This window comes from Nocardia vinacea NBRC 16497, from assembly GCF_000308835.1.
Classification (GTDB): domain Bacteria; phylum Actinomycetota; class Actinomycetes; order Mycobacteriales; family Mycobacteriaceae; genus Nocardia; species Nocardia vinacea.
This window is the reverse complement of the sequence record NZ_BAGN01000100.1, coordinates 1-46306: the sequence shown is the minus strand read 5'-3', so window position 1 is coordinate 46306 and position 46306 is coordinate 1. Positions and strand designations below refer to the sequence as shown.

Annotated in this window: 34 protein-coding genes and 1 pseudogene; 17 read left to right on the top strand and 18 right to left on the bottom strand. The window is 65.0% G+C overall.

Annotation, left to right across the window (positions count from 1 at the left end):
* The 3 genes from rpoB to ON44_RS13150 all read right to left on the bottom strand — a co-directional run.
* A partial coding sequence (rpoB, locus tag ON44_RS13160; protein ID WP_040689670.1) for a DNA-directed RNA polymerase subunit beta occupies positions 1 to 3165 on the bottom strand: 3165 nt, incomplete at its 3' end.
* A gap of 318 nt (positions 3166 to 3483) precedes the next feature.
* Entirely contained in the window at positions 3484 to 5508 is a 2025-nt protein-coding gene (locus ON44_RS13155) for a CocE/NonD family hydrolase (protein ID WP_040689666.1), read from the bottom strand.
* A 389-nt stretch (positions 5509 to 5897) separates the two neighbouring features.
* Positions 5898 to 6629 (bottom strand): TetR/AcrR family transcriptional regulator, encoded by a 732-nt coding sequence (locus ON44_RS13150; protein ID WP_040689664.1) that lies wholly within the window; start codon positions 6627 to 6629, stop codon positions 5898 to 5900.
* A 153-nt stretch (positions 6630 to 6782) separates the two neighbouring features.
* Between ON44_RS13150 and ON44_RS13145 the strand changes: the two genes are divergently transcribed.
* Positions 6783 to 8291 (top strand): FAD-dependent monooxygenase, encoded by a 1509-nt coding sequence (locus ON44_RS13145; RefSeq protein WP_245567132.1) that lies wholly within the window; start codon positions 6783 to 6785, stop codon positions 8289 to 8291.
* A gap of 8 nt (positions 8292 to 8299) precedes the next feature.
* Here the strand turns inward: ON44_RS13145 and ON44_RS13140 are convergent, their stop codons facing one another.
* Entirely contained in the window at positions 8300 to 8848 is a 549-nt protein-coding gene (locus ON44_RS13140) for an LppP/LprE family lipoprotein (protein ID WP_051181953.1), read from the bottom strand.
* A gap of 170 nt (positions 8849 to 9018) precedes the next feature.
* On the opposite strand from ON44_RS13140, the gene ON44_RS13135 reads away from it, so the two are divergent.
* The 3 genes from ON44_RS13135 (at position 9019) to ON44_RS13125 (ending at position 12175) form a co-directional block, all read left to right on the top strand.
* Entirely contained in the window at positions 9019 to 9909 is an 891-nt protein-coding gene (locus ON44_RS13135) for a bile acid:sodium symporter family protein (protein ID WP_040689663.1), read from the top strand.
* A 93-nt stretch (positions 9910 to 10002) separates the two neighbouring features.
* Positions 10003 to 11697 (top strand): serine/threonine-protein kinase, encoded by a 1695-nt coding sequence (locus ON44_RS13130; protein WP_245567131.1) that lies wholly within the window; start codon positions 10003 to 10005, stop codon positions 11695 to 11697.
* Positions 11698 to 11806: 109 nt separating this feature from the next.
* Complete coding sequence (locus ON44_RS13125; RefSeq protein ID WP_040689657.1) at positions 11807 to 12175, top strand: DUF1304 domain-containing protein; 369 nt, start codon at positions 11807 to 11809, stop codon at positions 12173 to 12175.
* Here the strand turns inward: ON44_RS13125 and ON44_RS13120 are convergent.
* The gene (locus tag ON44_RS13120) at positions 12172 to 12927 is read right to left on the bottom strand and encodes a DJ-1/PfpI family protein (RefSeq protein ID WP_040689653.1); all 756 of its coding nucleotides are present in this window, start codon (positions 12925 to 12927) and stop codon (positions 12172 to 12174) included. The genes ON44_RS13125 and ON44_RS13120 overlap by 4 nt on opposite strands.
* A 127-nt stretch (positions 12928 to 13054) precedes the next feature.
* Between ON44_RS13120 and ON44_RS13115 the strand changes: the two genes are divergently transcribed.
* Entirely contained in the window at positions 13055 to 14137 is a 1083-nt protein-coding gene (locus ON44_RS13115) for a PQQ-dependent sugar dehydrogenase (RefSeq protein WP_083897836.1), read from the top strand.
* Positions 14138 to 14143: 6 nt separating this feature from the next.
* Here the strand turns inward: ON44_RS13115 and ON44_RS13110 are convergent, their stop codons facing one another.
* Complete coding sequence (locus tag ON44_RS13110) at positions 14144 to 14833, bottom strand: hemerythrin domain-containing protein (protein ID WP_063721554.1); 690 nt, start codon at positions 14831 to 14833, stop codon at positions 14144 to 14146.
* Between the two features lie 146 nt (positions 14834 to 14979).
* Between ON44_RS13110 and ON44_RS13105 the strand changes: the two genes are divergently transcribed.
* Positions 14980 to 15630, top strand: a complete 651-nt coding sequence (locus ON44_RS13105; RefSeq protein WP_040689651.1) for a TetR/AcrR family transcriptional regulator — start codon at positions 14980 to 14982, stop codon at positions 15628 to 15630.
* A gap of 22 nt (positions 15631 to 15652) precedes the next feature.
* On the opposite strand, the gene hutI is transcribed toward ON44_RS13105, so the two are convergent.
* The 5 genes from hutI to hutH all read right to left on the bottom strand — a co-directional run bounded on the left by hutI (position 15653) and on the right by hutH (position 22795).
* Positions 15653 to 16822, bottom strand: coding sequence for an imidazolonepropionase (gene hutI, locus ON44_RS13100; RefSeq protein WP_040689649.1), 1170 nt, complete (start codon positions 16820 to 16822; stop codon positions 15653 to 15655).
* A 49-nt stretch (positions 16823 to 16871) separates the two neighbouring features.
* A complete protein-coding gene (locus ON44_RS13095; protein ID WP_051181951.1) occupies positions 16872 to 18176 on the bottom strand; it encodes a formimidoylglutamate deiminase in 1305 nt (434 codons plus the stop codon).
* Positions 18177 to 18249: 73 nt separating this feature from the next.
* Positions 18250 to 19449, bottom strand: a complete 1200-nt coding sequence (locus tag ON44_RS13090) for an allantoate amidohydrolase (protein ID WP_040689646.1) — start codon at positions 19447 to 19449, stop codon at positions 18250 to 18252.
* Entirely contained in the window at positions 19446 to 21098 is a 1653-nt protein-coding gene (hutU, locus tag ON44_RS13085) for a urocanate hydratase (RefSeq protein ID WP_040689643.1), read from the bottom strand. The genes ON44_RS13090 and hutU overlap by 4 nt, the downstream gene beginning before the upstream one ends.
* Positions 21099 to 21238: 140 nt before the next feature.
* Entirely contained in the window at positions 21239 to 22795 is a 1557-nt protein-coding gene (gene hutH / locus ON44_RS13080; protein WP_040689641.1) for a histidine ammonia-lyase, read from the bottom strand.
* An 86-nt stretch (positions 22796 to 22881) separates the two neighbouring features.
* On the opposite strand from hutH, the gene ON44_RS13075 reads away from it, so the two are divergent.
* The 3 genes from ON44_RS13075 to ON44_RS46705 all read left to right on the top strand — a co-directional run bounded on the left by ON44_RS13075 (position 22882) and on the right by ON44_RS46705 (position 28265).
* Positions 22882 to 23664 (top strand): IclR family transcriptional regulator, encoded by a 783-nt coding sequence (locus ON44_RS13075; RefSeq protein WP_040689635.1) that lies wholly within the window; start codon positions 22882 to 22884, stop codon positions 23662 to 23664.
* A gap of 175 nt (positions 23665 to 23839) precedes the next feature.
* Positions 23840 to 25162: a family 1 glycosylhydrolase gene (locus tag ON44_RS13070; protein ID WP_040689634.1), complete on the top strand. Its 1323-nt coding sequence runs from the start codon at positions 23840 to 23842 to the stop codon at positions 25160 to 25162.
* Positions 25163 to 25202: 40 nt separating this feature from the next.
* Positions 25203 to 28265 (top strand): tetratricopeptide repeat protein, encoded by a 3063-nt coding sequence (locus ON44_RS46705; RefSeq protein ID WP_051181950.1) that lies wholly within the window; start codon positions 25203 to 25205, stop codon positions 28263 to 28265.
* Positions 28266 to 28310: 45 nt separating this feature from the next.
* Here ON44_RS46705 and ON44_RS13060 read toward each other — a convergent pair whose 3' ends face one another.
* The 5 genes from ON44_RS13060 to ON44_RS13040 form a co-directional block, all read right to left on the bottom strand.
* A complete protein-coding gene (locus ON44_RS13060) occupies positions 28311 to 29012 on the bottom strand; it encodes a DUF1275 family protein (RefSeq protein ID WP_051181949.1) in 702 nt (233 codons plus the stop codon).
* A 41-nt stretch (positions 29013 to 29053) separates the two neighbouring features.
* Complete coding sequence (gene dmpI / locus ON44_RS13055) at positions 29054 to 29239, bottom strand: 4-oxalocrotonate tautomerase DmpI (RefSeq protein WP_040689632.1); 186 nt, start codon at positions 29237 to 29239, stop codon at positions 29054 to 29056.
* A 151-nt stretch (positions 29240 to 29390) separates the two neighbouring features.
* Positions 29391 to 30272, bottom strand: coding sequence for a LysR family transcriptional regulator (locus tag ON44_RS13050; protein WP_040689629.1), 882 nt, complete (start codon positions 30270 to 30272; stop codon positions 29391 to 29393).
* Between the two features lie 134 nt (positions 30273 to 30406).
* Positions 30407 to 31111 carry a DUF8020 domain-containing protein gene (locus ON44_RS13045; RefSeq protein ID WP_040689626.1) on the bottom strand — a complete coding sequence of 235 codons (705 nt, stop codon included), beginning with the start codon at positions 31109 to 31111 and terminating at the stop codon, positions 30407 to 30409.
* Positions 31112 to 31468: 357 nt separating this feature from the next.
* Positions 31469 to 32998: a phytoene desaturase family protein gene (locus ON44_RS13040; protein WP_245567130.1), complete on the bottom strand. Its 1530-nt coding sequence runs from the start codon at positions 32996 to 32998 to the stop codon at positions 31469 to 31471.
* Positions 32999 to 33169: 171 nt separating this feature from the next.
* Here ON44_RS13040 and ON44_RS13035 point away from each other — a divergent pair, with 171 nt between their 5' ends.
* The 3 genes from ON44_RS13035 to ON44_RS48150 all read left to right on the top strand — a co-directional run bounded on the left by ON44_RS13035 (position 33170) and on the right by ON44_RS48150 (position 38434).
* On the top strand, positions 33170 to 34720 hold the full coding sequence (locus tag ON44_RS13035) for an amino acid permease (protein ID WP_040689621.1): 1551 nt from the start codon (positions 33170 to 33172) through the stop codon (positions 34718 to 34720).
* Positions 34721 to 34763: 43 nt separating this feature from the next.
* Positions 34764 to 37157, top strand: coding sequence for an ATP-binding protein (locus tag ON44_RS13030; RefSeq protein WP_051181948.1), 2394 nt, complete (start codon positions 34764 to 34766; stop codon positions 37155 to 37157).
* 116 nt (positions 37158 to 37273) lie between these two features.
* A complete protein-coding gene (locus ON44_RS48150; protein WP_051181947.1) occupies positions 37274 to 38434 on the top strand; it encodes a glycoside hydrolase family 19 protein in 1161 nt (386 codons plus the stop codon).
* 81 nt (positions 38435 to 38515) lie between these two features.
* Here the strand turns inward: ON44_RS48150 and ON44_RS13020 are convergent, their stop codons facing one another.
* Positions 38516 to 39130, bottom strand: a complete 615-nt coding sequence (locus tag ON44_RS13020; RefSeq protein ID WP_040689618.1) for a dihydrofolate reductase family protein — start codon at positions 39128 to 39130, stop codon at positions 38516 to 38518.
* An 83-nt stretch (positions 39131 to 39213) separates the two neighbouring features.
* Positions 39214 to 40410, bottom strand: a pseudogene (locus ON44_RS13015) (PucR family transcriptional regulator); the annotation flags it as partial.
* A 180-nt stretch (positions 40411 to 40590) separates the two neighbouring features.
* Here ON44_RS13015 and pruA point away from each other — a divergent pair.
* From pruA to ON44_RS12990, 5 genes are all read left to right on the top strand, one after another.
* Positions 40591 to 42237 carry an L-glutamate gamma-semialdehyde dehydrogenase gene (pruA, locus tag ON44_RS13010; protein ID WP_040689616.1) on the top strand — a complete coding sequence of 549 codons (1647 nt, stop codon included), beginning with the start codon at positions 40591 to 40593 and terminating at the stop codon, positions 42235 to 42237.
* Positions 42237 to 43196: a proline dehydrogenase family protein gene (locus ON44_RS13005; RefSeq protein ID WP_040689614.1), complete on the top strand. Its 960-nt coding sequence runs from the start codon at positions 42237 to 42239 to the stop codon at positions 43194 to 43196. Before pruA ends, ON44_RS13005 begins: the two co-directional genes overlap by 1 nt.
* A gap of 165 nt (positions 43197 to 43361) precedes the next feature.
* The gene (locus ON44_RS13000; RefSeq protein ID WP_040689612.1) at positions 43362 to 44795 is read left to right on the top strand and encodes an amino acid permease; all 1434 of its coding nucleotides are present in this window, start codon (positions 43362 to 43364) and stop codon (positions 44793 to 44795) included.
* A gap of 198 nt (positions 44796 to 44993) precedes the next feature.
* Entirely contained in the window at positions 44994 to 45794 is an 801-nt protein-coding gene (locus tag ON44_RS12995) for an NAD-dependent epimerase/dehydratase family protein (protein ID WP_040689610.1), read from the top strand.
* A 39-nt stretch (positions 45795 to 45833) separates the two neighbouring features.
* Positions 45834 to 46306 (top strand): MFS transporter (locus tag ON44_RS12990; RefSeq protein ID WP_040689608.1); only part of this gene is annotated, 473 nt, incomplete at its 3' end.

Genomic DNA, 46306 nt, shown 5'->3' with positions numbered 1-46306 from the left:
TTGCAGCGTGTAAGCGGCGCCGTAGGCCTGCATGGCCCAGCACTCCATCTCACCGAAGCGCTGACCACCGAACTGCGCCTTACCACCGAGCGGCTGCTGGGTGATCATCGAGTACGGACCGGTCGAACGGGCGTGGATCTTGTCGTCGACCAGGTGGTGCAGCTTCAGGATGTACATGTAGCCGACCGCGACCGGGTACGGGAACGGTTCACCGGAGCGTCCGTCGAACAAAGTCGCTTTACCATCCGCACCGACCATCACCTCGCCGTCGCGGTTGGGCAATGTGCAGCCGAGCAGCCCGCTGAGCTCTTCCTCCCGTGCGCCATCGAAGACCGGGGTGGCGAGATTGCTGTCGGCAGGCGCGGCCCGCATCTCCTCGGGCAGCGAAATCGCCCAGTCGGGTGTGCCCTGAATCTCCCAGCCCGCCTTGCCGATCCAACCGAGATGGGTCTCCAAGATCTGGCCGATATTCATACGACGCGGCACACCGTGACTGTTCAGGATGATGTCCACCGGAGTGCCATCGGGCAGGAACGGCATGTCCTCGGTGGGGAGGATCTTGCCGATGACACCCTTGTTGCCGTGGCGACCGGCGAGCTTGTCGCCGTCCTGGATCTTGCGCTGCTGCGCCACATAGACGCGCACGAGTTCATTGACACCGGGCGGCAGATCATCGTCGTCTTCGCGCGAAAACACCCGAATACCGATAACTTTGCCGGACTGACCGTGCGGCACCTTCATCGAGGTGTCGCGCACTTCGCGCGCCTTCTCACCGAAGATCGCGCGCAGCAATCGTTCCTCCGGCGTCAGCTCGGTCTCACCCTTGGGAGTGACCTTGCCGACCAGGATGTCGCCGTGTCGCACCTCCGCACCGACGCGGATGATGCCGCGCTCGTCGAGATCGGCGAGCACCTCGTCGGAGACGTTCGGGATATCGCGGGTGATCTCCTCGGCACCGAGTTTCGTATCACGAGCATCGACTTCGTGCTCCTCGATGTGGATCGAGGTGAGCACATCCTGTTCGACGATGCGCTGCGACAGGATGATCGCGTCCTCGTAGTTGTGGCCCTCCCACGGCATGATCGCCACGAGCAGGTTCTTGCCGAGCGCCATCTCACCGTTCTCGGTGCAGGGACCATCGGCGAGAACTTGGCCGGACTCGACCCGCTGACCCTCATCCACGATCGGGCGTTGATTGACGCAATTGCCTTGGTTCGAGCGGGCGAACTTGCGTAACCGGTAGCTCTTGCGTGTGCCGTCGTCGGCCATGACGGTAATGAAGTCGCCCGAAACCTCCTCGACCACACCGGCTTTCACATTGACGACCACATCGCCGGAATCGAGGGCGGCACGAAACTCCATACCGGTGCCGACAATCGGTGACTCGGAGCGGATCAGTGGCACGGCCTGACGCTGCATGTTCGCACCCATGAGGGCGCGGTTGGCGTCGTCGTGTTCGAGGAACGGAATCATCGCGGTCGCGACCGAAACCATCTGGCGCGGTGAGACATCCATGTAGTCGACCTCATCGGCCGGAACCGATCCGACCTCCTCACCGAGGCGCCGGGCCAGGATCTTGTCCTCCACCAGGTATCCGTCCGCGTCGATCAGCGAATTGGCCTGCGCACGCACATACCGTTCCTCTTCGTCGGCGGTGAGGTACTCGACCTCATCGGTCACCCTGCCATCGACCACCTTGCGGTACGGCGTCTCGATGAAGCCGAACGGATTGACCCGCGCGTACACCGACATGTAGCCGATCAGGCCGATATTCGGACCTTCCGGGGTCTCGATCGGGCACATCCGGCCGTAGTGACTGTGGTGCACATCGCGCAGTTCGAGGCTGGCGCGTTCACGGGACAGACCACCCGGGCCCAGCGCCGAGAGCCGACGCTTATTGGTCAGACCCGACAGCGGGTTGTTCTGGTCCATGAACACCGACAGCTGCGAAGTTCCGAAGAACTCCCTGATCGATGCGGTGACCGGACGGATATTGATCAGCGTCTGCGGGGTGATGGCCTCGACGTCCTGGGTGGTCATCCGCTCGCGGACCACCCGCTCCATCCGCGACATGCCGACCCGGATCTGGTTCTGGATCAACTCGCCGACCCTGCGCAGGCGACGGTTACCGAAATGGTCGATGTCATCGACGTCGACCGGAACCTCGACGCCACCGGGCGCCGTCATGGTCTTTTCGCCCGCGTGCAACCGGACGAGGTACTCGATGATCGCGATGAGATCCTCTTCGCTCAGCGTCTGGTCCGTGGTGGTGCTGATGCCGAGCTTCTTGTTCATTTTGTAGCGACCCACGCGCGCCAGGTCGTAGCGCTTGTCCTTGAAGAACAGGTTCTCCAGGAGCGCTTGCGCGGACTCCTTCGTCGGCGGCTCGCCCGGACGCAGCTTGCGGTAGATATCGAGCAAGGCATCGTCGGTGCCAACCGTGTGGTCCTTCTCCAGGGTCGACATCATGACCTCGGAGAAACCGAAGCGCTGCGTGATCTGCTCGGAACTCCAGCCGAGCGCCTTGAGGAAGACCGTTACGGGTTGGCGGCGCTTGCGGTCGATGCGCACACCGACGGTGTCGCGCTTATCGATATCGAACTCCAGCCAAGCACCACGCGACGGAATCACCCGCACCCCGTGCAGATCCTTCTCCGTGGTCTTGTCGACGCTGTGATCGAAATACACACCCGGCGAACGCACCAGCTGCGATACGACGACGCGCTCGGTGCCGTTGATGATGAACGTGCCCTTATCGGTCATCATCGGGAAATCACCCATGAAGACCGTCTGGCTCTTGATCTCACCGGTGTTGTTGTTGATGAACTCGGCGGTCACGAACAACGGCGCCGCGTAGGTCATGTCCTTGTCTTTGCACTCGTCGATGGAGGCCTTGACCTCCTCGAAACGAGGATCCGAGAAAGAAAGGGACATCGACCCGGAGAAGTCCTCGATCGGCGAAAGCTCCTCGAGCACCTCCTGCAGCCCTCCCACCGAATTACCCACGCCGAGCTCGGCGGCGCGGGCTTCCCATTCCGGGCCGCCGATCAACCAGGCAAACGAATCGATCTGCACGTCGAGCAGGCCGGGGACCTCCAGTGGCTCCCGGATCCTGGCGAAGGAAATCCGCTTCGGTGCACCGACCGTCCGGCTCGATTCTGACAAGGTGCGTCCTTCCCCTCACGCAATGCGTGAACATCGCTTGTCTTACTGACGAATTCCGCCCCGGCAGCGCACCCGAACGAAACTCGCGCACCACGAAGGAAACATCACCACAGCGGATGATGTTTACAACGATTGGTTCGTGAGGTGGACAGGAGGCAACCAGCGCAACGTCCAAAATTACACTCGCACTCGCTGAATGTCGAGTGCGAAATCAGAATAGGAATCAAGGTTTTTGGGCCACGTCAAACCCACGCTGAATTGCTTCCCATTTATAGAATAACTTGCGCACCCCGGCTGCGTCAAGGTTTTCGCCACATTTCAGGCGATGGGCCGGTTCGTAGGCAGGTTGACGAAGCTGGGCGCATCCGGATCGAGCTGCAGGTACTGCGGCTTGAGTTCGGTGGCGTTGAGCATCGGCCGAAAAGCCAATGCCTTCGGCACGTTTCCGGCGAACACAGCCACCCGCAGCCGGTGGCCGGGCAACAAGACGGCCTGCGTCGGGATGACCGCGATATCCAGTGTCATCGGCTTGCCCGGCACGACGGGCAGCAGGCTCTCCAGGGTGATCGGGTTGTACGGCGCGGTGTAATCGCCACTCGCCGAGCGCATGCTCCTCGCCTCGTCCACCGCACGCAGCGACGCGGTGAGCTGGCCGGTGGTCAACACGGTCGACGTGCCATCGGGTGCGACATCGTTGACGGTGACGTCCCAATACCCGTCCGTCGCATCGTGAACCGCATTGAGGTGCACATTGATCGGCCCGGATATCACCGTCGGCTCACTCATCTCCGCACTGGTGAAGGTCAGCCCGTTGCCCTCGGCGACGCGAGAATCCTTGGCGCAGATATCGAATGGCGCGGCGAGACCGGCGGAGCCCTGAGCGGCATCGCGCGAGCACACCATGGTCAACCCAGGCACCACCTGCAGGGCGATGCGCTCCTTGGGCTTCGTCGAGGACAGTGATCCGTCGTGCGCCGCATGGTCGGCGGTATCGCTCGACACCGAGGACAGATAGACACGACGATGCGTGACACCGGTTTCCGGGAACTGCCCCAAGGTCTTCCAGCCCGAGCCCTGCTCCCACAGCGTGATCGGCCCGAAGTCGCCGATGCCGTTATCGATGCCCTTGAGCCACTTGTCGAACCACACCCGCTGCAGCACATCCAGCCGCGGCGGCGCGCCGGCCGCACCCGTACCGGCACCCGGATTCGCATGATAGGTATCGCCGATCAGCAACTGCTTCTTCGCCTGTGGCAGTGGGATCACGTTGTAGAGTTTGGCCGCGCTATTGGCGAAGATGTCATGCCAGCCGCCGTACATGAAGGTGGGCACCGTAATTCGGTCGGGATGCCCGAGAATCCCCTGGCGGAATTCACTGTCGTCGTCGAGCGCGGCAGCCAACGTCGTCGGCACCCGGTCCAGCGACGGGGTGAGCAGCGCCTGGGCCAGCAGATCGGAATTGGTTGCCGGATCGGCCAACCTGGACTGGAGCCATTTCCAGTCGAAGGTGCCGTTGAGCATCGACTGCACGTCGGGAATCAACTTCGCCTGGTTCACATTGTTCAACCACAGCGGCAGGAAGGTCGTGCCGACACCGCCGCCCGGCGCGACGACATCACGCATCAGATCGCTACCCGCCTCCACCGGGAAGATGGCTTTCAGTGCGGCAGGGGCGTTTTCGGCCGCGCGAAGCTGATTGATGCCCGCATAGGAGCCGCCGCTCATACCGACAGTGCCGTTGGACCACGGCTGCTTCGCCGCCCAATCGATCACCTCACGGGTATCCAATTGTTCCCGCTTACCGAGGGTGTTCCAGGTGCCCTGGGAGAAGCCGGTGCCGCGGACGTCCGCGACCACCAACGTGTACCCGCTGCGGATGAGATTCCGGTCGATGCCGAGCACGGTTTGGATCATGCCGCCGTCGAGTGCGTGCATCAGCTCGCCGAATCCGCTGATCGGCGTGCCGGACAGATTGACGCGCCGGACCATATCCATGGTGAAGGGCCGCAGTCCGGGCGCGGCCAATGCCGAATCGATCAGATTGCCCATGAGTTTGGTGTACGGCGTGAGGTTCACGATTGTCGGCAACGGCTTGCCCACCACTGTCTTCGCCGCATCGACGGGCCGATACACATTGGCCTTGAGTACGACACCGTCGCTCATGCGAATCGGGACATCCCAGTCGATATGGACATCGGCATACTCCTGCGGACCGTCGTGCATAGCGGTCCACCGCTCGCCGAGGGCGCTGTCGATGCTTTGCTCGGCAGTCGCGGAGCCGCCGCCACTCGAAGCCAGTGCCACCACGGCCGCGACAACGGTCGCCAGTCGAAACGAACGCATAAGCGCAGGTGCCACTCCATGCCCCGACAAACTCCCGATCCCCTCTCGACTGGTACGCAGCATGCAGACAGGATCGCCCGATCGACGCGCGACGACTCCATAGCAATCCATCGGCGAATATCCCGCTAGGTACGGTCCATTCGGTTCGTCGGATTCCCCCGCAGACTCGCTGGACCCGCACCGAGGCGTTATCGAACCGTGACTGATCTACGTCGACCGACCTACGGGCACAAGCCACCAGGGATCGGCGCGACCAGGCTCGGCACGGGCACCCCGATCTTCATCGGCGACCCTCCGGCCCTGCGGCGGGTGGAAACCCGAACCTTCGACGACTCCGACGACATCCTCGTGCGCTATATCCCGCTCGATGCCGCGAACCGAGCCAGCGGCTACTTCGGTAGGCCGAGGCGATCGGTGATGCCGTCGAGCAGGCTGGTCAGCGTCCACTCGACGGGGTCTACGCCGCCAGTGGTGGTACGCGCGGCCAGCCAGCGAGCGAAGGCCGGATAGCGACCATCGGCGAGCATCGGCGCCAGCATCGGTTGCGCGGCGGCGGCCAGCTCGTCGTCGGTATGCAGTCCGGAGCGGGCCCGCATGCGGTTCTCCTCGGCGAGTTGCAGTGCGGCGCCGATGAGATGGCCGTCGACGGCGGCGGTGATCAGCGTCATATCGTCGGCGGCGATATCGAGGGGTTCCAAGAGGGCGAAACGGAAGTCGAAGTAGCACAGCGCATTCGGCCCGAGCGGCGGTCGCGTGTGCACGAGTTCACCGAACCAGAGGTGGCGCTGGATCACCGACCAGGTGGTCAGCGAAAGCTCTTCGAGAGCGGTGCGCCAATGGCCCGAAGGTGTTGCGGGTAGCGGAATCTCGCCGTAGACGGCGTCGATCATCAAGTCGACGAGACCATCCTTGCTCCCGACATAGCGATACAGTGACATCGGCGTGGACGCACCGACCGCCGTGGCGATCCGCCGCATGGTCAGTGCCCGCGCACCCTCGGCATCTGCCACGGTCAAGGCCGCCCGCAGGATGCTCGCCCGGCTCAACGTCGTAGTCGGTCGGCCCGGCGGTTCGGGTAGCGACCAGATCAACGGTCCGGGCGGCGACGATTCCTCGCCCATGCCTCCACCTCGCCGGCGCTCGCTCATGCCTCCACCTCGCTAGCGCTCGGTTCCGGCACGAGCGAGTGCTCGGCTGTGTTGATGGTTCGCTCGCTGAGCTCGCTCACTGCCACCTCCTTGCCGGGCATTCAACCATTCGTGTACAACGTACACATGATGTACAACGTACACGCACCTTGCGTTCTCATCGTCGGCGGCGGACTGGTCGGACTGTCGGCCGCACTGTTCCTGCGCCGGCAGGGCGTGGCAACGGTGCTGGTCGAACGCAGGCCGACCACTTCACCGCAGCCCAAGGCCCGGCGCATCAATATCCGGACCATGGAACTGTTCGGCCAGCTCGACATTGCCCAGGAGGTTCTGGACGCGGCCCGCGACCTCGCGGCATACCAGCACTTCGCGGCCGGTCCGACACTCGCGCGGGCCGAACGGATCCCCTTCACGCTGCCCGGCGGGGTGCCGGACTGGTCGACCATCACCCCGGCCGCCGCCTGCCTGTGTGCCCAGGATCTGCTGGAGCCGGTGCTGCGGCGCATCGCCGTGGCTCGCGGCTGCGATGTGCGGTTCGGCGTCGAGCTGACCGACTTCGCCGACGAGCCCGAGGGCATCACCGCCACGATTCGCGCCGACGACGGCACGGTCGAGCGGTTGCGCGCGGACTATCTGATTGCCGCCGACGGTGCGTCGAGTCCGATCCGCGAGCGGCTCGGTATTCCGCGCGATGGTCGTGGCACGCTCGGCCGAGCCGTCAATGTCTACTTCCGCGCCGATCTCACCGAGCGGGTGCGCGGCCGCGAATTCAACCTCTGCCAGATCGAGAATGCCGATGTGCCAGGAGCTTTCGCCTCGATCGACGGCTCACAGCGCTGGATATTCACCACCACCGAGGGAGTCGACCGTTCCCCGGATAAATGGCCGAGCGTATTGCGAACGGCCATCGGTGTTCCCGATATGCCGATCGAGCTGCTCAGCGTATTGCCTTGGGAGCCGGGGATGTTCGTCGCCGAGCAATACCGCGCGGGACGCGTCTTCCTGGCTGGTGACGCCGCTCATGTTATGCCGCCCTTCGCCGCCGCGGGCGCGAATACCGGTATCGAGGACGTGCACAACCTCGCCTGGAAGTTGGCGGCCGTCCTGCGCGACGAGGCCGATCCGGCGTTGCTGGACACCTACCACACCGAACGCCGCCCGGTCGGCTGGTACATCGCAGACCAGTCGAGCATCCGAACCGCCGACCTGCGCACCATGAATCGCGAAGCCACCGACGCCACACCACTCGCCGATCCGATCGCCCTGATCCTGGGCAACCGCTACCGCACGGGGGCGCTCATCGACGACGGCAGCACGCACACCATGGCGCATCTCGACCTCACCGGCCAACCCGGCACCCGGCTGCCTCATCGTTGGCTGACCGACGGTCGCTCGACGCTCGACCTCATCGGAACCTCCTGCGCTGTCTTGGTCGGCCCAGCAGGTACCGCCTGGAAGTCCCAGCTACCGCTGGAAGTCCATGAGCTGGACCAGGATTGGCCCGACACCGTCGGCCTCTCCGCTACCGGCGCACTCCTCGTGCGCCCCGATCAGATCATTGCCTGGCGTATGCCGAGCCTGCCGAGCGATCCGGCCGCCGAGTTGCACGCGGCCCTGGATCGCATAATGCGATGAGCCCGCGGTTATTTCGGTGGCGTCCCGATCGTCCGTACTTGCTTTCCATCCCAATGGAATTGGACCGGCGTCAGCGTGCCGTCCGGGCAGGCATTACAACTGCCGGGCGTCTTGTAGGTCACGCCGACGGTGTCATCGGTCGTGCGCCCGGGATCCAGTGACGTGAACCCGAGACTCTCGTGCGTCGCCGTTCCGACGAACTCGCCCTTGTGGAACAGCAGCACATGATTCGGTGAACTGCCGGTCGCGCCCTCGACCGCAATGATCACGGCCGACAGTGTGACGCACGGATCGAAGGTGCCCTCGAATCCGGCCGGATCGGTGGACCACGGCACCTTGGTAAGCGGATCGACGGGCAACGTCGCGATGGCGGAACCGATCACCGGTGCGTTCAGATCAACTCCGCATTTCGCCGTCGGTGCGGCACTCGACGTGGTCACCACCGAAGGGGTCGGGCCGTAATCGGTTATCCGGCCGCCGTTGTCGCCCGAGCCGCACGCGGTCACACAGGTGAGTCCGATACCGAGGGTGAGCAATACGAGCCGATAGGTCTGCATAGAGCGAAGGCCCCTTCAAGTCGGACGAGTGTCTCGATCGCGCTCCGTACACCATCATCGCATCGTCGAATCCGGCGGTAGCCACGGCCGGGCTCCCACCGGTGGGGTCGCTGCCCGGACAGTGAGTCGATAACGTCGATATCCGTCCGAGTCCTGATGAGGAGATCTGAATGGGTTCAACGATTTTCGCCGTGTTCCTACCGCTGGCCCTGGCGCTGGTGATGTTCGGGCTCGGGTTGACCTTGACCGTCGACGATTTCGCCAGAGTGCTGCGGTATCCCAAGGCGGCGGTGGTCGCGCTGGTGTGCCAGATGATCGTGCTGCCCGCGATCTGCCTGGGTCTGGTCTATCTGTTCCGGCTCGAGGGTGCGCTGGCCGTCGGGGTGATGTTGCTCGTGGCCTCGCCGGGCGGGCCGTCGGCGAATCTGTTCAGCCATATCGCCGGTGGCAATGTGGCCCTGAATATCACGCTGACCGCGATCAATTCGATTCTCGCCGTCTTCACCCTGCCGCTGGTGGTGACGCTGTCGTTCACGCTGTTCATGGACGATGACGCCGCGATCGGGTTGCGGCCGGATAAGTTCGCCCAGGTGTTCGCGATCGTGCTGGTCCCGGTCGCGGTGGGGATGTGGGTGCATCGCCGGTTCACCGACTGGGCCGAGCGGATGCGCAAGAACGTCAAGATCGTCTCGGCGGTGGTGCTGCTGCTGGTCGTGGTGGCGGCGGTGGGGCGCGAGTTCGACACATTGACCGAGAACATCGGCAAGCTCGCCACCCTCAGCCTGGTGTTGTCGACGCTGAGCTTCGTCATCGGGTACACCGTGCCGCGCTTGTTCCGGGTGGAGACCGATCAGGCGATCGCCTCGGCGATGGAGATCGGCATCCACAACGGCGCGTTGGCGATCGCGGTCGCCTCCAGTGTGCTGCACAATTCGCAGATGGCGGTGCCGCCCGCGGTCTACGGGGTACTGATGAATGTTCCCGCCGCCATCGCCGCATACTTGTTGGCGCGGCAGCTGCGCCGCGCGGCTCCCACACCGATTCCGGCCGCTACCGGCTAGGGCAACCGAGCGCGGCCTGGGTAGCCTTTGCGTGTTCGACGTCAGGTGAGAGGACCCCAGTTCGCGATGCGACCGCTCGGCACAGACGATCCCATGCGGATCGGGGACTACCGGCTACTCGGCCTGCTCGGTGCGGGCGGTATGGGCCGGGTGTACCTCGGGCGCAGCGCGGGTGGCCGCACCGTCGCGGTGAAGGTGATCCGGCCGGATCTGATCGGCAACGAGTTCCGCGAGCGGTTCCGGCGCGAGGTCACCGCGGCGCGGCGGGTCGGCGGGAAGTTCACCGCGCCGGTACTCGACGCGGATGTGGATTCGACGCCGCCGTGGCTGGCAACCGGCTATGTGGCCGGGTTCTCGTTGACCGATGCGGTCGAGCAGTTCGGCACGTTCAGCGAGAACACGCTGCTGGTGCTCGCGCACGGTCTCGCCGAGGCATTGATCGCGGTGCACGGTGCCGGGATCGTGCATCGCGATCTGAAACCGTCCAATGTGCTGCTGGCCGTGGACGGTCCGAAGGTGATCGACTTCGGCATCGCGCGCGCCGCCGAGGACAGCGCACTGACGACCACCGGAAATGTCATCGGCTCACCGGGATTCATGTGTCCGGAGCAGGTGGTCGGACCGACCATGGGACCCGAAGGTGATGTATTCGCGCTCGGCGGCGTGCTCGTCTACGCGGCGACCGGTCAGGGCCCGTTCGGCGCCGGTGAGACCGTGCAGATGCTGTATCGGGTGGTGTACGAGGAGCCGCGGCTCACGTCGGTGCCGGACCGGCTGCGGCCGCTCATCGCGGCGTGCCTGAACAAGGATGTGGCGGCGCGCCCGACGCCGCAGCAGTTGCTCGATCAGCTTGCCGAACTCGGGGTTCCGGAACGCGGCGGCTGGCTGCCCGCGCCGGTGCTCGAAGAGGTGAGCAGGCGGGCGGTTGCGCTGCTCGATCTGGAATCCGGGCCGGTCGAGGCGGTCGGACCGGATCCGGCACGGTCGGCGGCGACGATTTCGCGGCCGCTGCCGCAATCGAATTCGGGGCCGCACTCACCGCCCCACGCGCTGTCCCGGCCTGCGGCCGATACGGTGGCTTGGCAATCCGGAAATACCGCATGGCAATCCGGACCTCCTGGGCCACAAGCCAATTCGAGCCGTCTGTACGCGCCGTATCCGCCGGCCCATGACCAGTCGGGGCCGCAACCCGCCTACTACTACCCGCAGCCCGCGCCGAAAAGTCGTTCACGTCGGACCGCATGGGCCGTCGCGGCCGTGGTGGTCGGTCTCATCGTCGCGGGCGGCGCATTCCTCATCGGCACGCAACTGACCGACAAGTCCTCCGATTCCGCGGCGACGGTGAGCACTTCGGCGGTGCTCACCTCCGCCGCTCCCACGACCACCGCGACGACGCAGACCTCCGCGACGAGCACTTCGGCAGCGGCCACGGATTCGGCGGTACCCGAAGCGTTCGTCGGCAAGTGGACCGGCACGGCAAGGGATGCGCTCGCCACCTTCGATATCGAGTTGACCATTCACGACGGGAAAGTCGGCGAGGAGGTCGCCGCCTCGGCCAATACCGGCCAGGCATCACGCAGCCGGTGCGAACGCGCCGAACGTCTGACCAATGCCACCGACACCCAGCTCACCTTTGTGGCACGGCTCAGCGGTGGTGCGAGCGGGTGTATGGACGAAGGGTCGACCTCGAAGGTCATCCTGCAGCCGGACGGTTCGGTCACCTACAGCTTCAGCGGCGGTTTCAGCGGTGTGCTCGGCGATGTCACCGGCACTCTGCACAAGAATTGACGCGCGAACTTCGTCGGGCGCGCCTTCCGACGCACTCGGCGCCGATCGTCCATTCTGTGGACGATCACCGGTTCGACAACGAGCCGTATCTGTGTGAAGGGATCATCGAATGCGCGTAGTAGCCGAGGTGCTGGTCGGCCTGGTGGCGTTGCTGCACATCTACATCCTGGTCATGGAGATGTTCCTGTGGACCACGCCGCGGGTGCGCGCGTCCTTCGGCAGCACCGCCGAATTCGCCGAGCAGACCAAGGTTCTGGCCGCCAACCAGGGCCTCTACAACGGCTTCCTGGCGGCCGGTCTGATCTGGGGCATCATCGCCTCGGACCCGGTCGGATTCGCCGCGATGATCTTCTTCACCGCATGCGTTGTCGTCGCCGGGATCTACGGTGCGGCGACCGCGAACCGTCGGATCCTGTTCGTCCAAGCGCTGCCCGGAGCGATCGCCCTGGTCGCCGTGCTGATCGCGGGCAGCAACTAACGCTTTCCGAACCGTCGACGCGCGCGGGCTCGCTCGATGGTCGCTGCCCAGGACAGCTTCGCGATGGCGCTCGCCTCCCGCACAACGGCACGCGGATCAGCAGTGAGCAGATCGACACCCTCCCGACCTACCAGGCCGATCACCTTGCGCCGCGTCGCCGAACTCGCCTTGCTCATATGGCCGCTGTCGAAGGGCGGCTGCGGATCGTACTCGATCATCAGCTGGATTGCCTCGGCTTGGTCCTTGCCCGCGATCTCACCGGCCAGCCACAGCCCGAGGTCGATTCCAGCGGATACGCCCGCGGCGGTGACGATCTTGCCGTCGCGCACGATTCGTTCCTCGGCGCGTGGTTCGGCGCCGAGCGCCTTCAACATCGGCAAACCGGCCCAATGCGATGTCGCGGGCTTGCCCTGCAGAATCCCGGCGGCGGCGAGGATCACCGATCCGGTGCACACCGAGGTGGTCCAGGTCGAGGTCTCGTGCACCTGACGCAGCCAGGCGAGCAGCTTTTCGTCGGCCGCCGTGGCCGCGGTCGCGGGACCAGAGCCGCCGATGAGCACGATATCGGGAGAAGGCGTCTCATCGAGGGAGTGCGTCGCGCCGAGCAGCAGCACACCGCTGTCGGTGGTGATCGGCCCCGGCTCGTGCCAGACGAAGCGCAGCCGCGCACCCGGCAGCATCCGCAGCACCTCGTACGGCCCGATCACATCGAGCGCGGTCATACCCGGATAGACGACGATGGCGATCTGCATCGACCTTCCCTCCCATGGTGGATCCCGCCCTCGACAGTAGCCGCTGACGGTGCGGCGGATGGCGGACCGGCAGGTAAGCGGGCACGATCGAGACAGCACCGCCGAATGATCAGTCGGAGGGATATGCATGCGGAGATTCATCGGGCTCGCGATCGCCGTGCTGATGATCGGCGCGGTGGCCGGATGCGGCAACGATTCCGGCGCCGGGCCGGGCATTGTCACGAGCACCGCGCCCAGCACGTCATCGGGGGTGCCGGATCTGGCTGCGGGGGAGGAAGTCGTGCACGGTATCGATGTGCCGTGGGGCCTGGCCTTTCTGCCTGATGGTGGCGCCTTGGTCGCAGAGCGAGATACCGGCCGAATTCTGCGGGTGGTGCCTGGACGCGAGCCCGAGCAGGTGTACGAGGTTCCGGGTGTGGTGGCGCGCGGCGAGGGCGGTCTGCTCGGGCTCGCGGTGGCGGCGGACTATGCCGAAACACGGTATGTCTATGCGTATTTCACCGCTGCCGACGACAATCGGATCGTGCGGTTCCGGCTCGACGGGCAACCGGAGGTCATCTTCGCCGGTATCGCCAAGGCCGGCAACCACAATGGCGGCCGGATCGCGTTCGGACCCGACGGCATGTTGTATGTCGGAACCGGCGATGCGGGGCAGGGCGCCAGATCTCAGGATCCGGCGAGCCCCAACGGCAAGATCCTGCGGCTGACACCCGATGGCGCTCCGGCACCGGGCAATCCAACGTCCGGTTCGCCGGTTTACAGCCTGGGACACCGCAATGTGCAAGGTCTGGCTTGGGATCGGGCAGGCAGATTCTTCGCCGCGGAGTTCGGCCAGAACGCCTTCGACGAGGTCAATCTGATCGAGCCGGGCCGCAACTACGGCTGGCCGATCGTCGAAGGTAAAGGCGGCACCGATCGGGGATTCACCGACCCCCAGGTCATTTGGAGACCTTCGGAGGCATCGCCGTCCGGTATTGCCATCTCCGGAGACACCCTCTACGTCGCGGCGCTGCGCGGCGAACGACTGTGGACGGTTCCACTGCACGACGGCACGCTGGGCACACCACAGACCCAGTTGCCCGACCTGGGCCGCCTGCGCACGGTGACGATAGCCCCCGACGGCGCACTGTGGCTGACCACCTCCAATACGGACGGCCGCGGTGACGTCCGTGCCGGTGATGATCGGATCATCCGTTTCCCGGCGCGCTGAGTTCCCTTATTTCACAACCTTTCCGACCGAGCGCAGATCGCGGCGCAGCAGTGCGGTCTCCCTGGCATAGCCACGACGGCCGAATACTCGATACAGCAGCCGGACGGGAGCCGGGAGATGCCCGGCGAATTCCGACCACTCGCGCTCATCGGCCTCCTCGGCGATACGACCGAGGAATACCAGCGCCCGCCCCTTCGAAAACGATGCCAAACCGCGCTTGCCGAGTTCGGCCCACTCCGACTCGGTCAAGGTCTCGGCCACCATCGGCAGTACCGAATCTTCCTCCAGGCGAAGATGTTCGGTGAGCGCCTCATGTAGTCGGCGTAGCCCCTCGACCAGCAGATCCGCCGTTTCCGCACCGCCCTGATGTTCCCACTCGGACAGTTCGGAATCGACGCGGCGCATGAGCGCATCGACCTCTTCGTGCTGGGTCTGCATGAGATCGACCAGCGTCGAATCCAGTTCCGCCCAACGCAGTTTCGGCCAAACCAGCTCGTCCTCATTGCTGTGGTGATGATGCAGTGCGGCAAGCATCTCGCGCGCATGTGCGCTCACCCGCGCTACCTGTTCGGCGTCCATGGGCGAGGTCGCCTCGACAATGTCTGCCAGCAAACGGAATTCGCGTCGGAACACCCGGTGCACCAGCACCATGTCGTGGGTATCACAACCTGGCGACTCGGCCGCCCGGCGACTCATAACACCTGCTCCAGCGCAGACAGAAGATCCCCGATAGCCATTTAGTTCCTCCCGATACTAAATGCACTCCTGTGCAATAAGTGCAACTTAGTATAGTTTTGGCCGAGCTAACACTGTCAAGATGTCACTCGGAGGACACGCAGCGAATGACCGAGCACCGTGCCCGGGTCAGCGAGACCACCCAGGTCGAGGAGACCGCCCAGCTCACTTCGGGCCGCGTCGCCCAGCGCCGACGCACCCGCAAGGCCATCGTCGACGCCTCCATGACACTGCTGAACCGCGGCATCGAACCCTCGGTCAACGACATCGCCGCCGCTGCGGACGTGTCCAGACGCACCGTCTACCTGCATTTCCCCACTCTCGACCAGTTGATGCTCGACGCCACCATCGGCCTGCTCAGCGCGAATACCGATGAGGCGCTGACGAATATCCATTCCGCGGACCCGCGCGTGCGCATCGCCGAACTGGTGCGCGCGATGGGTGCGGAGATCACCGAGCTGCTACCGATGGGGCGGCGGCTGGTGAAGCTCACCGTCGACCCACCCGCGGAGGATGCACCACGACATGGGCATCGTCGGGTGCGTTGGATCGAATGGGCGCTCGAACCATTGCGTGATCGCATGCCCCAGCGGCAGTTCGACGATCTCGTGTCCAGTATCGCGCTCGTGGTGGGTTGGGAGGCGTTCATCGTGCTGATCGATGTGCGCGGCCTCGAGCCGGGTGCGGCCGTCGAGGTATGTGCCCGCGCCGCAACGACTCTCGTGGATGCCGCGCTACGCTCGCTCGAAAACTCATAGGCCCGCACAGCACCACACTCGATCATCCTGTGGCGCTGGACCATTCGGCGGCCGGTATGCGTTGCCCCGAGCGCCAGACGGCCAGCGTCAGTGGGACGCCCGGACGGTACGCGATATGGGTGACCGAGGGGGCGTCGAGCACCTGCAGATCGGCTCGGGCACCGACTTCGATGACCCCGACATCGTTGCGGCGCAATGCTTTCGCGCCCGCTGCGGTGGCCGCGTACACCGCTTCGGCGATCGAGAGGCCCATCTGGAGTACGGCCGTCGCGACGCAATAGGCCATGGATGTGGTGTAGGAACTGCCCGGATTGGCATTGGTGGCCAGTGCGACGGTCGCACCCGCGTCGAGCAGTGCGCGGGCGGGAGCGAGGGGTTGGCGGGTGGACAGGTCACATGCGGGTAGGACAGTGGCGACGGTGTCCGAGGCGGCGAGGGCCTCGACATCGGCGTCGGTGAGGTAGGTGCAGTGATCCACGCTGGCCGCGCCGTGCCGGACGGCCAGTTGTACGCCGGGGCCGGTGCCCAACTGGTTGCCGTGGACGCGCAGACCGAGTCCGCGTGCAGCCGCGGCGCGCAGTACGCGATCGGACTGATCCTCGTCGAAAGCGCCTGTCTCGCAGAAGACGTCGGCCCAGCGCACATGCGGTGCGACCGCGTCGAGCATATCGCCGCAGACCAGGTCCACGTAGGTTTCGGCATCGGCACCGGGCGGCACCAGGTGTGCGCCGAGGTAGGTCACCTCGTCGGCGATGGCGGCGGCGATGCGGGCCGAGCGTGCCTCGTCGGGCACGCTGAGGCCGTATCCGGTCTTGGTCTCCAGGCAGGTCGTACCCTGGCGGTAGGCCTCGGTGACGTGGCGGCGCAGGTTGGTCGAAAGCTGTTCGTCCGAGGCGCTTCTGGTGGCGGCGACCGTCGTTGCGATACCACCGGCACGGTAGGGCTGACCGGCCATTCTGGCCTCGAATTCGGCGGTGCGATCACCGGCGAAGACCAGGTGGGTGTGGCTGTCGACCCACCCGGGCAACGCCGCGCGGCCGCCGATATCGATCTGATCATCGGCGGCGGGTGCGGACCTCGCCGGGCCGATCCAGGCGAAGCGTGCACCCTCCAGCACCACTGCGGCATCGTGCAGCGGGCCGTCCGGAGCGTTGGTGGTCAGCTCGCCGATTCCAGTGATGAGGGTCGACACGGCACCCTTTCTGTCGGTGGAGATTCTGTCTTTTCTTTTCCGCGAGCGATCACGGTGCGTACAAAGCCCGAATCTCCTCTCGCAGAATAATTTCGGGACTTTCCACCGATATATGGCGACCTTCGGTGACCACCTGCCGACCGGCGATCAGCACCTCGCGGATATCGGCGGCCGAGGCGGCGAACAATGCGGCCGCGGGTTCGGCGCCCGCGGTCCGGATCGAGCCGAGATCGACGGTGACCAGATCGGCCGCCGCACCCGCTTCGAGGCGACCTACTTCCGGCCAGCCGATCGATTCGTGATCTGTTGCCGCACCGAACAACTCCGCGATATCGAATCGTCCGCGGGTGTGGGAGGCGAGACGTTCGTTCAACTCCAGCGCACGCCACTCTTCGAAGCCGTCGACGACCGCGTGACTGTCGGTGCCGAGGCACAGCCGGACTCCGGCGTCGAGAAGTTCGCGGGCGGGGCCGATGCCGTCGCCGAGATCGCGTTCGGTGGTCGGGCAGAAGCATGCCCGCGACCTTGCGTCGGCCAGCATCTGGATATCGGCAGTGCTCATATGCGTGGCATGCACGGCCACCGTATCCGGCCCGAGCAACCCGTTGTCCGCCAACAGCGCGGTCGGCGTAAGCCCGTGTGCAGCAAGGCAATCAAGATTCTCGGCGGGTTGTTCGGAGAGGTGGACGTGCACCGGCCGGCCGTCGGCCTGTTGGGCGACCACGGCCAGTGCTCGCGGGGGCACCGCGCGCACCGAATGTGCGGCCACACCGGTGCGCACCAGCTCAGATTCCGGCTTGAACGCGGCGGAACGCTCGGCCCAGGCCGCCGCGTCACCGTCACTGAAGCGACGCTGGTGTTCATCCGGCTGCTGACCGAATCCGCCACTGAGATAGCAGGTATCGAGCAGGGTGAGCCGTATTCCGGCGTCCTGTGCCGCCGCGGCCAGGGCCGCGCTCATCGCATTCGGATCGGTATAGGCCACGCCGCCGGGCGCGTGATGCAGATAGTGGAATTCGCCGACGCTGGTATATCCGGCGAGCACCATCTCCGCGTAGACCCCGCGTGCGAGCCGGTAGTAGGAGTCGGGATCCAGTCGATCTGCGACCGCGTACATTCGTTCCCGCCACGTCCAGAACGAGCCCCGGCCATGGTGGGTACGCCCGCGCAAGGCGCGATGGAAAGCGTGTGAGTGCGCATTCGCGAAGCCGGGAACGGTCAAGCCGTGCAACACATTTCCATTCGGCTCGGTTCCCCGGGCCACCGAGCGGATCGTCGATCCGGCGACATCGATCGTCACCCGTTCGGCCAATCCGTCCGGCAGCCAAGCATATTCGGCCCAATAGACGCTCATTCGGCCGACCTCCCGCACATCGGATTCCGGTCACGCCGATCCGACATCTGAACCCGCGCCCAGTGGTCCGCGCTCATTTCGCCAAGTCCTCGAGCACGCGAGCCAGGCTCTCGGCACCGAAGTCCACGTCCGCGGGTTCCGAATACTCCTGCGGCGCATGGCTGATACCGGTCGGATTGCGGACATAGAGCATGCCGGACGGCACGTGGGCCGCCAGAATGCCAGCGTCGTGCCCCGCGCCGGTCGGCAGGGCGGGCACATCGCCGAGTACCGCGTCCATTCGGCCCCGCAGCGTCTCGTCGAAAATGACATCGTCCGAATAGGATTCCTCGGTCACGGTGACCTCGCAGCCCTCGGCGGCCGCGGCCTCGCGTGCGAACCCGGCGATATCCTCGACCAATGCGGCGGTGCGTCCGTCTCCGGCGACGCGCGCATCCAGCCACAGATCTACCGTCGAGGCGATGACGTTCGTGCCGCCCGGTGTGGGTATCAGCTTGCCTACGGTGGCCCTGGCATCGTCGGTAGCCGCGGCAACCCGGCGGGCAGCCGCGATCACAGCGGCCGCGGGCAGCATCGGATCGTGGCGATCGGGCATGCGGGTCGCGCCCGCGTGATTGCCCTGTCCGGTGAAGGAGAACCGGTAGCGGCCGTGCGCGATGATGCTGCTACCGGTGGCGACCGCGCTGTCCAGGTCGATCAGCCCGCGTCCCTGTTCGACATGCAATTCGACGAAGCAGCCGATGCCGGCGAGCGCCTCGGGATCTGCGCCGAATCGATCCGGGTCCTGCCCCGCGCTGGCCGCGGCCTCGGCGAAGGTGATCCCGGCGGCGTCCCGCAGTCCGCGGGCGCGGTCGGCGTCGATGGCACCGGTGAGCAGTCTGGACCCCAGGCACGGCACACCGAAGCGTCCGCCCTCCTCCTCCGCGAACACCAATAGCGCAAGCGGCTTCGCGGGAGTGAAGCCCTTGGCGCGCAGGAGATCCACGGCAGCGAGGGCGCTCGTCACCCCGAGCGGGCCGTCGAACGCGCCGCCGCCGGGCACCGAGTCCAGATGACTCCCAGTGACCACCGCACCGGAACCGGGCCTCCCCCACCACGCCCAGATGTTCCCGTTGCGGTCGGTCGTCACATCCAGACTGCGGCGGGCCGCCTGCTCGATGAACCAGTCCCGCAATTCCAGTTCGGCACGGTCGAAGGCGTGTCGAGAGTATCCGCCGCGCCGCGTATCCCGGCCCACATCGGCAATTTCGGCGAGCAGGCCGTTCGCTGTCACTTGTCCTCCTGCATGGGGATTCGCACGCCACGCGCCGCGGCGACCGCGCCGGCCCGTTCGTACCCGGCGTCCACATGCCGAATGACACCCATACCGGGGTCATTGGTGAGCACACGCTCGATCTTCTGCCCGGCCAGCGCGGTCCCGTCGGCGACACAGACCTGTCCGGCGTGGATGGACCGCCCCATGCCGACGCCACCACCGTGGTGGATCGATACCCAGCTCGCGCCCGAAGCGGTGTTGACCAGTGCGTTGAGCAGCGGCCAGTCGGCAATGGCATCGGATCCATCGGCCATGGCCTCGGTTTCGCGATACGGCGAGGCGACACTGCCGGAGTCGAGGTGGTCACGGCCGATCACCACCGGAGCCTGCAACTCGCCGTTGGCGACCATCTCGTTGAAGCGGAGTCCGGCGAGGTGCCGTTCACCGTAGCCGAGCCAGCAGATGCGGGCCGGAAGTCCCTGGTAGGCGACGCGTTCCCCGGCCATGGTGATCCAGCGGCGCAGGGATTCGTTCTCCGGGAACAGTTCCAGCATGGCGCGATCGGTCGTGGCGATATCCGCCGGATCACCGGAGAGCGCGGCCCAGCGGAACGGCCCCTTGCCCTCACAGAACAGCGGCCGGATGTAGGCGGGCACGAATCCCGGGAAGTCGAAGGCCCGTTCACAGCCACCGAGTTTCGCCTCGCCGCGCAGTGAATTGCCGTAGTCGAAGACCTCGGCGCCGCGGTCGAGAAAGCCGAGCATCGCATCGACGTGTTCGGCCATGGATTCGCGGGAGCGATCGGTGAATTCGTCGGGCTTCTTCGCTGCGTAATCGGCCCAGTCTTCGAGTGCGACACCGCGCGGCAGGTACGCGAGAGGGTCGTGCGCCGAGGTCTGGTCGGTGACGATATCGATCTCGACTCCTGCCGCCAACAGCCTCGGCAGCACCTCGGAGGCATTGCCGATCAGACCGACCGACAATGCCTTTCGCTCCGCACGCGCTTTCGAGACCCGGCGCACCGCATCATCGAAATCGGTGGCGATCTCGTCGAGATAGCGCTCGTGCACCCGCCGCTCGGCACGTGCCGGATCACATTCGACGACCAGGGCGACACCGCCGTTCATGGTGACGGCCAGCGGCTGCGCCCCGCCCATGCCGCCCAATCCCGCTGTGAGCGTGAGGGTTCCGGCGAGGGTGCCGCCGAAACGCTTATCTGCCACGGCGGCGAAGGTCTCGTAGGTGCCCTGCAGAATGCCCTGGGTGCCGATGTAGATCCACGAACCCGCGGTCATCTGGCCGTACATGGTGAGGCCGAGCGATTCCAGTCTGCGGAACTCGGGCCAGGTCGCCCAGTCCCCCACCAGATTCGAATTGGCGAGCAACACCCGCGGCGCCCATTCGTGCGTCCGGAATACGCCGACGGGCTTACCCGACTGAACCAGCAGGGTCTCATCTGCCTCGAGTGTGGTGAGCGTGCGGCTGATCGCGTCGAAACTTGCCCAGTTCCGCGCCGCCTTACCGGTGCCGCCGTATACGACCAAGTCCTGCGGGCGCTCCGCCACCTCGGGATCGAGATTGTTCTGCAGCATCCGGAGTGCGCCCTCGGTCTGCCAGTTCTTGGCAGTCAGTTGCGTGCCACGTGCCGCGCGTACTGTCCGTGTCATCGGATTGCCTCCATATCAACGAATTTCCCGTCCGCCCCGCAGGTCGGTGTCGCATATCTACTGGTGACCTCGTATGACCATGTGCGCGAGCCCGATTCGCTATGCGGGAACCGGATTGCTTCGGGTGTCGGCAAGGGAGCTCACTTTCCTGAGATGTCGAGGTGGGGTGTGACCGCGGCCAGCAGTTCGCCGGAACGAATAAGTTCCGTAGCGGCGGCGATTTCCGGGGCGAGGTGCCGGTCCGGTCCCGGGCCGTCGACCTGGGTGCGAAGCAGGGCGAGAGCCGCCGCGGTCGCCGGGCCCGGACGCAGCGGGGAACGCATGTCCAATGCCCTCGCAGCCGTGAGATATTCGACGGCGAGCACGGTAGTCAGACCGTCGAGGGCCCTGCGCAATTTGCGTGCGGCCGACCAGCCCATCGACACATGGTCTTCCTGCATCGCGCTGCTCGGAATCGAATCCACCGAGGCGGGCATCGCCAGGCGCTTGAGCTCGCTGACGATTCCCGCCTGGGTGTACTGCGCGATCATGTGACCGGAATCGACACCCGGATCGGCCGCGAGGAAGGCGGGCAGACCGTGTGAGCGTGCGACATCCAGCATCCGGTCGGTGCGCCGCTCGGCCATGCTGGCGACATCGGCGACCGGAATGGCCAGGAAGTCGAGCACATACGCCACCGGAGCACCGTGGAAGTTGCCGTTGGATTCCAATCTGCCATCGGCGAGCACGACGGGATTGTCGATCGCCGAGGCCATTTCGCGCTCGGCGACCAGTTCGGCGTGCGTGAGGGTGTCGCGGGCGGCGCCGTGCACCTGCGGTGCGCAACGCAATGAATACGCGTCCTGCACCCGGTTGCAGTCCGGACCTCGGTGGCTGGCAACGATTTCCGATCCCGCGAGCGCGGCCGCCATACGCAGCGCCGACCGAGCTTGGCCGGGATGCGGGCGCAGCGCCTGTAGATCATCGGCGAAGACCCGGTCGGTGCCGAGCAGCGCCTCCACGCTCATCGCGGCGGTGATATCGGCGACGTCGAGCAGTTGGCGCAGGTCATTGATCGCTAGCGCCAGCATGCCGAGCATGCCGTCGGTGCCGTTGGTGAGCGCGAGCCCTTCCTTCTCGGCGAGGGTCACCGGCTCGATTCTCTTGGCGTGCAAGGCTTCTGCCGCAGTAACCACATTGCCAGCCGAGTCCGTGACCTCCCCCTCCCCCATCAGCGCCAACGCGACCGCGGCCAGTGGCGCGAGATCGCCGGAGCAGCCGAGCGATCCGAACTCGTGCACCACCGGCGTAATGCCCGCATTGATCAACGCGGCCAAGGTGAGCGCCGTCTCCGGTCGCACACCGGTATGTCCGGTGGCCAACGTGCGCAGCCGCAGCAGCATCATGGCGCGCACTACCTCGGTCTCGACCGCCGCGCCCGCGCCCGCGGCATGCGAGCGGATCAGCGACCGCTGTAGCGCGGCCCGGCTCTGCGGCGGAATGTGCCGGGTGGCCAGTGCACCGAAGCCGGTCGAGACGCCGTAGGTCGGGACCGTGCCCGCCGCCAGCGCGTCGACATGCTGGCGCGCGTAGGTCAGCCGCTTCTCAGCGGCCTCGCTGAATCGAACTTCCGCGCCGTCGCGGGCAACGGCGACGATGCGTTCGACGGTCAGCGGCCCGTCCAGCTCCACGGGCGGTAACTGCGTGGTATCCGGCATAGGCCCATTCCACCGCCACGAGGGCGGGTGGAGAATGAGGCTGGGCCAGGTTCTGTCTGGTATTCGAGACAATCCGAGGAAGTGGCATGGGAACGAGCAGCGATATCCCGGCGCTGCGGCGCGGCTTGGCGGTGCTGCAGCTGATGTCGACCCGGGCCGGACCGATCTCCGCATCCACCATCGCGCGCGAACTCGGCATCCCCCGCTCCACCACCTATCACCTGCTCGCGGAGTTGGAGCAGGCCCGCTTCGTCACCCGGCTGCCCGCCGAACGGCGCTACGGCCTCGGTATCGCCGCCTTCGAGTTGGGCTCGGCCTATCTGCGTCACGATCCGCTGGAGCGGGTGGCCGGACCGTTGCTGCGCGAGCTGGCCGGCCGGGTCGGACACAACGCGCACCTCGGGGTCCTGCACGGCAATGAACTGCTGTATCTGATCAAAGAACGCCCAGCGCGTCCCGAAACGCTGGTGACCGATGTCGGCGTCCGCCTGCCCGCACAGCTGACCGCATCGGGCCGGGCGATCCTGGCGCATCTGCCCGCCGCCCATGTGCGTGCACTGTTCCCGTCGGCCGCGACCTTCGTACGCCGCACCGATCGCGGGCCGACCAGCCTCGCGGCGCTGCGCACCATCCTGGCCGCCGAGCGTCGGCGCGGCTGGGCGAGCGAGGACGGACATGTCACCGCGGGATTCGCCTCGGTCGCCTATCCGGCATTCGATCACGACCATCGACCGATCGCGGCGATCAGCGTGACGCTGCGACACCACTGCGAGCAGATCCCCTGTGCTGCCGATTGGTCCGGTCTCGCCGCCCAGGTGCGATCGACCGCTGACGATCTCACCCGCCGCATCGGTGGACGGGTGAGCTAAAGGCGCGAATAGATAGCAATAGGGGCAAACTCCCAGGTCTTTCGACTGCAGCCACGACACACCGACCGACTTTCCGAATTTCAGCAATCAGACAGTTACGCTGATGGATCACCGACCGGGGCAATGCCCGCCGGGCGACGCACGACCAACAGTGCCGGATGGGGACAGGAGCACGATGCGAACACCGATGCGCCGCCGCGCCCTGGTCGGGCTCGCGATCATCGCGAGCGCGCTACTGCTGCCGAGCCTCGCCATGCCGACCGCGCAGGCCACCATCGCACCGTTCGGCCGGGAATTCCTCTGGGGCGTCGCATCATCGGGCTTTCAATCCGAAGGCCGTGCGCCGGACAGCAATTGGACCCGCTATATCGAAACCGGAAAGGCCGGGGACGACTACGAGAATTCGGTCGACTTCTACAAGCGCTACATCTCCGACATCAACCTGGCCGCACATCTCGGGGTCCGGGTGTATCGGATCGGCATCGAATGGGCGCGGATACAGCCGCAACCCGACACCTGGGACGAGGCGGCATTCGGCTTCTACGACAACGTGATCGCGCGCATCCTCGCCGCCGGTATGCGGCCGATGCTCACCCTGGATCACTGGGTGTATCCCGGCTGGGCCGCCGATCGCGGCGGCTGGCGCAATCCGGGCATGGTCGAGGATTGGCTGGCCAGTATGCGAAAGGTGGTGAACCGCTATGCCTCTCGCAACCCACTGTGGGTCACCTTCAACGAGCCCGCCGCCTACATCGGCACCGAACTGCGCATCGGTGCCATCACGCCGGACGAAGCGCCGGCGATGCTGGACCGAATCGCCCAGGCGCACAACGCGATCTACGACACCATCCATCAGAACATGCCGGATGCGCAGGTCACCAGCAACCTCGGCTATGTCGCGGGCGCCGAAACCGAGGTGAACCAGCCGCTCGTGGACCGGATCGCCGATAAGCTCGATTTCATCGGCGTCGACTACTATTTCGCGCCCCTGCCGGAAACGAACAAAGCGGTACAGGGTGGTTCGAACGAAGGTCCGGCGATCTGGGAACTCCCGATTCACACCGAGGGCATCTACTATGCGCTGCGCCATTACGCGCAGTTGTTTCCCGACCGCCCACTGTATGTCGTGGAGAACGGCATGCCCACCGAGGACGGTAAACCGCGCGCCGACGGCTACACCCGCTCCGACCACCTCCGCGACACCGTCTACTGGCTCCAGCGCGCCAAGTCCGACGGAATGAACGTCGTCGGCTACAACTACTGGAGCCTGACCGATAACTACGAATGGGGCAGCTACACACCACGTTTCGGCCTCTACACCGTCGACGTCCGCACCGACCCCACCCTGGCCCGTCACCCCACGGACGCGGTCGACGCCTACCGCGGCATCATCCAATCCGGCGGTGTTCCGGCCGATTACCGCCCGACCCGCGCACCGGTCGAGTGTGGACTGGTCGATCCGCCCGATAGTTGCGATCAGTCCGTCAGCGTTCCCTAGCCGCCAACGGTTGCTTCCGACTCGGCTATGTTTTCCGTCTATGGGCGGTAGATTGGCGCTGGTGGTGGGGTCCGAATGTGCCGCACTGCCCCGACTCGGCTTTCCGGGCGAGCTGGCGACCGAGCTGTATGCGAATCTCAGCGCCGCGGGTGGCTGGCAACCTGCCACAGCGCAGCAGGGGCCGGTACTCGACCCAACTGCGGACGAGTTTTCCGAGGCAGTCAACAATGCCTTCGCCACCGCCTCGGAGCAGCAAGCGACGCTGTTGATCGGCTTCGTCGGGCATGGTGTGGCAACCGCCGGTGAGGACTTCTTCCTGCTCGCGCGTGACTCACCGCCGGTGTTCCCCAACTCGCGCACCGCATTCCACCTGACGCAGGGCATTCGAGAACGACTCAACGGATCCAAGCTCGACGGTCTGATCGTGCTCATCGATGCCTGCGAGAGCGGGGAAGGTGTGCAGGGCGCGGCCCGCCGTTGGACCGACATGCTCACCCGCTCGTCCGGACGGATGGAACTCCTGGTGGCCTCCGGCGACGGCCCCGCCTACGCGGGCTGCTTCACCCGGACCATGGTCGACACGTTCAGCGGTGGTCTGCCGCTGCGCGGTGAGAACCTGCTGCCATCCGATCTGGTCGAACCGATCGGCAGCACATGTAAACGCCAGCAACCGCAGCATCTTTCGTTCACGTCCGGTGCGCTGTCGACGACCGCAAGCGGTGATCCCGGACTCTGGCTGGTGCCCAATGCCGCTCGGCGGCGCGATGCCGTAACCGGCCGTCCCGCAGCTGGATTCGTTGACCAGCTCACTCGTCAACTGCTGCTCACCGATGTCATTCGCGAGCGACTTGTCGAGATCGTCGAAACCGGGGGGCGCCGCCTGCGCGCGGTCGTCGGCCCGGCCGGATCCGGGAAGTCCACACTGATGGCGATGCTTGTACGACCGAGTCTGGTCGATGGGCTGCCGATCGCACCCGAGTACGTCACCGCGGCTGTATTTCTCACAGTCGGCAGCTCGATCGAGTCGGTGACCGACGAACTGTCTGCCCAATTGTCCGACCGGGTTCCCGGTTTCACCGATGCTACCCGCGCGGTCGATGAACCCGACGACCCCGAACACGACCTGTTCGATATCGAGATCCGGCGACCGCTGGCCCGGCTCCGCACCCCCGGTCGCCGGATCACCATCGTCTTCGACGGCATGGACCAGCCGGCGGCCGGAACTCGGGATCAACTCGTACGGCACATCGCCGAGCTGACCCGTAGCGACGAATTCACCCATGTACGAGTGATCCTCGGCGTAAGAGCGGGCACCGGCATCGCGGAAATTCCGGAGCTCGCGCACCTGCATCGCATCGAACTCCTGCCGCCGAGTGCCGAGGACATCGCCGCCATGGTGTTCGAATCCACTCGGCACCAACTCGAACCGGCCGACCCACAGATGTGGGTGCGCTGGATCGATGCGTTACTCGCGGAAACGCCCACCAGCTTGTCTGTGGAAACCCCGTCCATCGGTCATTCGCGCGCCGTGTCGGGCGGGTGGCTGCTGGCCCGGCTGTTGATCGAGGTCCACTCCAGCATCACCGACGAGGAGATCGCCGCCGGCGTCGGACTCGAAACCGTTGTCCAGCATCGAGTTCACGGCGCGCTGGACGCCGCGCATCCCGATACCGCCGAGGTGCTCGGGGCACTATTGGCGATCCTGGTCGCGGCCGGGGCCGGTCCGGTGCTGCCGATGGAGTTGTTCGAATCCGCTCTGGCACAGTTGGTCTCAGGATTGCATACGGCACTGATCCGTGACCTCGTCGTCGAGCTGGGTGTGCTGGTCACGCGCAGTCGGGCCGGTACCGCCCGTGAGTCGCTCGGCATTGCGCACGGTGCGCTGGTTCCTGTGCTCGGGGCCGAGGCCGAGCGGCTCGACTGGGCGATCAGCGAAGCGCATGGCGCGATTGCGATGGCAATCACTATCGCGATCGGCTCGGCGGTCGATAACGGAACCGAGATATCCGAGCAGGCAGCCGAATACATCCGCGGCTCGGGCACGCGGCACTACCTCGGCCAGGGCGACGCCGACTCGGCAAGAGAGTTGCTCCTCGGCCTCGAGACCGTACGCCCGGCCATCAATCGCGATATGTATGCCGCGTGGCTGCCATCGTTTATCGAGGCATGTGGCCTCGAGCACCCCGTCACGCTGACCATCCGGCACCAACTCGCAATTTGGCGTGGCCGAAGCGGCGATATGGGTGAAGCCGTCGCGGAACTCGCCGCAGTGCTGACCGACCAATTGCGCGTACTCGGCCCCGACAACCCTCGCACCTTGGCGACCCGCCTCAACCTCACCAACATGCGCGGCCTACATGACGTCACCGGGGTGGCGCGCTACCCGGAGAGCATGGTCGGTTTCGACGACACCGCCGCGCGCGCCATCGCACGAGCCATCACCGAACTGGAGCAGCTACTCACCGATCAACTACGAATCCTCGGTGCCGACCATCCGGATACCCTCGCCACCCGCTACAGCCTCGCCTACTGGTATAGCGATAGCGACGAACCGGCCAGAGCCGCCGCCGAATACGAACGGATTCTTGCCGATCAGACCGCCGTGTTGGGCCCGGACCATCCCGGCGCACTGGACACTCGCGAGAGCATCGCTTACTTGCACGGCGAGGACGGTGACATTCCTCGGGCAATAGCGGAACTCGAACGTCTGCTGGTGGACCGTCTGCGCGTATTCGGCCCCGATCACCCCGACACCCTGCAAACTCGGCACAACATCGCGCACTTGTATGGCGAGTCGGGTGACCCTGACCGTGCCATCGCCGAGTTCGAGCAGGTAGTCATCGATCGTGAGCGTATCTTGGGCGCGGACGATGTCGCTACGCTGAAAACCCGAGGCGCCATCGCGGCCCTCCGGAACGGCCCCGACGTGCGGCGGGCCCTCGCCGAGAACGAGCAACTTTTCGCCGACCAAGAGCGCATCCTCGGTTTGCGTCATCCGGACACTCGCGACACCCGGAGCCGAATCTTTTATCTACAGCAGCAAATCTTGTTCCGGCAGGAGCACCCTGGTCCGGATTCGCCTGAAGCAGATCCGACGGACTGATTCAACCTTCCATCGCGCAATTCCGCGATCGATGTGACAGCGTCACTATTCGTCCGACGGCGATCGGGCTGGTAGCAGGCTATCCCGCCACCAGTGGGTGTACGCGAGGCATGCCGCCGATGCGATCAACATGGCGGGGATGGCGAAACCCCAATGGACACTTACGGAATAGAGTACGACCGCGGCGACCGCACCGAGCACAACAGCGGCGATTCGGGCAACCGCGAGCGGATCGGCACGGCGATCGGCGACAAGGTCGCTGACCAGACCGGTGAACGTGCTCGTCATGTAGGTCGTCGGCGATCTGCGATCGACGATGAGGACCGCTGCCGCCTGGACGCCCATGCCCAAGGCCGCCGCGGCCAGCAGGACGAAACGAATAGCGCCGACCGAATCGGCGAACACGGTGATCGCGGCCACGACAACCACCAACACCGCCTCGCCAGCGAAGCAGTGACGCAGCCGTGCGATACGCCGCACCCCCGGCGGCATTGCGCGACACCAGCGCGCCGCCGCCGCGACACCGACGAGATAAACCACGAGCACCACCAGCGGCGGCGTCAGTTCGATGCCGGACATGCCGACAGCCGTACCGAGCAATACCAGGTTGCCGGTCAGCACGCTGGCGAACACCTTGCCCAGCTCGGTGAATACCAGCGCATCCGTCGCACCCGATCCGGCCGACAGCAAGACCAGCACCGTCGGCCCGACCGGCAACCATCGCGGTGGTTCATGCTTCATCGGCATAACCGCACGGTATCGGTCGGGCTTCGGCATCCTGCGGTCGGCTATTTCTTATCGGCGGTCAGCTGTCCGGCCGCGCCCCAGCTGTCGGCGGGGGTCTCGTGGATCCACACCTGTACGGTCTCGGCCGGAATCTGGTAGGCGTCCACGAAGGCGTCGGTGATTCGGCGGACCAGATCCCGCTTCAGTTCGACGGTGCGCGGGCCCTGCTGGACGGTGACGATGGGCATGACTGATCTCCTGACTGAAAAGGGTTGGGACAGACCGCATCCGGATGATTCCGGCTGGTTCGGCGGCCTGCTGTCAGTTCACCCGAACGAAGATCATCGACCAAGGGCCAGTTCGTTCGCGCAGCGATAACGAATGCTTATCGTCGACGACTCACTTCGCCAGGAGGTCGCGCAACAACTCCGAGCTCGGCGAATCGGTCCCGGCTCGCAGGGCGACGGCAATCGGCAGGCTCAGGCCGCCATCGGCGAACGGACGGAAGGCCACTCGCGGGTTGTGCACCTGGTCGGCATTGGCCGCGTAGATCACCGTCCACATCGCGGCGGCGGTGCCGATCGCAGCCAAGTTGTCCTGCAGCGTGGTGGCGGTCGGTGCCGGAACCGGCTCGAAACCCGCACGCTGACAAGACATCAGCACCAGATCCACCAGTGCCGGATGATTGCGCCGCTCGGTCATCCGCAGCGGCACCGAGGCCAGATCCGCCAATCGCACCGTCTCGTGCGCGGCCAGCGGATGCCGGGCCGGGAGCACCGCGACGAGCGGATCATCCCATGCGCGCAGATACTCCAGTTCCGGAGTGTCGTCGGCGGCGGGCGCACGCACGAAGGCCGCGTCCAGTCGTCCGTCGGCCACCTGCGCCAACCGCTCGCGCACCGGCAGCGTGACCAACTCGATCCGCACCTGCGGAAGACGCTCGGCAAAGGCATCCAGGATGGCGTCCAGCCGCGCACCGAGTCCGGTGACCGTGCCGAGCCGGAACACCTCGGCCCGCGCACCGGCCAGATCAGCCACTGATGCCCGCGCCTGATCCGCCGCGATCAACACACCGCGCGCCGCGGGCAGAAACCGCTGCCCGGCCTCGGTCAGCCGCACCCGCCGCGGCGACCGATCCAGTAACTGAACCTTCAATTCCCGCTCGAGCCGCTGCACCTGCTGACTCACTGCTGGTTGCGCGATATGCAGCCGCTCAGCCGCGCGCCCGAAGTGCAGTTCCTCGGCCACGGTGACGAAATAGCGCAATTGGCGCAGCTCCATGGCGCGGGCTCCTCGAAATAGTGGTCCTGTCGATCCATGAAACCAGCCGCCGCGATCAGCGCATGCGGCAGCAAGCGGATGACAACAAATCGGCGGGCGCTCGGTTCGAGCGCCCGCCGATTTGGGTGTCGGGGTTACTTCGGTGCCGTAAAGGGCTGGTTGATGGTGGTGAAGTATTGGATTGCGGCGGCGATGGCGACCGGAGCCGTGACGAAAATCTGTCCGGCGAGGGTGCCTAGCGCGCCGACGGCGATGATGCCGCCGATGCAGCCGATGGCCGCGGACGGGATGAATGCGCCGAAGAGGCCGACAATGGTGGCCGCGGCGACGGTCGCGCCCGCGATACCGCCGAGGACACAGCCGACGGCGCCGCCGGTGAGACCGCCGACCAGGGTGCCGACGGTGGCGCCCATGCTGATGGTGCTGGTCAGGCGGTTCCAGGCGGCTTGCTCACGGTCGTAGTCGGACTTCCACGGGGCCTTGTCCTCGAACGGCAGCGCGACCGGCTTGTACACGGCGTGGGCCGTATCGAACTGCGGAGTCAGCGTCGCAGTGTGATCCTGGATATCCGCCGCGATCGGGAAGACGAAATCGTCCACCCGGAACGACAGGTCGGTGCCCGCAACGGTGGTTCCGTCGACGGCCTTGATCTTGAAGACACCGTTCTCGTCGACCAGCGAACCGACATCGGTCTTGATAATGGTCGAGGACGGGGTCGCGGTAGCTGTGTAGTTCACGACGCCGTTGTCGGTTTCGGGAGCGGCATTCACGGTCCCGGCCGTGACACCGAGCGCCGCGATCACCAGCGCCGAGGTCGCGGCGAATTTCCTCATCAACATGCTTTGGTTCCTAACGGGGTGGACTTCGGAAGCAGCCCCATTAAAGCCGCAGCAAGCCGATGGCGTGTGATCAAATCGTTATTATTTGCCCGTCAATTGCCGCCAGGTCATGCGCGGGTCGATCACGATGAGATCTAGATCACATCGATACCCGGATCGGCGTTGACGCCAGCCGATGGCACCTCATACGGGAAATCGGAACGCCGCAATCGGATTCCATAATGCGCAAACGCAAATCCTCCGCCGGAAACCGCCACGGCACATCCAGCTTCGACCACCCCACGCGGGACAGTAATGCGGAATGCGCATGAGATAATTGCAAATGTGATTCCGCCCACATTGGCGACCCACTGGTAGTCAGCGCGTTTCGAGAACCGCCATGGCGGCATTGTGGCCGGGAATACCGCTGACACCGCCGCCACGAATCGCGCCCGCACCGCAGATGAAGACGTTGGGGACGTCCGTAGCCACACCCCAGCGAGCCGCCGGAGTATCGGCTTCGTCGCAGCGATAAGGGAAGGCCAGGTCTCGGTGGAAGATATGCCCGCCGGGGAGACCCACCTCACGTTCCAGGTCTACCGGTGACTTGGCCTCGATACAGGGTGCACCATCCTCGTCGAGGGCCAGGCAATCGACAAGCGGTTCGGCGAGTACCGCATCCAGTTGGGCCAGTGCGGCTTTCACGGCCATCGCCTTCGCAGCCTCCGGATCGGACTCGAAAAGCCTTGCCGGAGTGTGCAATCCGAACAGTGTGAGGGTGTGCAGAGCGGAGTCGGGCGCGAGGATCGAGGGATCGGTCAGGGTGTGACAGTAGATCTCCGATGGCGGGGCCGACGGGATCCGTCCGCCGGATGCCTCGCGATATGCCTGCTCCAGTTGCGAATACGATTCGGCGATATGAAATGTCCCGGCGAATGCCTCGTGCGGATCTGTCGAAACGTCGCGCAGCCGAGGTAACCGCCGCAGCACCATATTCACTTTCAGTTGGGAGCCTTCGGGTTTCGGCTCCCCCGGTATGCCGAGCAGCCGCGTGAGCTCATGCGGTGCCGCATTGACGAGCACATGCCGCGCGCTGATCACACCGCCCTCATAGCGCACTTCGGCTGTGAAATCGTCGGACTCGACCTCGGTCACGGCACAGCCGGTGATCAACTCCGCACCGGCGGCGCGAACCGCGTCGGCGAGTGCGTCGGTGAGCGCGCCCATACCGCCGATCGGCACATCCCAGTCGCCGGTGCCGCCACCGATCACGTGATAGAGGAAGCACCGATTCTGGCGCAGCTCAGGATCGTGCGCATGGGTGAAGGTCCCGATGAGTGCGTCGGTGAGGACGACCCCGCGCACGGTGTCGTCGGCAAAGGTCGACTCGACCGTCTCCCCCAGCGGCCGCTCGAACAGCGCCGACCAGGTGGCGGGATCGTCGACAACCCGCTCGAGCTCCGACCGCGTCGGCAACGGTTGCGTCAGCGTCGGAAACACCCGCTGCGCGAGCCGCCCGGTCGCGCCGTAGAACTCCTGCCATGCCCGGAAATCCCGGTCCGATCCGGTGAGCCGCGCGAAGCTCTCCCTGGTCCTGGCCTCGGAACCGGTATCGACCAGCAGTCCACCGTCCCCGACCGGCGTATACGACGAGATCTGCCGACGCCGCGTCGCGAACCGTAGCCCGAGTTCCTCGACGATCTGCCGCGGCAGCAGGCTGACGAGATACGAATACCGCGACAATCGCGCATCGACGCCCGGAAACACCCGCGCCGAAACCGCGGCCCCACCGGTGTGCTCCTGGCGCTCCAGCACCAGCACCGAACGCCCGGCTCGCGCCAGGTATGCGGCGGCCACCAGCCCATTGTGACCACCACCGACCACCACCGCGTCATAGGAGGAGCGCATCGGTCGCATCCGTCCTGCCTACCACGGATCCCGCGGATCGCGCCCGGAATGTGCGATTGCCGGGAGATTACGGCCCGGTTTCCATATTTCCCTGCGATTGACCAGCACTCACTTCACACTTAGCTTCTGGCAAACGCTGTATGAGGGCGGCGTTTTCACCCGGGAGCGATCATGACCGAAGCCACCACACCATCCGATGACGAACGGCGCCTCGCCGAACTCGGCTACAAACAGGAATTGGCCAGATCCTGGTCCGGATTCTCCAACTTCGCCATCAGCTTCACCATCGTCTCCATCCTGACCGGCGGCTTGGCCAGTTATGGCATCGGTCTGGCCAACGGCGGCCCGATCACCATGGCGTGGGGCTGGCCGCTGGTCTCGGTCATGGTGTTGTTCGTGGGCCTGGCGATGGCCGAATTGGCCTCGGCCTACCCGACTTCCGGCGGTCTGTACTGGTGGGCGTCCGAATTGGGCGGCCCGGTCTGGGGCTGGTTCACCGGGTGGTTCAACCTGATCGGCCAGATCGCGGTGACCGCCGCCATCGACTACGGCGCGGCCATCTTCACCACCGCGGTGCTCAACGTAATCGGCATCGATATCGGAACCGACCGCACCGCAATCTTTTTGGTCTTCACCGCGATCCTGATCCTGCACGCCGTACTGAATGCGATCGGCCCGCATCTGTCCGCGGTGATCAACAATATCTCCGCCTGGTGGCATGTCGGCGGTGTGGCGATCTTCGTCGTGGTACTCGGGTTCGGCGCGAGCCACCATCAGAGCGTCGGCTTCGTCTTCACCGAAACTGTCGACAACAGCGCGGTCGGCTTCGGCGGGGTGGCGTTCAGCTTCCTGCTCGGATTGCTGCACGCGCAGTACACATTCACCGGGTACGACGCATCGGCGCATATGTCGGAGGAAACCCACGATGCCGCGCGCACGGCGGCCAAGGGCATCATCAATACCATTGTCGTCTCGGCCGTTGCCGGATATCTGCTCATCATGGCGGTGACCTTCGCCATTCCGAATCTCGACGATGCCCTGGATCCGACGAAGAACAGCGGTTACCCGGTGATCTACATCCTGGAGAACTCGCTGAATTCGTTCTGGTCGGGGCTGCTGCTGATCATCGCCGCGATCGCGCAACTGTTCTGCGGCTACGCCTCGGTCACCTCGGCCTCACGCATGCTGTTCGCCTTCTCCCGTGACGGCGCGGTACCGGGATCGGCCTACTGGTCCCGACTTTCGGCCCGCAAGGTACCGGTGCACGCGGTGCTGTTCATCTCGTTCTTCTCGTTCGTCCTGCTGATCCCATCGATGCTCGTGCCCGCGGAAAACGCGCCGACCGCCTACGCGGCAGCGACCTCCGTCGCCACCATCGGCCTCTACATCGCCTACGGCATCCCGATCCTGTTGCGCCAACTGCACGGCAGCCGATTCCACACCGGCCCTTGGCAACTCGGCTCGTGGTATCGCCCCGTCGGCATCATCGCCCTGATCTGGATCGTGCTGATCAGCCTGCTGTTCATCCTGCCGACCGATGACCGCGGCTATCCGTGGAACAGCGAATTCACTTGGAACACCGTCAATTACGCACCGATCACCCTGGTCGGCGTGGTCGGTGCGATCGGCATCTGGTGGCTCGCATCGGCCAGACACTGGTTCACCGGCCCCCGGCGAACGGTCGTCGAGACCGGCGAGTCCGAGGCACCCGTACAGGCCTGACCTGGTCATATCGGTTGCCGCGCGGTGGGGATAGAGTCGACGTGTGTCCGTGGAGGTCGATTTCCGCGCCGTGTTCGAGTCCGCACCAGGTCTGTACCTGGTACTCGACGTCGACCTGTGTATCGTCGCGGTGACCGACGCATATGCCGCCGCGACGATGACCGAGCGACAGCGCATCCTCGGCAAGAGCATTTTCGAGGTATTTCCGGACAATCCGGACGATCCGACGGCCGAAGGCGTCCGTAACCTGCGGGTATCGCTGGAACGGGTGCTGCGTGACCGGGTCACCGATGCGATGCCGGTTCAGCGCTACGACATCCGCAAGCCCGACGGCACCTTCGAACCGCGATTCTGGAGTCCGACCAACTCCCCGGTCCTCGGTACCGAAGGCGAGCTGCGCTATGTCATCCACCGCGTCGAAGATGTCACCGATTTCGTCCGGCTCGAAGCATCCGATGCGGCGAAACAAGAGGAAACGGCCGCGCTGCGGGCTTCGAGCCGGGAAATGGAACAGGAGGTGTTCGCCCGAGCCCGTGAGGTCGCCGAAACCAGCAGGCAGCTCAAGGAGGCCAATGTCGAGCTGGCTCAGTTGTACGCTCGCGCGAAGGAACTGGACGAACTGAAGAGCCAGTTCGTCGCCAATATCAGCCACGAGCTGCGGACCCCGCTCATGTTGATCTTGGTGCCGACACAAAAGTTGCTCGAGCGGTGCGCGCCGGCCGACCACGATGAGCTCGAGCTGATCCTACGCAATGCGCGCATACTGCAGCGTCAGATCGACGATCTGCTCGACGCCTCGAGGCTGGAGTCGGGTGCGATACGACCCGACTATGCCTGGATCGATGTCACCGAGCAGGTGCGGCTCGGTTCGGCCTTTTTCGAGTCCATGGCGGTCGACCGCGGCATCCGCCTGGCCGTCGACGCGCCGCAGCCGGTCCGCGCCGCACTCGATCCCGAACACCTGCAGCGCATTCTGCTGAACCTGCTGTCCAACGCCTTCAAGTTCGTACCCGAAGGCGGCATAATCCGCTGCACCGTACGTCCTGCCGGTGACGATGTGCTCATCGAGATCGCCGATAGCGGACCCGGCATACCGGCATCGCACCGCACCGCGGTCTTCGAGCGGTTCCGTCAGGTCGATGGCGCGGCGACCCGCGCGGTGGGCGGCACGGGTTTGGGCCTCAGCATCGTCCGTGACCTGGTGCGCCTGCAGCATGGGGACATCACTATCACCGACGCACCGGAGGGCGGCACGATGATCGTGATCGAGCTGCCGCGAGCCGCCCCACCGGGCACCCCGATCCGCCGCTCGGCCACCGAGCCCACACCGACTCGGGCAGGTAACGCCGCCGACGCGCTGATCGCGGAGCTGACGCCCGAAAGCGGCGACCGCACCACACACGTGGATACCGGATCGGATGAGTCGGAACCGAAGCCGTCGGTCATTGTCGTCGAGGACAACGCCGACCTCAACGCCCTGATTCGGGCAGCGCTTTCCGAGTCCTATCGGGTCACCGCCGCCGACAACGGCGGCATGGGACTGCAGCTGGCCCGAGCACACAAGCCGGATTTGATCGTGTGCGACCTCATGATGCCGGGCATGAGCGGCGACGAACTTCTGCGCGAGATCCGCACCGACCACGAGCTGCGGAACACCCCGGTACTCATCGTCAGCGCACGCGCGGACGAGCGGTCGCGGCTGGAACTGCTGCGTGCCGGCGCCAACGACTACCTGCGGAAACCATTCGGGGTCGCCGAACTCCGAGCGCGGGTGGACAATCTGGTGAACCTCCGGCTGGCCGAGACACGACTGCGGGCCTTGCGGATCATCAATGAACGCGACCGCATCGCCCACGAACTGCACCGCACGGTGATCGATCAACTGTTCGGCATCGGGATGCGATTGAGCGGGATCCGTCCCCTGGCCCGTGTGCCGGCCGTCGCCACCCGCATCGACGACTCGGTCCATGAACTCGACGCCGTCATCGATCACATCCGCAACACCGTCTCGGAACTCGCCTCGGAAGTCGAACCCGATACCCCATTCCGCACGGAGATCATGGAACTCGCCGGCGAGGCCGCCGAGGCACTCGGCGCACAGTCCCAAGTCGGCTTCACCGGACCGGTCAACGATCTCGATCCCGCTCTCACATCCGCAGCGCTCGAAGTCGTGGCGCGGGTGCTGCGGACAATGCGCCAGCGGGCAGTCGCCGACGATATCCGGGTCAACGTCATCCTCGACGACCGCCAACTTGCCATCGTTCTGCACGAAATCACTTGGACGCCAACCGATCTAGCATTATCGGACCATGAGCCCGAACCATTGTCGGAAACACTTGTCGGCTACGGCGCAAACCTGACAGTCACTACGCCCATACCTACCGAAACCGCTTGGTCCTTGACGATTCCACGCGCCGACCAAGCGCTATCCGAGTAGAGCGAGCAGTGTAGGAGCAATTGCCGCGAACCCTGAAGGACAGTGGACTAGTCCCCGGCCGCCGCTGGGGAGTCGAGGCCCGAAAGCGCCGGGCCGGTTGTGCGAGAATCCCACGAATGGGCTCCCAGTACGACCCGGTCACCGATGATCCTTGGGCGGGAGCCCAATACGGACTGCTACCGCCGAAAGGGCAAAAGCCGACCGTATCGCCGGTGGTGGCGGAGGCGCGCGCGCAGATCGATAAGCTCGCCGCTCCGCCGGGCGCTTCGGACACTGTGCAACGCACGGTCGAACTCGCTCGGACAATATTTCGATTGGCGGTCGACCAACTCGGCACCGGAAACCCCTCCAATATCCCTGATCTGACGGCCCTGCTCGATGCGGCGAACCTTTACGATGCGGCCAATAAGTCCGTGGTAACCGCGCATTACAATACGAAATCGGCCAAAATCGCAGAGCTGACCGCTGGTTTGAAAGAGCGGGATACCGAGCTCTCCGGCAAAGTTGGCGATGTCGCGGGCGATAACACGAAGATGGCCAAGGAGATCCGGGACGAAGCGCAAATGCTGGGGTTGGTACTGCAAGCGGCCTCGTTGGCGATCTCCGCGCGATCGAGCAAGCTGACGGCGAGTGAGGAAAAGTCGCTGTTGACCGACATTGTCACGCGGGTCCTGCATGTGGAGAAGGACTTCCGTGACCTTCTCGGAACCAACTCGGACCGGGCTGAGCAGATTGGCCCCGTAACACTGGCACAACTCGAGAAGATTTTCCCCGGCACCCCCAAGAGCAAACTGGCGAGGTATCTCCCCTACCTCGATCAGGCGATGCGTGACTACGGGATCGACACGCCCAAGCGTGCGGCCGCTTTCCTTGCACAGATCGGAGTGGAGACCGACAATCTGAAAACCCTCGAAGAATATGGTGACAAGGCCTACTTCGAGCGGAACTACGGGGCGCGCAAGGACCTCGGAAACGAGCAGCCCGGTGACGGCGCAAACTTTCACGGTCGAGGCGCTCTGCAACTGACCGGGCGCACCAACTACCGGAAGGCAAGCGATGCCCTCGAGGTCGATTTCGTTGAAAATCCCGACCGGGCCAAAGACCCGAAGTACGCCTTCGCTACTGCGGGATGGTACTGGGACTCCAAGGATTTGAACGACGACGCAGATAAATCGGATATTGACGCGATCACACATGAGATCAATGGCGGAAGCAACGGGAGCGCGGAGCGCAACGAGAATTACAGTCGCGCGCGTAAGGTCCTCGACGCAGAATGATGATCGAATCGAAGACGGTGGCTCCGCCATCATAGCTGCCCGAGTGGCACATGGTTACGAAACCATGTGCCACTTATAGCCTCAATCCTCTTGGGGCAGGAACTGTTTCGCGTACTCGTACCCTTCGGTACCTTCGGCCGCCGCCTTGGCGTACACCAGATGGACGACACCGGTTTGGAAGGTGTTGGACGAAAGCAGTTGCAGCGGAAGCGCGGCGTCGGTCTCCTCGAACAATCGCAGGCCCTTGCGCACCGCGATCGGGTGCACCAGCAGATGCAGTTCGTCCAACAGCCCGAGCTCGAGCAGTTGGCGGACAACGGATACCGATCCGCTGATGCCGATGGGTGCGTCGCCGGGCTCATCCTTCAGCGCCGCGACGGCCTCCGCCAGATCACCTTTCAGCACTTCGGAATTGCGCCAGGTGAAGGTGAGATCCTGATGCGTTACCACGATCTTGCGCGCGTCGCCGAGCTTCTTGGCCATCTCGGCGTCCACATCGCCCCCGGTCTCCCGCTCCGGCCATGCCCCGGCGAACCCCTCGTAGGTCTTGCGGCCCAACAGCAGCGTATCGGCCGCGCCGAGCTGACTGTCGACGGCCGTGGCCATCTCCTCGTTGAAGTACGGGAAGTGCCAATCCTGGGGGTTGTCGACAACGCCGTCGAGTGCGATGAACAGTCCGGCGGTGATTTTCCGCATCGGTATCTCCTTGGTCGGTGGTTGATGCCGCGTCACCAGAACAGACGGACGGGAGCCGGAAAAATCATCGCTCGCGTGCGCGCCTATTCGGGCGATCGGCGATGCAGGGCGAGTTGGAGTTCGAGTAGCAGGCGATCGGCGGGATCGGTCAGGTCCATCCCGAGAATGTCCTCGACCCGGCGGATCCGGTAGCGCAGGGTATTCGGATGCACCTGCAGCGCAGTCGCGGCATTGCGCACATCGCCGTGTTCACGCAGATAGGTCTCGACGCTCTCGCACAGATTCGCGGAATGCTTGCGGTCGTAGTCCAATAGCTTGCGCAGGCGCGGATCGTGCAGTTCCGGCCGCGTGCCGACGAGATCGAGGATTTCGCCGAGCAGTACCGCGGTGCGTGATTCGGCCAGCGTGGTCACCCGGCCGCGCGGATAGGTCGCGGCCGTACTGTCGAGGACCCGGTCCACCTCGGAGCGCGCGCCCGCGACATGGGCCAGATCCGGTATGGGACAGGCGATGGCGGCGCGCAATTCGAATTTGGCTTCGAGCTGTTCGACCAGTTGACGAGTCCACGCGGTCACCGCATGCGCGGATCGGTACTGCGGCAGCAGCACATACACCCGATCGCCGAGAATGGTGGTCACCGAATCACCGCGAAATGAGCTGGCGCGCAAGCGAAGCATATTGCCGAAGGCGGCGGGCGACTTCACACCGGGAGCGACCGCGAAGCCGACCACCGCGGCCGGACCGGTCAGCGGCAGATTCAGCGCACTCGCCACGGCAGGCACATCGGCGGTGCCAGCACCGGTTCCGAACAGTCGCTGGATCAGCAACGCTTCGGTGGACGGCGCGTCGAGGCTGCGCGAAATCAGCCGGGCGGCAATGGCCGACGCACCGCGCAGGATCTCGGCGGCATCCGGTTTGAACGGCCGGTCTCCCTGCTGCAGCCAGATCGAGCCGAGCACCCGCGGCGCACTACCCTCGACCTGCTCGCGAATGCTCACCACCAGGCGGCGCTTGATATCCAGCTCCTCGTGCGCCGGTATGTCGATGACATCGTCGGTACCGCGCAGCCGATCGAACACACCCCACTTGCGCAGCACCTGCAGATAGTCGCGCGGCCCCTCCCGGCCGAGGATCGAAAGCACCCGCAGTTGGTCGGCCGCCTGATCCGAGGCCGAATACGCGAGCACATGCGATTGCGGGTCCTCGATGGACACCATCCCGCCCGCATTCTGGGCGACCATCTGTGCCAATCCGAACAGGTCCAGGTCCGCGGCCACCAACTCACCCTCGCTAGCCACGACCACTGCCCACTTTCATACGACTCGCCAATCCGGTCATCCCATCTTTGTCCGCTTGTCCGATTCTGCGGGCTGTTTTGCCGTGTTGACTTCGGCTCACCGTCATATACCAGCGCCGCTAGCGATTGCTTGCAGATCGCTCGAAACAACACAGGAGGACTCATGGACGCCATCGTGTCCACGCCGCGCCCGGCAAACGAGCCGGTCGGCACCTTCGCACCGGGCAGCGCCGAACGCGCACGACTGCGAGCGAAACTGACCGAACTCGCCGCGACGCCGACCGAGATCCACCATGTCATCGGCGGCGAGCATCGACGCACCTCGGGTAAGAGCATCGACGTCGTGCAGCCGCACAATCATGCCGCCGTACTCGGCACCCTCACCACCGCCGAGGCCGGCGACGTCGAGGATGCGATCGCCGCCGCCTCCGCCGCCGCACCCGGCTGGCGGGCGCTGTCCTTCGAGGATCGCGCCGCGATCTTCCTGCGGGCCGCGGATCTGCTGTCCGGTCCGTGGCGCGAAACCATTGCCGCCGCGACCATGCTGGGGCAGTCCAAGACCGCCTACCAGGCCGAGATCGACGCACCATGCGAACTGGTCGACTTCTGGCGCTTCAATGTGCATTTCGCCCGGCAGATCCTGGCCGACCAGCCGATCTCGACCCCGGGTGTGTGGAACAAGGTCGAGTACCGCCCGCTGGAGGGCTTCGTCTACGCGATCACCCCGTTCAACTTCACCGCGATCGCGGGCAATCTGCCGACCGCGCCCGCCCTGATGGGCAATACGGTCCTGTGGAAGCCGTCGCCCACCCAGGCGGTGGCCGCGTATTGGACGATGAAACTGCTGGAGGCCGCGGGTCTGCCGCCCGGTGTCATCAATATGGTGCACGGCGCGGGCCCGAAGATCTCCGATGTCGCGCTGACCGATCGGCGGCTGGCGGGCATCCACTTCACCGGTTCGACCGCGACCTTCCAGCATCTGTGGCGTTCGGTAGCGATGAATATCTCCGACTACAACACCTATCCGCGCCTGGTCGGTGAGACCGGCGGTAAGGATTTCGTGCTGGCGCACAGCTCGGCGGATCCGGATGTGCTGACCACCGCGCTGATCCGCGGTGCCTTCGACTATCAGGGCCAGAAGTGCTCGGCCGCCTCGCGCGCGTTCGTCCCGAAGTCGGTGTGGGCCGAGATGGGCCGCGATCTCATCGATAAGGTCGGTGCGCTGAGCTACGGCGATGTCACCGATTTCGCGAACTTCGGCGGCGCTGTCATCGACCAGCGTGCCTTCGATCGCAACGCCGACGCCATCGCCCGCGCCAAGGCCACCTCGGGCTTGACCATCGCGGTGGGCGGACATACCGACGACACCGTCGGATATTTCGTCGATCCGACCATCCTGCTCGGCGACGACCCCACCGACGAGGCATTCAGCACCGAATACTTCGGCCCGATTCTCGCGGTTCACGTCTACGACGATTCGGTCGCCGGATCCTTCGATGCGGCACTCGAACTGGTCGACGGCGGTTCAGCCTATGGCCTGACCGGCGCGATCATTGCCGACGACCGCAACGCCGTGGCCAAGGCGACCGAAAGTCTGCGCTTCACCGCGGGCAACTTCTATATCAACGACAAGCCCACCGGCGCGGTCGTCGGTCAGCAGCCTTTCGGTGGATCTCGCGCGTCGGGCACCAATGACAAGGCCGGCTCGCCGCAGAATCTGTTGCGCTGGACCTCCGCCCGCACCATCAAGGAGACCTTCGTCCCGCCGACCGAGCACACCTATCCGCACCAGGCACCCGAGGAGATCTGATGGCCATTTCCGGTCTGCTTCGCCCCGCCATGCTGGCCGCCTCGCGCTCGCCGCGCATGGAGCGCACGGTCACCCGCATGTCGACCACCAAGAAGCTGGTGGACCGCTTCGTCGCCGGTGAATCCGAGCCGAATGCGGTTGCGGCCGTGGAGAATCTGCTGAGTTCTGGTCGCTATATCACTGTCGACTACCTCGGCGAGGACACCACCGATATCGAGCAGGCACGCAATACGGTGACGCATTATCTGTCGCTGCTATCGCTGCTCACATTGCTGCGTGAGTCAGGAACCGTTGGGCCGCTGGAGGTCTCGCTCAAGCTCTCGGCGCTCGGCCAATCCTTGCCCACGGACGGTCATGCGATCGCTCACGAGCACGCGCACCAGATCTGTACCGCCGCAGCGAATGCGGGCGTGCTGGTCACCATCGACGCCGAGGATCACACGACCACCGATTCGACCCTCTCGATCGTGCGGGAGTTGCGCGCCGACTTCCCGTCGCTCGGTACCGTCCTGCAGGCCTATCTGCGACGCACCGAGGCCGACTGCCGAGATTTTTCCGGTCCGGGCTCGCGAATTCGCCTGTGCAAGGGCGCATATCGCGAACCCGCGTCGGTGGCGTATCAGAGCCGGGCCGAGGTCGACCAGTCCTATCTGGACTGTCTGCGGGTGCTGATGAACGGTGACGGCTATCCGATGGTCGCCACCCACGATCCGGCACTCATCGAGGCCGCCGAGGTATTCGCGACAGCGACCCGGCGCAGCTCCGACGATTTCGAGTTCCAGATGCTCTACGGAATCCGCGACGCCGAACAGCGCCGACTCGTCCGCGAAGAGCGCCACGTTCGGGTCTATGTGCCCTACGGCGATCAGTGGTACGGCTACTTCATGCGCCGACTCGCTGAACGCCCGGCCAATGTGGCGTTCTTCCTGCGCTCGCTGCGACCGGGCAGCCAGCGCTGATCCCCAGCTCGGCGGCCTTGTCTGTGCAGTCGGACAAGGCCGCCGAAGTTTATTTATCCAACTCGCCGATCACAGCGCGTTTGTGGTCCGATTAGCTGAGTGCTGCTCAGAATGTGATCTGCGTTACTGCACTGTCGGGTATCGCAGAGGACGAAAGGAAGACCCATGCCCCTCGCGGAGTTGCGCAGCCAGATGTTGCGCCGCAAACCTCTCGAGCAGATCGAGGAGGAGACCGGGCCCGCGGACGAGCAACTGAAGCGGTCACTCGGACTGTGGCAGCTCACGGCGATCGGCGTCGGCGGCATCATCGGCGCGGGCATTTTCGCGCTGGCCGGTTCGGTCGCGCATTCCGTCACGGGCCCGGCGGTGCTCATCTCGTTCCTGATCGCCGGTGTCGCCAGCGCCTGCGCGGCGCTGTGCTACGCGGAATTCGCCGGGATGGTGCCGAAGGCCGGATCCGCCTACACCTACGGCTACGTCTCCCTCGGCGAAATCGCGGGCTGGTTCATCGGCTGGGATCTGCTGCTGGAATACATCGCGGTGGCGGCGGTGGTCGCGATCGGCGTCTCCGGATACTTCAAATTCCTACTGGGACAAGTCGATATCACGCTGCCCGATTGGATGATGGGCGCGCACGGCACCGGAGAGGGGCACGTGATCGATGTCTTCGCGGTGCTGTTCTGTCTGGGCACCGCGTGGTTGCTCTCGCGCGGCATCAAGAGCGTCGGCCGCTTCGAGACGGTCGCCGTCGGCATCAAGGTCGCCTTGGTCGTGCTGATCATCGTGCTCGGCGTCTTCCATATCGACAGCTCCAACTACACCCCGTACTTCCCATTCGGTGTGGGCGCGGTGTGGACCGGTGCGGCAACGGTCTTCTTCGCCGTCTTCGGCTATGACGCAATGAGCACCGCCGCCGAGGAATCCGTCGACGGCAAGAAGCATCTGCCCAAGGCCATCATCTACTCGCTGGCCATCGCGATGGTGCTGTATGTGCTGGCCACGCTGGTACTGACCGGGATGCAGAAGTACACCGAGATCAGCCCGACCAGCGGTTTCTCCACCGCCTTCGAATCGGTCGGCATGCCGGGCGTCGCGAATATCATCGCGATCGGCGCCATCGTCGGCATTATCACCGTGGTGCTCACCTTCATGCTCGGCGTGACCCGCGTGTGGTTCGCGATGAGCCGAGACGGACTGCTGCCGGAGTGGTTCGCCAAGACGCATCCGGTTCGCAAGGTGCCGACCCGGGTCACCTGGATCGTCGGCATCGGATCCGCGACCATGGCCGGACTGCTCGATATCACCGTGGTCGCCGAGCTGACGAATATCGGCATTCTGATGGCCTTCATCGTGGTCTCCGTCGCGGTGATGGTGCTGCGCCGCACCCGACCCGATCAGCCGCGCGCGTTCAAATTGCCGCTCATGCCGGTGGTGCCGCTGGTGGGCATCGGCTTCTCGATCTACCTGATCTGGTCGCTGCCGTGGGAGACCTGGCTGCGCTTCGCGGTGTGGCTGGTGATCGGACTCGCCGTGTACTTCGGGTACTCGCGGATGCATTCCAAGCTGGAGAGCGGCGGGGACGTCTCGCTGGCGAAGTAGGGCGATCGACCGATGCCGTAGCGGCATCGGTCGATACAGAAACGGTCTTGGACAGGCATCAATTCAGCGCCATACCCTTCTGACACGTTCGAGCGAAAGTGACCTACCCCACACTTTCGCTCGCACACAGGAGGACACAATGTGCGAAAAATACAGTTCTGTGGGCACTTTCCGCTGTTTGAGCGAGACCGATGCCGCATGAATGATCAGCGAATTCTCATTACCGGCGCCGGCGGCGGTATCGGCACGCTCATGCGGCCCCGCCTACGGCGTCCCGATCGCATTCTGCGGCTACTGGATCTGACCGAACTCCCCGCGCCGACGGCAGGCGAGCGGGTCGAGATCGTCACCGGATCGCTCACCGATCCGGCCACCATGGCAGCGGCCTGCCGGGATGTGGATGCGATCATCCATCTCGGCGGGATCAGCCGAGAAGACAGCTGGGACAATGTGCTCGCCGTCAATATCGATGGCACGCATACGGTTTTGGAGGCGGCGCGGCAAGCCGGCGTGCCGCGGGTCGTGCTCGCCTCGAGTAATCATGCCGTGGGTTTCCGCGCCGTGGGCGATGAACCGGTTCCCGGTGACGCTTCGCCCCGGCCCGATACCTATTACGGTGTCAGCAAAGTGGCCGTCGAGGCGCTCGGCAGTCTCTACCACTCCCGCTTCGGCATGGATGTGATCTGCATTCGGATCGGCTCGTGTTTCGAGCGTCCACACGATGCGCGTGGACTGTCGATGTGGTTGTCCCCCAATGATTGTGCGCGACTTTTCGAGGCCTGCTTGGCTGCAGAGCGACCCGGCTATCGGGTGATCTGGGGCGTATCCGCCAACACCCGTGCCGTCGTATCCCTGCGCGAGGCCGAAGAACTCGGCTACCGCAGCCAGGACGACGCCGAACAGTTCGCCACCGATATTCCGGTCGTCGGCGAACCCGGTCCATGGCTTATCGGCGGGCCCTTCGTGGAAACGCCACTCGGCAAACCGAATCCGCTCTGACCTCCAAACTTTGCTTCATCGCGAAAGCAGCGCAGCACAATGCAATTCAAAGCAACGACGGCCGCGCCGAAATCGGCGCTCGCGTCCAATGTCAAATTTCTCTATTTCTTCGGCGCTCTCGGCGGCATTCTCTTCGGTTACGACCTCGGAGTCATCTCCGGTGTGCTGTTGTTCATCAAGAAGTCCTGGCATCTGTCCTCGGTGACGCAAGGTGTGATCGGTGGCTGCCTGGCCGCCGGCGCGGTGATCGGCGCGGCCATTGCCGGACGCATCACCGATCGGCTGGGACGGCGGCGAACCATCATGCTGGCGGCCGCGGTCTTCGCGGTCGGCGCGCTGGGCTGTGCGCTCGCCCCCAATGTGACGGCGCTGGTGGTTGCCCGTTTCATTACCGGTATCGCGGTGGGATGTTCATCGGCGACGGTACCCACCTATCTGTCCGAACGTCGCCCCGACCAGGGCACGCGGCGCATTGTCGACGTTGAATCAGCTGATGATCGTCTCGGGCATCC

Coding starts and splice junctions, on each gene's coding strand:
- ON44_RS13155 (WP_040689666.1), bottom strand. CDS start 5,508: ATGCGTTCGTTTCGACTGGCGACCGTTGTCGCGGCCGTGGTGGCACTG.
- ON44_RS13150 (WP_040689664.1), bottom strand. CDS start 6,629: ATGGGCGAGGAATCGTCGCCGCCCGGACCGTTGATCTGGTCGCTACCC.
- ON44_RS13145 (WP_245567132.1), top strand. CDS start 6,783: ATGATGTACAACGTACACGCACCTTGCGTTCTCATCGTCGGCGGCGGA.
- ON44_RS13140 (WP_051181953.1), bottom strand. CDS start 8,848: ATGCAGACCTATCGGCTCGTATTGCTCACCCTCGGTATCGGACTCACC.
- ON44_RS13135 (WP_040689663.1), top strand. CDS start 9,019: ATGGGTTCAACGATTTTCGCCGTGTTCCTACCGCTGGCCCTGGCGCTG.
- ON44_RS13130 (WP_245567131.1), top strand. CDS start 10,003: ATGCGGATCGGGGACTACCGGCTACTCGGCCTGCTCGGTGCGGGCGGT.
- ON44_RS13125 (WP_040689657.1), top strand. CDS start 11,807: ATGCGCGTAGTAGCCGAGGTGCTGGTCGGCCTGGTGGCGTTGCTGCAC.
- ON44_RS13120 (WP_040689653.1), bottom strand. CDS start 12,927: ATGCAGATCGCCATCGTCGTCTATCCGGGTATGACCGCGCTCGATGTG.
- ON44_RS13115 (WP_083897836.1), top strand. CDS start 13,055: ATGCGGAGATTCATCGGGCTCGCGATCGCCGTGCTGATGATCGGCGCG.
- ON44_RS13110 (WP_063721554.1), bottom strand. CDS start 14,833: ATGAGTCGCCGGGCGGCCGAGTCGCCAGGTTGTGATACCCACGACATG.
- ON44_RS13105 (WP_040689651.1), top strand. CDS start 14,980: ATGACCGAGCACCGTGCCCGGGTCAGCGAGACCACCCAGGTCGAGGAG.
- ON44_RS13095 (WP_051181951.1), bottom strand. CDS start 18,176: ATGAGCGTCTATTGGGCCGAATATGCTTGGCTGCCGGACGGATTGGCC.
- hutU (WP_040689643.1), bottom strand. CDS start 21,098: ATGACACGGACAGTACGCGCGGCACGTGGCACGCAACTGACTGCCAAG.
- hutH (WP_040689641.1), bottom strand. CDS start 22,795: ATGCCGGATACCACGCAGTTACCGCCCGTGGAGCTGGACGGGCCGCTG.
- ON44_RS13075 (WP_040689635.1), top strand. CDS start 22,882: ATGGGAACGAGCAGCGATATCCCGGCGCTGCGGCGCGGCTTGGCGGTG.
- ON44_RS13070 (WP_040689634.1), top strand. CDS start 23,840: ATGCGAACACCGATGCGCCGCCGCGCCCTGGTCGGGCTCGCGATCATC.
- ON44_RS46705 (WP_051181950.1), top strand. CDS start 25,203: ATGGGCGGTAGATTGGCGCTGGTGGTGGGGTCCGAATGTGCCGCACTG.
- ON44_RS13060 (WP_051181949.1), bottom strand. CDS start 29,012: ATGCCGATGAAGCATGAACCACCGCGATGGTTGCCGGTCGGGCCGACG.
- dmpI (WP_040689632.1), bottom strand. CDS start 29,239: ATGCCCATCGTCACCGTCCAGCAGGGCCCGCGCACCGTCGAACTGAAG.
- ON44_RS13050 (WP_040689629.1), bottom strand. CDS start 30,272: ATGGAGCTGCGCCAATTGCGCTATTTCGTCACCGTGGCCGAGGAACTG.
- ON44_RS13045 (WP_040689626.1), bottom strand. CDS start 31,111: ATGTTGATGAGGAAATTCGCCGCGACCTCGGCGCTGGTGATCGCGGCG.
- ON44_RS13040 (WP_245567130.1), bottom strand. CDS start 32,998: ATGCGCTCCTCCTATGACGCGGTGGTGGTCGGTGGTGGTCACAATGGG.
- ON44_RS13035 (WP_040689621.1), top strand. CDS start 33,170: ATGACCGAAGCCACCACACCATCCGATGACGAACGGCGCCTCGCCGAA.
- ON44_RS48150 (WP_051181947.1), top strand. CDS start 37,274: ATGGGCTCCCAGTACGACCCGGTCACCGATGATCCTTGGGCGGGAGCC.
- ON44_RS13020 (WP_040689618.1), bottom strand. CDS start 39,130: ATGCGGAAAATCACCGCCGGACTGTTCATCGCACTCGACGGCGTTGTC.
- pruA (WP_040689616.1), top strand. CDS start 40,591: ATGGACGCCATCGTGTCCACGCCGCGCCCGGCAAACGAGCCGGTCGGC.
- ON44_RS13005 (WP_040689614.1), top strand. CDS start 42,237: ATGGCCATTTCCGGTCTGCTTCGCCCCGCCATGCTGGCCGCCTCGCGC.
- ON44_RS13000 (WP_040689612.1), top strand. CDS start 43,362: ATGCCCCTCGCGGAGTTGCGCAGCCAGATGTTGCGCCGCAAACCTCTC.
- ON44_RS12995 (WP_040689610.1), top strand. CDS start 44,994: ATGAATGATCAGCGAATTCTCATTACCGGCGCCGGCGGCGGTATCGGC.